Origin of the sequence: Flavobacterium ardleyense (genome assembly GCF_042686085.1) — a bacterium.
GTDB classification, from domain to species: domain Bacteria; phylum Bacteroidota; class Bacteroidia; order Flavobacteriales; family Flavobacteriaceae; genus Flavobacterium; species Flavobacterium ardleyense.
The window spans coordinates 58,015-114,753 of the sequence record NZ_JBHUOL010000003.1 but is presented as its reverse complement, the minus strand read 5'-3'; the positions used below and the strand labels follow the sequence as shown (position 1 = coordinate 114,753).

Genomic DNA, 56,739 nt, shown 5'->3' with positions numbered 1-56,739 from the left:
TTCATCGCATAAACTTTTGAAGCCACTTTTTCATCCTGAATCAATCGGTCTATTAAATTTTCAATAATGTTGTGTTCTTGCTCTTGTGATAAGTTAATTCCGTTTTTTCGATGATTGCTTTTGGCTAATAAAAAACAAATCCGTGTAGCCGGTCGCACATCAGAATCATTTTTAATTTGGGGTAAAACTTCACAAAAGCTTTCTATATAGGGAACAAACAGCCTTAATTTCTTTTCACAGACTAAATCTAACGACCAAAAAGCCTTGGTATGCAATTCATGATTTACATCAAAAGCAATTTGTGTAATTTCTTTTAAGTTGTTTTCGTCCTTCATAGCAAAGTTACTAACCGTTTTTCGGCTCTTCACATGGCAAGTGCTTAGTTCAATTTTCGAATACATTTCAGTTTTCATTCGGTAAATATACCAAATTTGCAAAAAAGTTAAAATACTTTCTTTGAAATCCTTATGAGTTTACTAAATTTGTTACTTATTTTTAAATCCGACCAAATTGATACAATTACACGACAAAAAGTTTGAGGTCTATATTTCTGCTGAAGAGATAGACTTTGCTATTGATAATATGGCCAAACAAATCGAAGATGATTTTTCTGATGACATCCCTGTTTTTATAGGAGTTTTAAACGGCTCTTTTATGGTGACAGCAGATTTATTGAAAAAATATAAAGGTCTTTGCGAAGTTTCTTTTGTAAAAATGGCTTCCTATGAAGGAATGTCATCAACCACAGAAGTGAAACAATTGATTGGATTGAATCAGAATTTAGAAGGTCGCTCGGTAATAATTGTGGAAGATATCGTAGATACCGGAAACACCATTGAAGAATTAAAAGCCATTTTAAAAGAACACAAAGTGAAACATTTTAAAATTGCCACACTTTTCTTAAAACCAGAAGCGTATACAAAAGACATCAAATTAGATTACGTAGGCATCAGAATTCCTAATAAATTTATTGTAGGCTATGGCTTAGACTATGACGGATTAGGAAGGAATTTACAAGACGTCTATCAATTATCAGAATAATAACTATTTTACAAAACGAACATGATTAATATCGTATTATTTGGGAAACCAGGAGCGGGAAAAGGAACTCAAGCTGAGTTTTTAAAGAAAAAATACAATTTAGTACATTTATCAACAGGGGATATTTTTAGATTTAATATAAAAAACGACACTGAATTAGGGAAATTAGCTAAAACCTATATGGATAAAGGCGATTTAGTGCCAGATGCAGTTACGATTCAAATGTTAGAAAGCGAAGTCGATAAAAATCCAGATGTTGCCGGATTCTTATTTGATGGTTTTCCAAGAACAATCGCACAAGCAAAAGCATTAGATTTATTCTTAAACGGAAAAAAACAAGAAATCACTGCTACCATTGCATTGGCGGCTGATGATAATATTTTAGTAGCGCGTCTTTTAGAAAGAGGTAAAACTTCAGGCAGACCAGACGATCAAGACGAAGTAAAAATCAGAAATCGTTATGATGAATATAACCTAAAAACTGCGCCTTTAATGGATTTTTATAAAGCGCAAGATAAATTTCATGCTGTAGATGGTATTGGATCTATTGAAGAAGTTACAGCAAGATTAGAAGCGGTTATAAATTCTTTATAGGAGCTAATCCTTCTATTCGCTACAAGTTTTTCTACAAAAAGCTATTTGCTATACATAAAAAAAGGAGCTTCCGTTGGTCGCTCTTTTTTTATGAGCAAATTAGCTTTTTGCACAAAAAAGCTTTCCACTACTATAAGGGCTAAAAAAACACAAAACATAAACCGACTAAAAAACCTATCTTTGCAAAAAATAATTCATAAGTTAGAACAACTTCAAGCTTTTGGATTCTAAAATTAGCATAAAAAAATGACTGAAGGGAATTTTGTAGACTACGTAAAAATATATGTTTCTTCCGGAAAAGGAGGGAAAGGATCGTCGCATTTACATAGAGAAAAATTTATTGAGAAAGGTGGACCAGATGGAGGAGATGGAGGTCGTGGTGGACATGTTTATATAAGAGGAAACAAAAGTCTTTGGACATTATTTCATTTGAAATTCATTAAACACATTCGTGCTGGTCACGGAGGTGATGGAGGAAGTTCAAGAAGTACGGGAGGTGATGGAGATGATAAATTTATCGAAGTTCCGTTAGGAACCGTAATTAAAGATCAAGAAACAGGAGATGTTTTGTTTGAAATCACAGAACACGATGAGGTTAGAATTATAGCACAAGGAGGAAAAGGTGGTTTAGGAAACTGGAATTTCAGAAGTTCTACTAACCAAACACCTCGTTATGCACAACCGGGGATGCCAGTTTTAGAAGTAGATATTACTTTAGAATTAAAAGTATTAGCAGATGTTGGTTTAGTAGGATTTCCAAATGCTGGAAAATCGACTTTACTTTCTGTATTAACTTCTGCAAAACCAAAAATTGCTGATTATCCGTTTACCACCTTAAAACCAAATTTAGGGATTGTTGCTTATCGCGATTTTCAATCGTTTGTAATGGCAGATATCCCTGGAATTATTGAAGGTGCAGCAGAAGGAAAAGGTTTAGGACATTACTTCTTGCGTCATATTGAACGAAATTCAACATTGTTGTTTTTAGTTCCAGCAGATGCAGAAGACATTAAAAAAGAATACGAAATTCTGTTAGATGAATTACGTCGATATAATCCTGAGATGTTAGATAAAGACCGTTTGGTAGTTATTTCAAAATGCGATATGCTGGATGATGAATTAAAAGCAGAATTGAAAAAACAATTGGACGTAGAATTTAAAGGAACTCCCTATTTGTTCATTTCGTCTGTAGCACAACAAGGTTTGCAAGAGTTGAAAGACAAATTGTGGCAAATGTTGAATGTCGACACTGAATAAACATCATATAATGTGTAAGAAAAAGCATCTCTAATTTAGAGATGCTTTTTTGGTTTATCGCAATAGTTATAATGAAAAGTTAAAGTTAACATAATTCAAACCCTTTTTAAATTGATAATTTTATTGAAATCTTATTTTTAAGTATATTCGCCTCACAATTTAAAAGACAACTACATATCATGAAAAAATTATTATTATTCGTTGTTTCTGTTATCATGCTTGTGCCGGCTTCGGTAAAAGCAGATGAAGGAATGTGGTTTTTAATGTTCATTGAACGTTTAAATCACCGCGACATGCAAAAAATGGGCTTGCAATTAACAGCCGAAGAAATTTACAGCATCAACAACCACAGTTTAAAAGATGCTATTGTACAATTTAATGGAGGTTGTACTGCAGAAATGATTTCTAAAGATGGTTTAGTGTTAACAAACCACCACTGTGGATATGATGCAATTGCAGAATTATCTTCAGCAGAAAAAAACATTTTAAAAGATGGTTTCTGGTCTAAAAACAGATCAGAAGAATTAAAACCATCTAGTTTATATGTACGTTTCTTTGTGCGTATGGATGATGTTACAAAAAGAATTCTAGCTGTTGTAAATCCTTCAATGAGTGAATTGGAGAGAGAAAAAGCAATCAACCAAGAAACTGCTAAAATTGAAAAAGAAAACAATGAAGGTGGAAAATATACAGTTTCTGTTCGTCCATTCTTCCAAGGAAACGAATATTACTACTTTGTTTACCAAGATTATACTGACGTTCGTTTAACAGGAACACCTCCAGAAAGTTTAGGAAAATTTGGTGGAGATACTGACAACTGGGAATGGCCACGTCATACTGCAGATTTCTCTTTGTTTAGAGTTTATGCAGATGCTAATGGAAATCCAGCAGAATATTCTAAAGACAACGTGCCTTTACAACCAAAACATCACTTACCTGTAAACATTGGTGGAATTCAAGAAAATGATTTCGCTATGATTTTAGGATATCCAGGAAGAACAAACCGTTGGATGCCAGCTGGTGGAATTGACCAAAACGTAAAATTCGCATATCCAGCATGGGTTGAAGGATCAAAAGTAACTATGGATGCTTTGAAAAAACATATGGTGCAAAGTGATGCGGTTAATTTAATTTACGCGTCTAAATATGCAGGAACTGCAAACTATTGGAAAAACCGTCAAGGGATGATTGATGCTTTGTCAAAATTTGGTACAGCTAAATCTAAAGCAGGTCAAGAAGCTAAATTCAATAAATGGGCTAATAAAAAAGAGAATAAAGCAAAATATGGAAATGTAGTTCCTACGATCAATAAATATTATGCTTTAACTAATGAAAAATCGCGTCATGACAATTACTTGATGCAATTGTTGAGATCTTCAGCTTATGGAACAGTAAGTAGAGGTTTAGGAAGACAATTAGAAATGTATGCTAAAGCAGATGCTACAAAAAGAGCACAAGCAGCTCCAGCTATTTTAGCAATGGCAGAAGAAATGCAGAAAGAAGTATATCTTCCGGCAGAAAAAGATATGTTAGCAGCACAATTGAATTTATATGCTAAAAAAGCAGGCTATAATTTAGCGCCAATGGTAGAAAAATTAGCTAAAGAAAACAATGGTGATTTTACTAAATATGTAAATGACGCTTTTGAATCAAGTCTTTTTACTTCTATTGATAAAATTAAAGCATTTTTAGAAACGCCATCAGAAGCTATGGTAACTAGTGATCCTTTATATGTTTTAACGAATGATATGTTAAACCATTACAACTTCAGAAGCGAGGAATTAATTGCTTCTCAAAATGATTTTGGAGCAGCATTCCGTTTATTAGTTGAAGGTTTAAGAGAATCTAAAATTGGTACAATTATTTATCCAGATGCTAACTCAACATTGCGTTTAACGTATGGAAAAGTTCGTTCATTACCTGCAGATAAAAGAAATGACGCTACAATCAATAACTACACTACTTTAGAAGGACAAGTTAAAAAATACAAAAAAGGTGATGCAGAATTTGATTTACCAGTAAAAGTATTGCAAATGACTGCTGATAAAGATTTCGGTCGTTATGCTGATAAAGATGGAACATTACACGTAAATTTCTTAACTGATAATGATATTACAGGTGGAAATTCAGGTTCTCCAGTATTAAACGGAAAAGGTGAGTTAATTGGTATTGCATTTGATGGAAACATTGAAGCTATGGCAGGTGATGTAATCTTTGATAGTAAATTACAAAGAACAATTAGTGTTGATATTCGCTATATATTATGGGTAATTGATAATTTCTCTGGTGCTAAACACATCGTTGATGAAATGACAATTGTAAAGTAATTTAGAAACTACAATAAAATTAAAAACGACTTTCAGTTTAATCTGAAAGTCGTTTTTTTTATAGGCTAATTTTCAATATTTATTTTTGTACTTGTTGAATGTGCAGAATGCTCAGGAGCATACATACTTTGAATAGTGGCAATACCATCATTAAAATTGCCCGAATTATTTACTCTAACATCGTATTCTAAAACAAAAGTTCCTGCAGCTATTCTGTCAAAAAAGAAATGCGTAGCAACATCTTTTGTGTTTTTGTAATAAGATAAATTGTCTTTTCTTTCATACGTAGAAATTACATCAACTGGTTCAAAGCAAGAAGCTCGTAAGTCTTTTAAATGCACAAATTCTAAATCATTTTCTGTCTTTAAAACTAAGCGGATCGTGATTAGATCACCTGTTTTTAAGGATTCTTTGTTTAATTCAGTTAATGCATCACCTTTTGCCGTTTTAATTTTTTTGAAAAGAGTTTTAGTAATGTATAACGTTTGTGTACTATCTGTTTTTATGTTTTCTAAATCTTCAAAGTACTGCCAGTACGCGCCACCATAACCCGCAACTTTAGATTTGTTTTCTACTGAAATTAGGCCCATCTCTTTTGAAATCTCGTTAGCTGACCAATTTAATTTAACGTAACCCGTTGCTGCTTCTTTATCTTTTTCTGAAAGCTTTTTATGTAAGACTTTCTCATTTCCAATTGTGAATGTAGTATTGTCTTTGATGCTTGTATAATCAGTTCCATAAAGCATTATCGCATAAATAGCTTCTGAAGTTGCTTTTGTAGAAGACCAACTATTAATTTGTTTCTTTTTAAGCAACCAAGCTTTCATTTCTTCTACATATTTCTTGTCAGTTTCTATTTCGGAAAAAGCTTCAATTAATAACGCCTGAGTTTCAATTGGTGATTGATACCAATAATAGCCATTTTTGTTATTTATCCAATACATGCCATCCTCATCATTTCGAGCAGCAGTTTCTTTTAGATTGTTGATGATTTTTTGTGAAAATTCTTTATCATTATAGCGATTCATAACTACAGCTAGAAGAGCTTTTTTATATAAAGAATAAGTAAGCCATTTTGTTTTATGTTCCGATGTTTCGATTCTTATAATGGAATCAGTTTTCTTAGAAATTGGCATTTTATCTAAATAAAAACTTCTGGCATACATATAATGTAAATTCGAATAATCAGAATAACTTGTTTTCTCACTTTTTGAACTGTTTTTCTGAACGAAATCGGCATCTAAATAAGTGATAGCTTTTGAAGTTATCTCTTTAAAATCATTATTCTTGTTTGGAAACATCTTTTCTATATGGCCTAAACCTGCCAGAATATGTTGCGTAATAAAAATGTTTTCTTGACCTCCTTTAAACCAAGAAAATCCTCCAGAAGTATTTTGGTTTTCTGCTAATTTTTTTAAAGTACTAGCTTGTGATTCCTTCATGGTATTTAAATCCATTAATAATGCCAAGCGTTTGTTTTTTACAGCATCATTTTCGCTATCTAAAAGCCAAGGAGTTTCATTTAATACGATTGACTTTAGTTCTTCATTTTGTGTTAGTTTGGATGTTGCTTTATCGTCGCTTTTCCAAGAAGTAAATAATGCTGCAACTTTAGGATTGCTATTGATTAATTCCGATGCAAGAGAATTTGCGTAATATCTTGCAAATGTTTGTTCAGAACATTCGTGCTCATATTCCATTAAATAAGGAAGTGATTGCAATGCAAACCACACTGGATTTGAAGTATACTCTAAAGTGAATAAGTGATTCTTTAAAGTTTTCGATTCGTTATTCTTTAAGCTATCAAATGAGTACTCTTTTTTAGAATTTGCTTTCACAAAAATAGGAATGCTTTCCGTGAGTAGAATTTTATTACTCAAGACAGGTAAAATGTTTTCTTCACCGTCAGCGTAGTTGCCTGATTTTGCAACTATTCTGTAATGTAGCCCTTGTAGTCCTTCCGGAATTGAAATGACCCATTCTACAGGAACACTTTGTTTTGGCTTACACGCAAAATTTCTAATATTATTTTTATTGGCACAAATTTCATCAATCAAGGTATTCGTTGCTACGTCAAATAACTGAAGCATTGCAATTCCAGACTTAAGTTCTGATGTCATATTGACCACTTTTGCCGAAATTTTTATCTTATCTTTTTCGCGTACAAATCGTGGCATATTTGTTTGCAACATAATATCTTTTTGCGAAATAATACTAGCTTTCAGTTGACCAGTTTCTGCATTTTTATTATGAGCAAATAAACGCAAATTCCATTTGGTTAAGGATTCAGGTGTGGTAAATTCAAAAGAAATATTTCCTTCTTTGTCTGTTTTTAAATTAGGATAGAAGAAAGCAGTTTCGTTGAAGTTTGTTCTAGTTTTAACATGAGTTAAATCTTGTACCGCTTTCTTCGTGGTCATAATAATTACACCATTTGCACCTCTGCTGCCGTAAATTGCTGTAGCTTCTTTACCTTTTAAAATTAATATGGAATCTAACTCATCTGACTTAAGATTTCTAAATTCTTCTTCAGTTATTATAATTCCATCCATCACAATTAAAGGTTCTAAATTCTCATTTATTGAAGCATTTCCTCGTAAGATTACAGTTGGTTTACTACCAGGTTGTCCACTACCTGTAGCAATTGACATTCCCGAGCTTCGGCCTTGTAGTATTTGTAATAAATCTTCATTAGCGCTTTGTTCTGTAATAGTATCTGAAATTACTGTAAAAGATGCAGTCATATATGCCTTTTTCATTCGTGTTTCATAGCTCATTACAACAACTTCTTGTAATTCAGAATCGTTATTTTTTAGTTTTATTTCTAAAATTCTATTTGTGTTAATTTCAATTTCTGCTGTTTGCGTTCCTATGTAAGCTATTTCTAAGACTTCACCTTTTGAGGCTTCGATAGTAAATTCACCATCAAAGTCTGTAAATGTTCTTTTTTTTGTGCCTTTTACTTGAACCGTTGCGCCGGCAATTGGTCCAAAATTATCGTAAACTATACCAGTAACCGATTTAGCATTTTTTGGAACAGCAGTCCAATTTTTAATTTTTTTAAGATATTCGTTTAAAGTATAGGAGTTTTGAGCATCATTAAAATTAAATCCAAACCAATATAGTTCAGGACGATGCATATAGTTTGAAAAATACTTTTCTGCTTGGTTAAATGTCTTGAAATTTACGTACGAAGTATTATTTCTTAAATAAACATTTGGAGAGTTATGAGAATTGTTATTGGAATTGAAATAAGCATTTGTCCAGTCTTGAGTCGTAAATTGATCTAATGAACTGTCATACATACTGGCTAAAACTTCAGCTTCTAATTTGGAATTTAAAATTTTAAAGGACCATTTTTCAACACTTCCCGGTTCAATTTTAGTTCGTAAGGAATTTATTTCAACACTTAGATTTATTTCAGTTTCTTCTTTTTTTATGCAATATGTTTGACTATGCGATTGATTTTTCCAGAAGCTTGAAAAATGAAAATTAACATCGCTTTTGTAATTTTTTTCTTTTTTAATTCTAAAGATGTTTTTTCCATCTTGCAATTGCGCGGTTATCTCTTGTTGTAAATTACTTTGATCCGCATAATATCGAAGTGTAACAAATAAATTTGAAATAATAGAATTCACTTCAATTTCATAATAAGCACTTTCTTTTTTCGAGATGTCGGTATACGTGAAAAGTTGATTTTCAGAAACTGCATTTTTCTTTGAAATTAATTTAAATATCTTCTTGTCTTCTACTAAATTATTTTTTGAATCAAAAGCTGTTGCTTCTATTTCGTAGGAAGCCGGTTTTGCATTTTTTAAAAAATCCAATGTTATTTCCTTACTTACTTTGGTGTCGAATTGTAGTGTTTTTACTAAAATATTTTCACTTTCAATATCTTTTTTCTCATAGGGTTCGTGTGGAAATAGGACTTGAAATTCAGCTCGGTCTATTGCTTGAATTTCGGGAAAATTAAAGGCTCTTTCTTTTAGGAATTGTTTCGATTTTTTTTCATAAATTTTTATTTCTCCTTTCGCATCAATTGGATAGTTGTTGTATGTTGAGCTATTGATTTTGATTACATTAGAAGTTGCTTCAATTAAAGTGCTGTCGGAAATTATAGTTAACTTCAATGTGTTTTTATTTACGTTAACGGTTTCAGTTGCATTTCTTGTTTCACCATTGCTATCGGTTACAGTCGCGGTTATGGAATATCTAATATTGTTAATTTTATCAGAGCTTACACTATCTATAGTTGCAGTAAATGGTATAGTGAAGTTTCCGTCAGTGTCCGTATATATAAATTCATCAATATAATTTGTATCACTTCCCCAGCCTTCGTCTTCAGTGAAATAATTTCGAGAAACAGTATAGGTAACTTTTGCATCTGTTAGGTTATTGCCCGCTAATGCTTTTGCGTTTCCGATTATTTTTAAACTATCATTGATTGTGTAGTTTTCTTTTATTTCTTTAAAGGTTACCTCAAAAGTAGGGCGCTTATATTCTTCAACCTGAAAAGAGAATTCTATATTATCTTCAAAATCTACATTATCCCAAAAAGAATGTTCCTCTTCTACTTCGTCATAATATTTTTCATCTTTTTCATATTTGTTTGGCTCCTCAATACCAATATAAAACCTTCCTGTTAAAATATTTTTAGGAATCTCAAATTCACCGTTAAAACTTCCAAATTCGTTAGTTTGAACATCATATTCTTTTAAGACTGAATCATTAACATCATTAATTGTAACTCTGACAGTCAAAAACGGTACAACACTTTTCTTACTGTCTTTTTTCTGAACAATAATTCCTTTGTAAAATATTTTTTGTCCAGGTCGATAAATTGCTCTATCAAAAAACACCATAGCTTTCGCTTCAGCGTCTTCAAATTCAGATTTGTTAAATTTATCAGAAGTGTTGTAAATGTAATTTCTATTGTAGTTCTGAATTAAAGTATCCTTGTCCTTAGTAATAGTTATTAAGTTATTGTAGTTTTCGTTCTGGTTTTTTAAGGTCTTGACAAGCTTGGTTTTGCCAATTTCATCAGACGTGTGTATTGTAACCTGATTTACGATTTTTACACCATCAATTGGTTGGCCTGAGTTCCTATTGTATAAATAAATAATGTCATCTGTTTCTGTTTCATCCTTAATAACAATAAATTGTGTAGCGTTTACCTGCTCATAGCTAAAAGAATTATTCAAATTACCATCGGAATCAAAAGTATCATTGGTTTCAAAAAGAACTAAGTAATTTCCCGCTTCAACAGGCTCTAGTATGATTTCCGTAGAATGATTGTTATAGTCGATTCGCTTAGGTAAAGTTCTCGTGTAGCTTTTATAAGCTTTATTTTTATTTACAAATGCTACAACCAACGAGTCAGCATAAATTTGGTTTTTGTAACCATTTACAGCATCGTTTAAAGCAACTGGAAATTTAAAACAGCTAATCTTTACACTATCTATGTTTTTATAAGCAACGAATGCTCGGGTGTTTTCGAAAGGATATATTGTTTTTTTAATTTGAATTTGTAAAGATTTACTAAGTATTTTTTCCTGTAAATTTTCCGCCAAATGCAAAGCATATAAATTAGTTTTCACTTGAAAAACCGTGTCAAGTAAATTTAGAGCCTGTTGCTTGTAATTTTTGTTTAATGAATCAGCGGGCAAGGAAGCGTAAAAAGCAGCTCGTTCTACTCTGAGCTCTTGTTTTAAATAAATGTTGTTGGTCGATTTTTCTAATTCATCTAACTTTAATCTACCTTGATTTTGTGGTTGAGTTTTTTTATTAGTAATTAAGATACGATTGTGGTAAGCAGTATCAAGCTTGTCAAATAATTTGTTTTTTATTAAATATCTTTCGTTTTCTTGAAGTGTAACAATGAAATCTCTTATTTTATCATCATTTATAGTACTAGTTGAAGCAATAATAAACAGTTTAGGTTCTAGACTTAAAAGCTTCCCAAGTTCTAAAGTGTTTGTTTTAGTAGCAAAGAAAATAGTTCCTGCATCATACGCTAATTTCTTTTCAAGTAAATAATCATAAATGCTAAAATTTTTAATATCTACATTAGACGTATATTCGAAAACATCTTTGTACTGATCAATAGTTATAGCCCTTAATTCGCTTGCGTTTTTAAGAATTTCCGCATAACTTTTATCTATTTCATTAGTGAAATCTTCAGATGTCCAAGTTAGAAAATTTGAATCTTTATTATTTTGAATAGTTGTTCTTGATCGAATTGAATAGCGATTTCCTTTTTGATAATCGGTTAAGATTTTAGCATAAACATAGTTTAATAATGCTTTAGAAACAGGTTTTGCATCTTTAAATTCATGCTGTAGATTTTTAATAATTGTAGTTTGAGCATTTTTATCAAAAACTTGTTCAAATTTTGACAGATAGAAAAAACATTTCAAAATAGTGACTTCATCCTTTTTATGTTTTGCTTTTTTGTAAATCTTTTGAACTTCTTGTTCGGCTGGTTTTATTTCGCCACCTTGTTCGAAGGCATAAACTTTTTTCCAATTTGCATCGTATTGACCAAAAAGAGTGAAAGAACTAATACAAAGTATAAACAAGAATATATTACGCATAATGACTGTTTCTATAGATAGAGTATAAAATATTGAAAAAGGTTGGGACGTTAAAAATATATTATTTTAGTAATATTAACTAAATTCATTTCACTATTTTTGAAGAATGAAATTTATCCACCTGTTTTTTCTTCTTTGCCCGCTACTTTTGCTTTCACAATCTCATTTTGAGAAGGGGGAAAAGTTATTTGCACAGAAGAAATTTAACGAAGCAAAACAATCTTTTCAGGAGAGTTTGAAAAATCAACCTAATCATTCTAAGACAATTGAATATTTAGGAGATATTGCAGGAGTTCAAAAGGACTGGGATGAATCCATCGTAAACTATAAAAAGTTGAAAATTTCATTTCCTAAAAATGCCAATTATTGGTACAAATATGGAGGCGCTCTGGGAATGAAAGCCAAAGAATCGAATAAATTTAAGGCTTTAGGAATGATTGATGAAGTAGAAGAATCCTTTCTAACAGCTGCGAAATTAGATGAAACTCATTTAGAAACGCGCTGGGCCTTGGTGATGTTGTATGTTGAATTACCAGCCATCATAGGCGGAAGCGAAAAGAAATCCCAACGTTATGCAAATGAGTTAATGGTGCTTTCAAAAGTGGATGGTTATTTAGCAAAAGGGTATATAGATATTTATTTCAGTCGGTATACTAGAGCCGAAATTAATTATAAGAAAGCACACGAAATTGGGAATTCAAAAACTACGTTCGACAAATTATATGACTTATATTTGAATAAGTTAAAGGACAAAACGAAAGCAAATAGATTAAAGGAACAATTCGAGAATAAATAACAAAACTCAAATTCCAAAATCCAAAACTATTGGAATTTGGAATTTTAAATATTGAAAATTCAAATGCGTACACATTTCATAGCTATTGGCGGCGCCGCAATGCACAATTTAGCATTAGCATTACATAATAAAGGATATCAAGTAACAGGAAGCGACGATGCGATTTTTGAACCCTCAAAATCACGTTTAGCTAAGAAAGGATTGCTGCCAATTGAAGAGGGTTGGTTTCCTGAAAAAATAACTGCCGATATTGAAGCTATTATTTTAGGAATGCACGCTAAAGCAGATAATCCGGAATTATTGAAAGCACAAGAATTAGGATTGAAAATTTATTCATATCCAGAATTTTTGTACGAACAATCGAAAAATAAAACTAGAGTTGTTATTGGTGGTTCGCACGGAAAAACGACGATTACTTCAATGATTTTGCACGTTATGCACTATCATAATATTGAAGTGGATTATATGGTTGGTGCCCAGTTAGAAGGTTTTGATACAATGGTGCATCTGACGGAAGATAATGATTTTATCGTTTTAGAAGGAGATGAATATTTAACTTCTCCAATTGACTTACGTCCGAAATTTCATTTATATCATCCAAATATTGCTTTGATTTCAGGAATTGCTTGGGATCATATCAATGTGTTTCCTACGTTTGAAAACTACGTGGATCAATTCAGTATTTTTACGAATCAAATTGCACGAGGCGGTATTTTAATATACAATGAAGAAGATGAAGCTGTAAAAACAGTTGCAGAAAATTCAGAAAATCCAATTCGAAAAATCCCTTACCAAACGCCAAGTTATACAGTCGAAAATGGAATCACACTTTTAGATACACCAGAAGGACCAATGCCAATTGAGGTTTTTGGAGCGCATAATCTAAGTAATTTAGCTGGTGCCAAATGGATTTGTCAAAATATGGGAGTGGATGAAGCTGATTTCTATGAAGCAATTGCCACATTTAAAGGTGCTTCAAAAAGATTGGAAAAAATTGCGGAAAGCAAAGACAAAGTAGCTTATAAAGATTTCGCGCATTCGCCAAGTAAAGTAGCGGCAACCACAAAAGCCGTGAAAGCACAATATCCAACTAGAAAGCTAGTGGCTTGTTTAGAATTGCACACCTATAGTAGTTTGAATGCCGAATTCTTAAAAGAATATCAAGGCGCATTAGACGATGCGGATGTTGCAGTAGTTTTCTATTCTCCAGATGCAGTAAAAATAAAACGTTTGGAAGAAGTGACTTACGATCAAATTGCACAAGCTTTCCAAAAAGAAAATTTAATTATTTATACCAATCCAGCCGAATTCAAAGCATTTTTATTCAATCAAAATTTAGATAATTCTGCTTTACTTTTAATGAGTTCAGGTAATTATGGAGGATTAGATTTTGATGAAGTGAAAGGATTGATTAATTAGAAATTTGATTTTCGGATAATAGATTTTCAGATATAGAAAAACTGTTTTTAGGAGCTAAATTAATTTTAGCTTCTAAAAATGGTAAATTTCACGAAGAATTGAGAGGTTCTAGATTTTAATGTTCTTTTATTTAAATTACTTCTCATATCTAAAATGTCCAACAATTTCCCAGCTAAATAAACAATCTTCTAAAACTTGACCGCCTCCAACGTTGTGCACAATAAGATTACGCTTTCCATCAGTTGATTTTTTATGGGTTACAATGCCAACATGAGGCATTTTGCCAGCAATCATCCAAGTTACTAAATCCCCTGTTTTATAGTCCGAAGCATTTTTGGTAACCTTTAGTTTTTCTCCTTTTCGATCAAAAAACACTTCTAAATTCGGCACTCTTCTGTGATCGATATTTTTATCCGTAGTTTTCAATCCCCAAGTTTTTGGGTAAACCGAAAAATTAGCTTTCATATCCTCGTGCACTTCTTTTTGCAAGTCAATTCCTAACTTCCGATAAGCTCGAATTATTACATCTGTACAAACACCTGTTTTAGCAGGTACATCACCATTTGGATAGTTTATGCCAACATATGACGGTGTATAAACAACTTCTGAATCAATTATAGAAATAGCAACATTAGATAGTTTCTGGTAAAAATCGGTAGGGTTTTCTATTAATTCCGTTTCGCCTTTAGTTCCAGAGATGATGCCGGCAACTGGTTTTGTCTTGCTCTCTTGGCAAGTTATAGCGAGAGCTGAAAAGAAGAATAAGGAAAGGTAATTAATCATAATTATGAAATTAGAAATTCTGTACTAGGTCAAACGCAATTTTCAAGCCATTTATTTTATTCTTTCGTTTTTTTGATTAAATTTGATGTTATAAACGCCAAAATAAATTTTATGTATACGCCAATCAACCAATGGGCTGAAGACGATCGCCCACGTGAAAAATTTCTTCTCAAAGGAAAATCTTCCTTATCAGATTCTGAATTATTAGCTATTCTTATCGGTTCCGGCTCTCGCAATGAAAGTGCTGTGCAATTGTGCCAACGTATTTTAGCTGCTTCCGAAAATAATCTTTCTAACTTAGGGAGAATGTCTATTTCGCAACTTATACAATTCAAAGGAATTGGTGAAGCAAAAGCAATTTCAATCGCAGCAGCTTTAGAATTAGGAAGACGAAGAAGAGCAGAAGAAGCTAGCGAACTTAAGAAAATTACTTCAAGTAAAGCCGTTTTTGATATTATGCAACCTATAATTGGCGAATTGCCACACGAGGAATTTTGGGTTTTATACCTAAATAATTCTAATAAAGTGATTTATAAAGGACAATTGTCAAAAGGCGGAATTACGGGAACAGTCGTAGATATTCGTTTGATTTTTAAAATGGCTTTCGAACAAAATGCCACAGCGATAATTTTGACCCACAATCATCCGTCAGGAAAATTAATGGCAAGCGATGCTGATTTAAAAATTACGAAACGAGTAAAAGAAGCTGGCCAGACCTTAGAAATCCAGGTTTTAGATCACATTATTATAACTGAAAATGGTTATCTAAGTTTTCAAGACGAAAATATTTTTTAAGCGTATTTCATAAATAAACAGTGGTTTTTTATTAGCCTTTCTTTAAGAAATTTTTCTTTCTAATTTATTATCTTGCATCGCTGAACAAAAGCTTTATAACGACGATGATTAGTACTAAAAATATAAAATTCTCCTATTCAAAGGAACAAGAGTTTGTTTTTCCTGATTTGGATTGCGAAGCTGGGAACACGATTTTGATTACCGGAGATTCTGGAAGAGGGAAAACTACCTATTTGCATATTTTAGCTGGACTGTTACGACCACATTCAGGACAAATTCAAATTGGCACGATTGATGTTTTAGCGCTTTCTGAAAAAGAGACTGATAAGTTTAGGGGAACGAACATTGGTGTGGTTTTTCAAAAGTCATACTTTATTGCAGCTTTAACGGTTTTGGAAAATTTAGAAATGGCGAGTTGGTTAGCAACAGGAAAAAAGAATACCAGTCGTGCTAAGAAATTATTACAACAATTAGATATTGAAAATCAAGGTTCAAAATTACCTTCTCAATTGAGCATCGGACAACAACAACGAGTTTCAATTGCGCGTGCTTTGATGAACGAACCAAAGGTGTTGTTAGCAGACGAGCCAACATCTAGTTTAGACGATAAAAACGCAGAGAAAGTAATCGAATTGCTTACTTCTTTATCTAAAGAATATAAAGCGGCTTTGTTAATTGTAACGCATGATAGCCGAATTAAAGAAAAGTTCACCAATAAAATTACCTTAGTATGATAGCAAAATTAGCTTGGAGAAATATTTGGTTTAAACCCTTAAATACCATCTTGAGTATTGTTTTGTTAACCTCAAGTGTAGCAATTATCACAACCTTAATTTTAGTGGAAAAGCAGTTTGAAGAAAAATTTGCGAGTAACATTGAAGATGTTGATTTGGTTTTAGGAGCGCAAGGAAGTCCGTTGCAATTGATTTTATCTTCGGTGTATCAAGTCGATGCGCCAACTGGAAATATCAATTACGATTCAGCAAAAGTTTGGATGCAAAATCCGTATGTGGAGAAAGCAATTCCACTGGCTTTTGGTGATAATTACCGCGGTTATAAAATTTTAGGAACAACGCCGGATTACTTAGGAAAATATAAAGCAACATTGGCCGAAGGAAAGATGTTCGAAAAGAATTTTGAAGTGGTAATCGGTAGTGATATTGCACAAAAATTAAAGTTTAAAATAGGCGATGAGTTCTTCGGTTCTCATGGCGATGCAGAAGAAGGAGAAGTGCACGATAATTTTGCTTATAAAATAGTAGGTATTTCAAAACCAACCGGAAAAGTTGTGGATAATTTAATCTTATGTACGATTCCAAGTGTTTGGCAAATGCATCATGGTCACGATGAAAACCCAGCACATGGACAAGAAGGTCACGTGCATGTGGACGGAGAAGAACATCATCACGAAGCTGATTTAACTTTGGATGAACCCAATATGGAAATTACGGCAGTTTTGCTAAAGCTTCGCAATCAAATGGCTAAATTAACTTGGCAAAGAATTGTGCCTCAAAACACAAAAATGCAAGCAGTTTCTCCAGCTTTTGAAGTCAACAGATTGTTTGGTTTATTCGGGATAGGAATTACTGCATTACAATATTTAGCCTATGGAATTATGTTGATTTCAGGAATCTCGATTTTTATTGCTTTATATAATACCTTGAAAGAACGTAAAAACGAATTTGCTTTAATGCGTGTCAACGGAGCGAAACGAGTTCAATTGTTAAAAGTGGTAATGATTGAAAGTATTTTGCTTTGTGTTGTGGGTTTTGTTTTTGGCACAGTTTTGGGAAGAGTAGCGATAAGCTTTCTGTCCAAATCATCTGAAGCAGATTTCAAGATGAGTTTTAATCCCTACGAATTTTTATGGGAAAAAGAAGGAACATTATTTTTACTAACTATATTTGTAGGCTTCATTGCAGCGTTAATTCCTGCTATAAAAGCATACAATTTAAACATTTCAAAAACCTTAGCCAATGCGTAATTATTTAAAAGTAGTTTTAGCTTTAGTCGTATTTATTTCGTTAATGAGTTTTCAGAAAAATTCTAAATCGGAAAGAATCGCAGTTTCTTCTACAGTTGCAAGTATTCCTGCGGATACCTTAACGTGGAAACTGTTAGGAGATATCAAGTATATTCGTAAAAAACATGCTACTTATGGCGAAGTAGAATTTCCACAAGTGAACGTGAAATTAAAAACATACCATAATAAAACGGTTTATTTAACTGGGTTTATTGTGCCAATTGACGCTAAAAATTATGCGTTGAGTAAAAATGTATTTGCATCTTGCTTTTTTTGTGGAAAATCAGGGCCAGAAACAATTACAGGTTTGAAATTTAAAGGTTCTTTCCCAAAATTAAAAACGGATACTTATTTAACGATTAAAGGAACTTTTAAAGTAAACGAAAGCGATGTTGACGATTGGATTTATAACATTGAGAACGCAGAAATCGTTTCTAAAATATAAGCGCAATTGCAAAATTTTAAACACAAGAAACATGTCTTTTTTGATTTAGATCATACGCTTTGGGATTTTGATAAAAATTCTGGATTTGCTTTTGATACTATTTTTAAAGAACAAGGCTTTACTATTGATGTGGCTGATTTTTTGGAAGTTTATATTCCGAGAAATCAACATTATTGGAAGTTATACCAAGTCAATAAAATTTCGCGCGATGATTTACGTTATTATCGTTTGAAAGATGTTTTTGATGCTTTAAAATTTAAAGTTTCTGATATAGATATTGAGCGCGTTTCTGAAGATTATATTAACTATTTGCCGGAATATAATCATTTGTTTGATGGTGCGATAGAGTTATTAGATTATTTGAAACCCAATTACAATTTACATATTATTACCAACGGATTTGCTTCGGCACAGGCAAGAAAGTTAAAAAATTCTAATCTTGAGCAATATTTTGAAACAATTACAAATTCGGAACTAGCGGGTGCTAAAAAACCACATCGAAATATATTTGAATTTGCATTATCTTTGGCAAATGCTTCAAAAACGGACAGCTTAATGATAGGTGATAGTTATGAAGCAGATGTAATTGGCGCACAAGAAGCAGGAATAGAGGCAATCTTTTTCAACGAACAAAAGGTGGAAGTTGAAACGGACGTGCATCAAATTAGTCATTTATTAGAATTAAAAATCATATTATAGTCATGAAAAAAATTGCACTACTTGTACTTTTATTGAGTTATACATTTTCAGTTGCACAAGAAAATTACAAATATGTAATTGTGCCGCAGAAATTTAGTTTTTTCAAAGAGGATAATAAATATAATACTAATTATTTAACTAAGACATTTTTTGAAAAAGAAGGATTTAAAGTTTTTTATGATACAGATGAATTACCAAAAGAAATTGGCTCTAATCGTTGTTTAGCTTTATTTGTGGATGCCGTTGAAAGAAATTCGATGTTCATGACGAAGATTAAAATTGAAGTTAAAGATTGCTCAAATAAAGTTATTTATACAAGTGAACAAGGATCTTCGAGAGAAAAGGAGTACGCAAAAGCATATAATACTGCTTTTAGATCCGCTTTGACTTCTTTAAAAGGCAAAGTTAAATTTAAAGTGACGCCACAGCTGCAACCTAAAACAGAAGTGGAGCTTTCAAAACCTGTAACTGCAGAAATAAAAACTAGTGATGCTGTTGTAAAAAGCGCAGAGCAAACGGCTCTTTTTGCCATTCCAAACCAAAATGGATATAAGATAGTAGATGATGTTCCAAACGTTGTTTATGAATTGTTAGCGACAAGTATGGAAAATGTTTATTCTGCGAAGAAAGGAGTTATTTCTGGAACTTTTCTTAAGAAGAATGGGGAATGGTTTTTTGAATATTACGAAAATGATCAATTAGTTGCTGAAAAAGTAAACGTCAAGTTTTAATTCTAAACACAGAGTACTAATAATCGTACCTATCTTTCCATCTGTTTTTTAAGAACTGACGCAATTCTCTTTCACGAGCATTTTCGCCAGGTTCAAAGAATTTAGTTGCTGAAATTTCAGTTGGTAAAAATTCTTGTTCGGCAAAGTTATTTGGAAAATCGTGTGAATATTTATATTCGTCGCCATATCCCAATTCCTTCATTAATTTAGTCGGTGCATTTCTTAAATGGATTGGAACGGGTAAATCGCCAGTTTGCTTGACCATTTGTTGGGCTTTTCCAATTGCGATATAACTGGCATTACTTTTTGCAGAAGTGGCCAAATAAATCGCACACTGACTTAGTAGAATTCTACTTTCAGGATAACCAATTGTCGTTACGGCTTGGAATGTATTGTTTGCCATTATGAAAGCTGTAGGATTTGCATTTCCAATATCTTCACTCGATAGAATCAACATTCTTCGGGCAATAAATTTTACATCTTCACCACCTTCGATCATTCGGGCCAACCAATAAACGGCTCCATTTGGATCACTTCCTCTAATCGATTTTATAAAAGCGGAAACAATATCATAATGTTGCTCCCCTGTTTTGTCGTATAAAACGGTGTTTTTTTGAACCAAAGCCATTACTTTTTCATTCGTAATTTCAATCGTTTCTCCGTCGGTAGCATTAATAACTAATTCGAAAATATTCAATAATTTTCGCCCATCTCCACCTGAAAGACGTAATAAAGCTTCGGTTTCTTTTAATACGATGTTTTTATTTCGCAGATTCGCATCAGTTTCAATAGCACGATGTAATAATGCCTCTAAATCTACTTTGGTAAACGGATTCAAAACATAGACCTGACATCTTGACAATAAAGCCGGAATCACTTCGAAACTCGGGTTTTCTGTGGTAGCGCCAATTAATGTAATCCAACCTTTTTCAACGGCTCCTAATAGCGAATCTTGTTGGGATTTGCTGAAACGATGAATTTCGTCAATGAATAAAATTGGGTTTTTAGTTGTAAATAAGCCGCCACTAACTTTTGCTTTTTCAATTACTTCTCGAATGTCTTTAACACCAGAGTGAATCGCGCTCAATTGAAAAAACGGTCGCTTGCTTTCTTGTGCCATAATTTGGGCCAAAGTAGTTTTTCCGGTTCCAGGTGGTCCCCATAAAATTAAGCTTGGAATTAATCCTTTTGCAATTTGTTGGGTTAGTGAACCATTCGGGCCAACCAAATGTAATTGACTAATATATTCTGATAATTGTTGTGGGCGAATTCTTTCTGCTAATGGTGCTTCCATTTTGTAAAATTACAATTTTATGACAAATGTGCATAATAATATCTTTGGCTTTATCTTTGAATAGCTAATGTGTATTAAGCTTCCTTCAAATAAATGAGAAACCATCTCGATAATCCTTTTAAATATACCAAATCTGTAATTCTATTACCGATGTTGTTTGTATTGATATTATGGTTGGTTTTTTGGTACGAGCTTAAATTTAGTCATAATTTATCGCATTTCGGGATTTACCCACGAGAAGTTTTCGGGTTGAAAGGAATTCTATTCAGTCCGTTTTTACATGGCGATTTAGAGCATTTGTCTAATAACTCAATTGCGTTACTTATTTTATTACCAATTCTTCGGTATTTCTACAAAGAACAAACATTTGCGGTATTACTTTTGGGAGTTTTATTTTCAGGATTGGGAACGTGGCTTTTGGGCCGACCCAGTTATCACATTGGTGCCAGTGGATTAATTTATGCTTTGGTGAGTTTTATATTCTTCAAAGGAATTTTTACCAAATATTACCGATTAGTAGCACTTTCATTTACTATTGTTTTATTATATGGCGGAAGTGTTTGGTATATGTTTCCCAATATAAAAGAAGGTATTTCTTGGGAAGGTCATTTTGCGGGTTTCTTCGTAGGATTAGCTTTGGCATTGGTTTTAAAAACACCTCAATTTGGAAATTCTATCTTCTACGATTGGCAAAGGCCTGACTTTAATCCGGACTTAGATCCGTTTATGAAAAATTTTGATGAAAAAGGAGCATTTAATCCGCCACCAAAACCAGAAGAAATAATAAAGGAATATTTCAGCTCGTCTATAAAAGTGATTTATGATTTTATAGGAAAAAAATAAGTCAAAAGTTCAATTTTCTAATTAGTAATCAGAAAATTGAACTTTTAACTTTATATTTAATTACATTCTTTGTCTTACAGCTTCGTATAAAAACGCACCACAAGCTACAGAAACATTTAAAGATTCAATAGTTCCAAACATTGGTAATTTTGCTTTTTCATCTACTATTTTCAAAACAGAAGGATTTACTCCTCGGTCTTCGCTACCCATAATAATTGCTACAGGTTCGTTTAAGTTTAAATCGTAAATATGGCTTTCCGTTTTTTCAGTTGCAGCTACAGTTTTAACACCAGAACCTTGTAAGTAGAAAATTGCATCTTTAATGTGGTCTACTTTACAAATTGGCACATTAAAAACTGCTCCAGCCGAAGTTTTAACCGTATCTCCATTTACAGGAGCTGATCCTTGTTTTTGGATAATGATTCCGTTAACGCCGGTACATTCTGCCGTTCTGATAATTGCACCAAAATTACGTGCATCAGACAATTGGTCTAAAATAAGAAATAAAGGTTTTTTACCACTTTCTAAAGCTGCTTCTAAAGCACCTTCTACTAATGTTTCTAATGAAACAAATGAAATAGGAGCAATAGTTGCTACGGCACCTTGGTGATTATTTGGAGTTAATCGGTTTAGTTTTTCGACAGGAACGTATGAAAAGTTAACATTGTTTCTTTTCATTGCCTTCATCAAATCCTTCATCAAGTCGCTTTCTGCATCTTTCTGAATGAACACTTTGTCAATTTCTTTGTTCGCGTTAATCGCTTCAATAATTGCTCTAATCCCGAATATTTGATTCTCTTTTTCCATATGGCAAAGATATAAAAAAACCATCACTTTTTGAGTGATGGTTTTAACAAATAACTATTCAAATAAATTAGATTTTACCAACCCGGATTTTGTTGAGCTGCTAATGTTGGATTAACATTAATTTCCAATTGTGGTATAGGCCATAAAAATTTGTAATCAGAAGCTGGAACTGCTGCTACTCCTAGCGCTCCGGTATAAGGCGTGCCTAATGTATAAGCAGTATCTGCAGGTAAACCATTGGACAATTTTGCAGGAACTCCATCAATTGGGTGCATGTCATCATTTTGTAATCTATGAATATCGCTCCAACGTCTTCCTTCTAATAAAAATTCAATACGTCTTTCTTTTAAGATTAAACCTACTAAATCTGTAGCGTTACTGTAACTTGCCGCAGTATATGCCTGAGTTCCTACATTTGCTAACGCTCTGTTTCTAATTTTATTTAATAAAGTTAACGATTCAGTTAGGTTTGGACTAGCTTTTCTTGCTTGTGCTTCTGCCATATTAAGAACTACTTCAGCATAGCGAATAACTGGTGTTGCATCTGTATAGCTAACTTCGTCTTTGTATTTGAATGTGAATTTTTTACCTTCTGAAGTAAAAATCATTACACCTTCTTCTCTTCTTTTGTCATCAACTAACCAAGATGGATCTCTCCAGATAATTGGGCTAATAGCAATTAACAATCTTCTTTTGTATTGGGAAGCTAGTGCTGCGTTAACACCTGGATTATTTGCTGATGAATGTTTAATAGAGAATATCGACTCTGTATTTGAGTAACTGTTTGCAAACGGACCTACTGGAGTTGGCATTAATGTGTAAGCTCCATTAAGTTTTTCACCTTCTGTAATTACATTGTCCCAATCTCTTTTGTGTAAATATACTCTAGTTTTAAAAGCTATAGCTGCATTTTTAGAAGCGTAGCTTAATGTGTTTGTTGTAATTGTATTCTCAGCATCATTTAAGTCTGCTAAAACTTTATCATAACATTCCGCTACAGTATTTCTTTCTTTTAAAAGTTCAGTATTAATTTCTGATTGTGTATCTACACCAACTGTACGGTAAGGAATTCCTAGATGCGTTGCGCCAGGACTAAATTGGTACGGACGTGCAAAATACATTAATAATTCAAAGTGTGTTATTGCTCTTAAATACTTTGCTTGGCCAATGTAATCATCTCCTTTGGCTGCCGTAATAATTCCTTTGTTAACTGCAGTAGTAACACCTTCGATAACTAAGTTACAACGGTTGATTAAACGATAACCATCTACCCAATAATATACATTGTTTGCAGTAGTTTGGTCATAAGTACCTGCATAAGTAGCTTGATAAAAAGTAGCAGCACTAACCGCATCTTCTCCACGACAATCTCCTTGTTGCACATAAGCTGCTCCCCAAACATAGCCACGACCTCCGTTTGGAGCTGTTGTGTTGTATTGACCAATTGCTGCTGCGTTATACATTCCATTTAAAGAACTTTCAATTAAGGACGGCGAAGAAAACGCTTGGTCTAATGAAATGTTGTTAATTGGTTTTAAGTCTAAAATAGCTTCCTCTGAACAAGCTGTAAAAAGTATTCCAGTTAAGGCTATTATTGTTATTTTTCTTAAATTTTTCATTTTCATTTTTTTTAAAGTTTAACATTTAAACCCATAGAGATAATTTTAGATCTAGGCGTACCATTTAAATCTACACCACCAGTTTCCATTTCAGGATTCAAACCATCGTATTTAGTAAAAATTAACATGTTTTGAGCTTGAACAAATAATCTAAAACCTTTCACTCTTAATTTGTCTGTAACTTCTTTTGGTAAACTGTAGCCAAGTGAAATGTTGTCTAAACTTACAAAACTACCATCTTCTAAGAAACGACTAGTAGCATGACCTGATAAGTTTGTAAATGTATTAGAACTCGCATATAATCTTGGAGTAACTCCATCACCTGGTTCAGCAACACTCTGCCATCTTCCTATAATGTCAGTACTGTTGTTGTTAAAGTTTTGTGTCATTAATTCTCTTGCAGTTGCATTGAAAATTTTGTTACCACCGCTAAAACGCACAAGGAATGATAAGTCTAAATTCTTATAACGGAACGTGTTTGTGACAGCTCCAAAATATGTTGGCAAAGAGTTTCCTAAAATAACTTTATCTGTAACAAAGTTTAAAGTTGCTGGTTGCGAAATATCAGCTGGATTAGCTGGGTCAAATTCTTTATAGTTTGTTGTGTCTAAGTTACCTTGAACTAAACTTCCATCAGCTTTGTAATAAACCGGGTTTCCGTTTGCAGGGTTAACTCCCCAATAGCGAATACCGTATATTGAGTTAATTGATTCACCTTCTCTGATAATTAAGTTTGGATTAATGTTTACATCAGAAAAAGTTCCTCCTAAAATGTCTTGACCGTTAGGTAAAGAAGTAACTTCATTTTTAGTCAATGTTAAGTTAGCGTTTACATTCCAGCTGAAATTATCTTTGTCAATTGCATTTAAGTTAGCGCTAAATTCGTAACCTCTATTAAACATTGCACCAATATTTTTTCTAATGATGTTACTTGGGACTCCTAATGAAGCCGCAACAGGAACTTGAAGGATTAAACCATCTATATCGTTGTTAAAGTAATCAGCAGTTAAAGTAAGGCGATTGTTTAAGAAAGCAAAATCAACACCAAAGTCAGTTTTTTTACTAGTTTCCCATAATAAAGCATCGTTTCCAAATTGCGTAAATGCAATTCCGTTTGAAGTAGCATAAGGAGAAGCAGAAGTTAATCCTAAGTATGGATACGATCCGATTTCTGTATTTCCTACTTCAGAATAAGAAGCTCTTACTTTAAATTCATTAACATAATCTTCTATACTTGTAAAAAATGATTCTTTTGCGATATTCCAACCTACAGAATATCCTGTAAAGTTATTCCATCTTGTATTATCGCTTAATTTAGAAATGCCATCACGTCTAATAGAACCTTGTAAAAAGTATTTTTCTTTGTAGTTATACGTAGCTCTTCCTATGTAAGATATAATTCCTTCTTCGTTAACACCACCACCTGATTCTTGGTTTTCGTATGAGCTAGTAACTAAGTTTTGGTTATAAAATGCATCAAGTAAACCTCTTCCTCTTCCATAGAAAGACTTGTTAGTTTCTTTTTGATATTCAGCTACTGCTGTTAAGCCTAAATTATGATTTTCTAGGAATGTTTTTTTGTAGTTAAAAACATGTTGCCAGTTCCAACGTGTTAAATCAGTGTTGTCGTTTTGAATAAAACCATTAGATCCTGCACCGTCACCATGAACTGGATTCCAATATAAGAAACCATTAGTCATTGCTTTATCAGCCGCAACTTGCATTCTGTAGTTTAATCCTTCATAGATATTAGCAGATGCAAATAAATTTACTATTGATCTGTTTACCTCTGATTTGTATCTGTTATTATCTAAAATGTAGATGATATTTGTAATGTTGTCCCCAACTAAATCTGTATTGTCCCATTTGCCAACAAAACTATTATCGTTAGCCCCACCACCTAAATTATAACCTGTAGGATGACTAGGATTGTAAATTGGCGTATTAGGAAGTTGACGAATAGCATTAAACATGTTTCCAGATAAAGAACCTCTACCTGTATTTAAACCTGTATAAGTTGTTCTAGTTAAAGAGGCAGTACCACCAACTTTTAGCCATTTATTTACATCAGTGTCTAAGTTTAAACGGATAGTATAACGGTCCATTGCGTTTGCTTTTGCCACACCATCTTGTTCTGTATATCCTAATGACATATAATAACGCGTTGTATTTGTACCGCCACTTAATGATAAATTGTGGTCAATTTGTGCTGCGCTTTTATTTAAAACAGCATCTTGCCAATCTGTATCATAAGTGTTTCCAAATGCCCAAGGTGTTTGTGCTCTGTTAGTTCTTTTTTCGTTCGCAATTGTTAAGAAGTCTGAAGTTTTTAATAAATCAAAAGTTTTAATTGCGCTAGCAAAACCAACTGTAGTACTATAGTTTACTTCCAATTCTCCTTTTTTACCTTTTTTCGTTGTAATGATGATAACACCATTAGCTGCTCTTGATCCGTAAATTGCAGTAGCAGCACCATCTTTAAGTATTTCGAAAGTTTCAATGTCTGATGGGTTAATGTCTCCTAAAGCGTTGTTGCTTGCTTGTCCTCCTAAATCACCAGTATAAATTGGCATACCATCTAAAATAATCAAAGGATAATTTCCACTTCCGATAGAAGCTACTCCTCTAATTCTGATTCTAGGTGCTTCTCCAATTACTCCTGTGTTTGTGGTTACTTGTACACCAGAAGCTCTTCCTGCTAATTGGCTGTCAAAACTTGGAGTAACTAAGTTTTGGATGTCTTTTGCTTTAATTGAAGATATTGAACCAGTTACCTCACTACGCTTTTGAACACCATAACCGACAACAACAATATTGTCAAGTTCAGTGGCATCATCTTGCATTTTGATATTCAATACTGTAGATGAAGCGAGAACTTCTGTGTTCTTCATTCCTAGGTAGCTAAATACAAGTGTCTGTGAAGTAGTCGCTTGGATGGTAAACTTACCGTCTAGGTCAGTTTGTGCTCCTCCATTTGTTCCTTTAATCATAACGGCAACGCCCGCTAAAGCCTCTCCGCTTTGGTCAGTAACTGTTCCTGAAACAGCTCTGATTTGCGCAAAGTTCAATTGTGTCGCTAACACAAATAATAGTGTTAGGGCACCTAAAATTTTAGATCTCATAGTTTTGATTTAGTTAAATATTTGCCAAATATCTTAAATAAAATGTTAATTCCTATGTTATTTCTTAAAATTTTATTCTAAAATTAAAAATTCGTTTTAAAACTGATGTGAACTATTGAATTTGCTAGCTTTATGGTTTGTTCGCTGGTGCTTCCATTGGCATAAATTAAATTTATTAAACCGTTTTTAGTAAATAGTCCAAAGCCAAAACCAAGACCTAATAATTTCTCTTCGACATTAGCAGTTTTGTCTTGGAAATAGCCATAATCAGTTATCGAATGAATGTATAAATTCGATGCAACTAAATAACGATATTCTGCCATAATTCCACTAAAAGCATTCGCTTGCAAGCTGTTTTCATTAAAACCTCTGATCGAATTAATGCCACCAAATCTAAACAATTCATTAATCACATAATCATCACTTTGGAGATAATAGGATTGATTTTTTATGAAAATACTATTCTTTGTGTTCAATGCTAAGTGATGACTCATTTCTAACTGCACGAAGATTTGTTTAGTCTTATTTGACTCAATAGTTCGATTTCCGGTTCCTAATTTTAAATTTACTTTCGTTTGCTCCGGAAAAATAAAATTATCGTTGGAGAAAGTCGTGTGTTCAAAACTTGAAGTTAAAAATGTATTAGTAAAATTATTAATGCTAAAGGAATTCGTGTTTTGAATATCGGCCGAATTCGTTTTCTGATAACCCAAATAAGCTTTGGTATTATATGAAAAGTAATAACCAAAATTCAAATCGGTAATCGTATTTTGAAAAGTAGAATCTTGTTTAAATATTCTCAAATTCGCTTTTACGCCAATCGGACTTTTAAACAAATAAGGCAATTCTGTCCCTAAGTTGAACGAAGTTTGTTTGCTTCCGTCATTTTTCCAATACAAATTAAATTTCTCACCCGAATTAAATATATTCTGAAGTTGCAAATCCAAATAGCCGTTAAAAACCAATTTACTTTCCTTGTCGTTTGAAAATCCAATAAAACCATCAAACTTATTAGGTTTTGATTTTTCTAAATACACAAAAATTTTAGTGGAATCCGTAGTGAATAAAATTTCCGGATATTTCAACTGATTCACAAATTGCAATTTATCAAACTCATCATTAATCTGTTTTAAATTATCCTGATTAAAAGTCGCTTTTTTGGCTTTTTTAGTAATCGCTTTTTTAATGCCAACTGGAAACTGATCATAACCGACAATCACGATATCCGCAATAGTTCTTTTGGAATTTAATTTCAGTTGCAACTCAGAATACAAACTATTTTCAAATTTCCGCTGTTTACTCAATTGTAAATTTGCCAAAGAATAGCCTTTCTTTTCTAAAAGTGTAATTTTCTGTTTCATAAAAGGTTCAATAGCCTTTGTGGACAATTGAATCGTATCTCTCTCAATTTGCAACAACTTTTTTTCACCTTCTGAAAGATTACCTATATATATGATATTGTTTTTTATCGGTTTGCCAATGTTGTAAGTAAACACAAAACTACTATCGTTTATTTTTTCTTGTTTCAAAAGTCGCCAATCAAAAAAACCATTATTGGTCATTTTAATTTCCATTCTTTTTTGTTCTTCTAGAAGCAACGCAACTGTTTTATGTGTTTTTTCAAAAGCAAGACTGTCTATGATTTTTGTTTCAACTGCGTTGCCTCCTTCAATTTGCAAATAGAAATTTTGTCCAAAGCTTATTTGGAGGAAAAAAAACGTGATAAATAAAAAAACTACTTTCATTGCTGTAAAGAAACGAAAAATTGTAAAATATATTTCAAGGATTTTAGTTTACTAATAATTTTTAAAACTAGGAGCGAATGGTTCGGGCATTTTTGTCATCTTTGTTCCCGCTTTATGTTGCAATCTTTTTCACAGCCTGCAATTTTAGCAATTGCAAGCCATAAAAAAGGATTTTCACGTCAATCGGGGCTAGGTGTTTTTTGTCTTTCTTTTTTGTAATCAAGTACGAATCAAAACAGTATAAAAATTAAATCGCAGAAAAAAATCCTAAAATACCGCTTGTAGAATAAAATATTATTCCTACATTTGCAACCCCGTAAAAAGCGGGAATTTTAAACAGTAAAAATTTTTAGTATTTAATTATGCCAACAATTCAACAATTAGTAAGACTAGGGAGAACCCAAATGACTAAGAAGAGTAAATCGGTGGCTTTAGATTCTTGTCCTCAAAGAAGAGGTGTTTGTACTCGTGTTTATACAACTACTCCAAAGAAACCAAACTCAGCAATGAGAAAGGTAGCTAGGGTTCGTTTAACAAACGGTAACGAGGTGAATGCATACATCCCTGGAGAAGGACACAATCTACAAGAACACTCGATAGTATTAGTTAGAGGTGGAAGAGTAAAAGATTTACCAGGTGTACGTTATCATATCGTACGTGGAGCATTAGATACTGCGGGTGTTGCAGGAAGAACACAACGTAGATCTAAGTATGGGGCGAAACGTCCAAAACCAGGACAGCCAGCACCAACTGGAAAGAAAAAGTAATTTTAAATCTTTTAAAGTAAAGACATGAGAAAAAGAGCGGCCAAAAAAAGACCACTTTTACCAGACCCAAAATTTAACGATCAATTAGTTACACGTTTTGTGAACAACTTGATGTGGGATGGTAAAAAATCAACAGCTTTCACAGTATTTTATGATGCATTAGAAATCGTAGAAAACAAAAAGCAAGATGCAGATAAGTCTGCGTTAGAAATATGGAAAGATGCATTAACAAATGTTATGCCTCACGTAGAAGTTCGTTCACGTAGAGTGGGTGGAGCTACATTCCAAATTCCAATGCAAATTCGTCCAGATAGAAAGATTTCTTACGCTATCAAATGGATGATTTTATATGCAAGAAGAAGAAACGAAAAATCTATGGCAGGTAAATTAGCGTCAGAAATCTTAGCTGCGGCTAAAGAAGAAGGTGCTGCTGTTAAGAAAAGAATGGATACTCACAAAATGGCAGATGCTAATAAAGCATTCTCTCACTTTAGATTTTAATTCATACAGAAATGGCTAGAGATTTAAAATTAACAAGAAACATTGGAATTGCTGCTCATATTGATGCTGGTAAAACAACAACAACAGAGCGTATTCTTTTTTATACAGGAAAAAATCACAAATTAGGTGAAACGCACGAAGGTTCTGCAACAATGGACTGGATGGCTCAGGAGCAAGAGCGTGGTATTACCATTACTTCTGCTGCTACTACTTGTGAGTGGAATTTTCCTACAGATCAAGGTAAGGTTTTACCTGAATCTCAATCATATCACTTAAACGTTATTGATACACCAGGACACGTTGACTTTACTGTAGAGGTAAACCGTTCGTTACGTGTATTGGATGGTCTAGTTTTCTTATTTAGTGCAGTTGATGGTGTTGAGCCACAGTCTGAAACTAACTGGAGATTAGCGGATCAATACCGTGTACCTCGTTTAGGATTCGTAAATAAAATGGACCGTCAAGGATCTAATTTTATTATGGTTTGTAACCAGGTAAGAGATATGTTAAAATCTAATTCGGTTGCAATTACATTGCCAATCGGAGATGAGCAAGACTTTAGAGGAGTAGTGGATTTAGTTAAAAACCAAGCTATTGTTTGGCATGACGAAAATCACGGTGCAACATTTGATATTGTGCCAATTCCAGAAGATATGTTAGAAGAGGTTAAAGAATACCGTTCTATCCTTATTGAGGCAGTTGCTGATTACGATGAGACTTTATTGGAAAAATTCATGGAAGATGAAGATTCTATTACTGAAGACGAAATCAATAAAGCATTGCGTGCAGCTACAATTGACATGGCGATTATTCCTATGTTATGTGGTTCATCATTCAAAAATAAGGGAGTTCAATTTTTATTGGATGCAGTATGTAAATACTTGCCTTCTCCAATGGAAAAAGAAGGTATTTGGGGAATTCACCCAGACCAAGCTGATTTATTAGAAGAAGATCAAACGCCTATTTTACGTAAGCCGTCTGTTGCAGAACCATTTGCTGCTTTAGCATTTAAAATTGCTACGGATCCTTTCGTTGGACGTTTAGCTTTCTTCCGTGCTTATTCAGGTCGTTTAGATGCTGGTTCGTACATCTTGAACACACGTTCAGGAAACAAAGAAAGAATTTCTCGTATTTACCAAATGCACGCTAACAAACAAAATCCAATCGATTTCATCGAAGCTGGAGATATTGGAGCTGCAGTTGGATTTAAAGATATCAAGACTGGAGATACTATGTGTGATGAAAAACACCCTATTATTCTTGAGTCAATGAAATTCCCTGATCCAGTAATTGGAGTTGCTATTGAACCTAAAACAAAAGCTGACGTAGATAAAATGGGTATGGCTTTAGCTAAATTAGCTGAAGAAGATCCTACGTTTACTGTTAGAACTGATGAGGCTTCTGGTCAAACAATTATTTCAGGAATGGGTGAGCTTCACTTAGATGTACTTATTGATCGTATGAGACGTGAGTTCAAAGTTGAAGTTAACCAAGGTGAGCCTCAGGTTGAATACAAAGAAGCGTTCACTAAATCGGCACAACATAGAGAAGTTTATAAAAAACAATCTGGAGGTCGTGGTAAATTTGGTGATATTGTTTTCACACTAGAGCCAGCAGAAGATGTAGATGGTAAGCCAGCAATTGGATTACAATTTGTTAATGCTGTAAAAGGAGGAAATGTTCCTAAAGAATATATCCCATCTGTAGAAAAAGGTTTCAGAGAAGCTATGAAGCAAGGTCCTTTAGCAGGATATGCTGTGGATAGTTTAAGAGTTACTCTTACAGACGGATCGTTCCACCCTGTGGATTCAGATGCGCTTTCTTTCGAATTAGCAGCTAAAATGGGATACAAAGAAGTAGCGAAAGCTGCTGGAGCAGTTATTCTTGAGCCAATCATGAAAATCGAAGTTATTACTCCTGAAGAAAATATGGGTGATATCGTAGGTGACTTGAACCGTCGTAGAGGTCAAGTGAATGACATGGGTGATAGGAATGGTGCTAAAACGATCAAGGCTGACGTGCCTTTATCAGAAATGTTTGGATATGTAACAACATTAAGAACATTATCATCAGGTAGAGCTACTTCAACAATGGAGTTTTCACATTATGCAGAAACGCCTTCTAATATTTCAGAAGCTGTAATTAAAAAAGCAAAAGGTAACGCCTAATCTTAAAGAAAATGAGTCAAAAAATCAGAATAAAATTAAAATCTTACGATCACATGTTGGTAGACAAGTCTGCTGAAAAGATTGTAAAAACTGTAAAAAGTACAGGTGCAGTAGTTACGGGTCCAATTCCGCTACCAACACACAAAAAAATATTTACTGTATTGCGTTCTCCTCACGTTAACAAAAAAGCAAGAGAGCAGTTCGAGTTAAGTTCATACAAGAGACTATTAGATATCTATAGTTCTTCTTCAAAAACTATCGACGCTTTAATGAAATTAGAGTTACCTAGTGGAGTTGAAGTAGAAATTAAAGTTTAGTTTCTTCGATTGAAAAATCGCAATAAAAATTTAAAAAACCGTTAGTGTTAATGACACTACGGTTTTTTTTCTTCTAATTTATAGGTAAGAATTTTAGTTTTTTTTGACTAAAATCATCTTAACTATTTATTTTTGCGATAATTAAAAAATATTTTATATATTTGCACCCTCAAAATGAGTAGTGTGCAAGTGCTATTTGTATTATAAATAAGAGTTTAATTAATAATTAGTTTAATATGTCTGGGTTAATCGGAAGAAAAATTGGCATGACTAGCATCTTTGATGAGAACGGGAAGAATATTCCTTGTACTGTTATTGAGTGCGGTCCATGCGTTGTTACCCAAGTCAGAACCAATGAAATAGACGGATATTCCGCTATTCAATTAGGTTTCGATGACAAATCTGAAAAGCGTGCAATTAAAGCGGAATTAGGTCACTTTAAGAAAGCAGGAACTGCAGCTAAGAAGAAAGTCTTTGAATTTAAAGGTTTTGATCAGGAGTACAAATTAGGTGATGTAATCGCCGTTGACTTATTCACTGAAGGTGAATTTGTTGATGTTGTAGGGGTTTCTAAAGGAAAAGGATTCCAAGGAGTTGTAAAACGTCATGGTTTTGGCGGTGTTGGACAAGCGACACACGGTCAACACAACCGTTTAAGAGCACCTGGTTCTGTAGGGGCTTCATCTTATCCATCTAGAGTATTCAAAGGAATGCGTATGGCTGGAAGAATGGGAGGAGAAAATGTAACAGTACAAAACCTTAGAGTTTTAAAAGTAGTTTCTGAAAAGAACTTACTTGTTGTTAAAGGAGCAATTCCTGGACACAAAACCTCTTATGTAATCATTCACAAGTAATGGAAGTAAAAGTTTTAGATATCACCGGAAAAGAAACTGGAAGAAAAGTTCAACTTTCTGATTCAGTTTTCGCAATCGAGCCTAATAAGCATGCTGTATATTTAGATGTAAAGCAATATTTGGCTAATCAAAGACAAGGAAACCATAAAGCTAAAGAAAGAGCTGAAGTTGCAGGAAGTACTCGTAAAATCAAAAAACAAAAAGGAACAGGAACTGCTCGTGCAGGTTCTGCAAAAAACCCTTTGTTTAAAGGTGGAGGTACAGTTTTTGGACCAAGACCAAGAAGTTACTCATTTAAATTGAACAAAAACTTAAAAAGATTAGCTCGTAAATCAGCTTTCTCTTTAAAAGCAAAAGAGTCAAATTTAGTAGTAATTGAAGATTTTACATTTGATACACCAAGCACTAAAAATTTCATTAACGTATTGAAGTCTTTAGGGTTAGAGAATAAAAAATCTTTATTTGTGTTGGGAGATGCAAATAAAAATGTATATTTGTCGTCACGCAATTTAAAGGGATCTAGCGTTGTAACTACTTCAGAAATAAGCACTTACGCTATTTTGAATGCAAAAACACTAGTTCTTTTAGAAGGTGCAATTGACGGAATTGAAGTTAATTTAAGTAAATAATAAGATTATGAGCATCATAATTAAGCCTATTATAACTGAGAAAATAACTAAAGATGGTGAAATTTTTAACCGTTTTGGTTTTATAGTTCAAAAGACTGCTAACAAAATTCAAATCAAAAATGCTGTTGAAGCAACATTTGGTGTGACTGTAGTAGCTGTTAATACATTAAACTATAGAGCTGATAGAAGTGTTAAATATACTAAAAGTGGTTTAATCAGTGGAAAAACAAATGCGTATAAAAAAGCAATTGTTCAAGTTAAAGAGGGAGAAACAATAGATTTTTATACCAATATCTAATAGAATAATATGTCAGTTAGAAAATTAAAACCTATTACCCCAGGTCAGCGATTTAGAGTTGTAAATAGTTTTGACGCTATTACGACTGATAAGCCGGAGCGTTCATTGATCGCACCGATAAAAAACTCTGGAGGTAGAAATAGTCAAGGAAAAATGACCATGCGTTACACAGGCGGTGGTCACAAAAGAAGATATCGTATTATCGATTTTAAAAGAACTAAAGTGGGTATTCCTGCAACAGTTAAAACAATCGAGTATGATCCGAACCGTTCGGCTTTTATTTCATTATTAGCGTATGCTGATGGAGCTAAAACTTATGTTATTGCTCAGAATGGAATGCAAGTAGGACAAACTGTAGTTTCAGGTGAAGATGCAACTCCAGAAATTGGAAATGCAATGCCTTTAAGTAAAATTCCTCTTGGAACTGTTATTTCGTGTATCGAATTAAGACCAGGTCAAGGAGCTGTTATTGCTCGTTCTGCAGGAACTTTTGCTCAATTGATGGCAAGAGATGGAAAATACGCAACAATCAAAATGCCTTCAGGTGAAACAAGAATGATCTTGTTGACTTGTTCAGCTACAATTGGAGCAGTTTCTAACTCAGACCACCAATTAATCGTATCAGGTAAAGCTGGTAGATCAAGATGGTTAGGTATTAGACCAAGAACTAGACCGGTAGCAATGAACCCTGTCGATCACCCAATGGGTGGTGGTGAAGGACGTTCTTCTGGAGGTCATCCACGTTCAAGAAAAGGTTTACCTGCTAAAGGTTATAGAACTCGTTCTAAAGTTAACCCGAGTAATAAGTATATTGTAGAACGTAGAAAGAAATAATTAGACACACATGGCACGTTCATTAAAAAAAGGACCATTCGTTCACTATAAATTAGAGAAGAAAGTTCAAGAAAATATCGCAGGTGGTAATAAAGGTGTTGTTAAGACTTGGTCTAGAGCATCTATGATTACTCCTGATTTTGTTGGGCAGACTATCGCAGTTCACAATGGTCGTCAGTTTGTACCTGTTTACGTTACAGAAAACATGGTAGGACACAAATTAGGAGAGTTTTCACCAACAAGATCTTTTAGAGGTCATGCTGGCGCTAAAAATAAAGGTAAAAAATAATAGGAAGCTATGGGAGTTCGTAAAAGAGAAAGAGCAGAGCAGACTAAGGAAGCAAAAAAACACGTTGCTTTTGCTAAATTAAATAACTGTCCAACTTCACCTAGAAAAATGCGTTTAGTAGCAGATTTAGTAAGAGGTCAGAAGGTTGAATTAGCTCTTAATATATTAAGATTTAGTCAAAAAGAAGCTTCAAGAAAATTAGAGAAATTGTTGTTATCTGCGATAAATAATTATCAACAGAAAAACGAAGATGCTAATTTAGAAGAAGCAGGCTTATTTGTAAAAACGATTACAGTTGATGGTGGTATGATGTTGAAAAGACTTCGTCCAGCTCCACAAGGTCGTGCACACAGAATTAGAAAACGTTCTAACCACGTAACAATCGTGTTAGGATCAAACAATAACACAGAAAGTAATTAATAAACAGTATGGGACAAAAGACAAATCCAATAGGAAATAGACTTGGTATCATCAGAGGGTGGGACTCAAACTGGTATGGTGGAAATGACTACGGTGATAAAATCGCTGAAGACTATAAAATCAGAAAGTATATCCACGCACGTTTATCAAAAGCTAGTGTATCAAAAATAATTATCGAGAGAACTTTAAAACTTGTAACCGTTACTATCACTACTGCTAGACCTGGTATTATTATCGGAAAAGGTGGTCAAGAGGTAGACAAGTTAAAAGAAGAACTTAAGAAAATTACAGACAAAGAAGTTCAAATTAACATCTTCGAAATCAAAAGGCCTGAGTTAGATGCTTACTTAGTAGGTATGTCTATCGCTCGTCAAATTGAAAGCAGAATCTCATACAGAAGAGCTATTAAAATGGCAATTGCTGCTGCAATGAGAATGAACGCAGAAGGTATTAAAGTTCAGATTTCAGGTCGTTTGAATGGTGCTGAAATGGCACGTTCAGAGAACTTTAAAGAAGGAAGAATTCCTTTGTCAACTTTCAGAGCTGATATTGATTATGCATTAGCTGAGGCGCATACTACTTATGGTAGAATGGGTATCAAGGTATGGATAATGAAAGGTGAGGTTTATGGAAAAAGAGATCTTTCTCCGTTAGTAGGAATGGACAAACAAAAGTCTAAGCCTTCAGGATCTTCTGCTCCAAAAAGAGATGGAAATAAGCCAAACGCACGCAAAAGAAAGTAATTATCTAAACTAAAGAAAAATGTTACAGCCTAAAAGAACAAAATACCGTAAGGTACAGAAGGGTAGAATGAAGGGCGTTTCTCAAAGAGGACACGAGCTTTCTAATGGAATGTTTGGTATTAAATCTTTAGATTCTTCATTTATTACTTCTCGTCAAATTGAAGCAGCTCGTATTGCAGCGACGCGTTTCATGAAAAGAGAGGGTCAATTGTGGATCAAGATATTTCCAGACAAACCTATTACAAAGAAACCATTGGAAGTACGTATGGGTAAAGGTAAAGGTGCAGTTGAGTATTGGGCTGCAGTTGTTAAACCGGGTAAAATTATGTTTGAAGTTGGAGGTGTTCCTCTATCTGTTGCAAAAGAGGCTTTACGTCTTGCAGCTCAAAAACTTCCAGTTAAAACTAAGTTTATCGTTGCTAGAGATTTCGAAGCATAATCAAAATTTATTATGAAACAATCAGAAATTAAAAATCTATCTGCAGCTGAGTTACAAACTCAACTTAGTCAGTTAAAGAAAACGTATACCGACCTAAAAAATGCTCATGCAATTTCGCCTATTCAAAACCCTCTTCAATTGAGAGGTTTGAGAAGATCAGTTGCGAGATTTCACACAGAGTTAACTAAAAGAGAGTTACAATAATTGTATTCTGCTGAAAGATGGAAAAAAGAAATTTAAGAAAAGAGAGAGTTGGGGTTGTTACTAGCAACAAAATGGAGAAATCTATAGTTGTTTCTGAAACAAGAAAAGTAAAACACCCATTATACGGTAAGTTCGTGTTGAAAACAAAGAAATATGTTGCGCACGACGAAACAAACGATTGCAATATTGGAGATACAGTAAAGATCATGGAAACTAGACCTTTATCTAAATCAAAATGTTGGAGATTAGTTGAAATCATTGAAAGAGCTAAGTAATTATGGTACAACAAGAATCAAGATTAAAAGTAGCAGATAATACGGGAGCTAAAGAAGTTTTAACTATCCGTGTTTTAGGAGGAACGAAACGTCGTTATGCCTCTGTTGGTGACAAAATTGTAGTTTCAATTAAAGATACAACTCCAAACGGAAGCGTTAAAAAAGGAGCGGTATCAACTGCAGTTGTTATTCGTACTAAAAAAGAAGTGAGAAGAGCTGATGGATCTTATATACGTTTTGACGATAACGCTTGCGTTTTGTTAAACGCTGCGGGAGAAATGAGAGGAACTCGTGTTTTTGGTCCGGTTGCCAGAGAACTTCGTGAAAAACAATTCATGAAAATTGTATCATTAGCACCAGAAGTGCTTTAATTCTTATACAAATGGTAAAACTAAAAATTAAATCAGGAGACGTAGTAAGAGTTATTGCTGGAGACCATAAAGGTCTTGAAGGTAAGATTGTACGCGTTATTCGTGATAAAAATAAAGCGATTGTTGAAGGTCTTAACATGGTTTCGAAACATACGAAACCAAGTGCTAAAAACCCTCAAGGAGGAATCGTTAAAAAAGAAGCTCCAATTCATATTTCGAACTTGTCTTTAATTGACCCTAAGTCAAAAGAAGCAACGAAAGTTGGTTTTAAGCAAGAAGGAGATACGAAAGTGAGATTTTCAAAAAAATCTAATCAAGTTATATAGTGATGGCTTATACACCTAGACTAAAAGAAGAATATAAGAGCAGAATAGTTGCTGCTCTTAAAGAAGAATTCGGTTACAAAAATGTAATGCAAGTTCCTAAACTTGAAAAAATTGTTGTAAGCCGTGGAGTTGGTGCAGCTGTATCTGATAAGAAATTAGTAGATTACGCTGTAGAAGAAATGACAAAGATTACTGGTCAAAAAGCTATTTCTACTATCTCTAAGAAAGACGTTGCGTCTTTCAAATTGAGAAAAGGAATGCCGATTGGAGCAAAAGTAACTTTGCGTGGAGAAAGAATGTATGAATTCTTAGATAGATTAATTACATCTTCTTTACCACGTGTAAGAGATTTTGGTGGAATTAAATCTGACGGATTTGACGGAAGAGGAAATTATAACCTAGGAGTTTTAGAGCAAATCATTTTCCCTGAAATTGATATTGACAAAGTAAATAAAATTTCTGGTTTTGATATCACATTCGTTACTTCTGCACAAACAGACAAAGAAGCGAAATCTTTATTAACTGAATTAGGGTTACCTTTTAAAAAGAATTAAGTTATGGCTAAAGAATCAATGAAAGCCCGTGAGGTAAAGAGACAAGCAGTTGTTGAAAAATATGCAGATAAAAGAAAAGCGCTTAAAGCTGCTGGAGATTTTGAAGCATTACAAAAATTACCTAAAAATGCATCGCCAGTTCGTTTACACAATCGTTGTAAATTAACAGGTAGACCAAGAGGGTATATGCGTCAATTTGGTCTTTCTCGTGTAACGTTCCGTGAAATGGCTAACCAAGGTTTAATACCAGGAGTTAAAAAAGCTTCTTGGTAATCTCGTAAAAGTTTCTTACTTTTGCAAACCAAAAAATAATTTAATTGGTTGAAGGTTCATTTGGTGAGTACCAAGTGAAAACCATAACCGCAATTTTATACATATGTATACAGATCCAATTGCCGATTATCTTACGAGAGTTAGAAACGCAGTGAGAGCTAGCCACAAAGTGGTTGAGATTCCTGCATCTAACATGAAGAAAGAAATCACAAAGATTTTATTCGATCAAGGATATATCTTAAGTTACAAATTTGAGGATAACTCTATTCAGGGTACTATCAAAATTGCTCTTAAATATGATAAAGAGACTAAAGAGTCAGTTATCAAAGATATCCAAAGAATTAGTAAACCAGGTTTACGTAAATATGCTGGTTCATCTAACTTACCTAGAATCTTAAATGGTTTAGGTATTGCTATTGTTTCTACATCAAAAGGATTGATGACAGGAAAACAAGCTAAGCAATTAAATGTTGGTGGCGAAGTTATTTGTTACGTATATTAATAAAAAGACGAGACAATGTCAAGAATAGGTAAAAATCCAATTGCAATTCCAGCCGGAGTAACTGTAGAAGTTAAAGAAGCTGTGGTTACAGTTAAAGGGAAATTAGGCGAGCTTACTCAAGAATTTTCTGATGTAACAGTTAAGATCGAAGATAACAATGTTATCGTTGAGCGTTCGTCAGATCATAAAGATGAGAGAGCGAAACACGGACTTTATCGTTCATTAATCAATAACATGATTATTGGTGTTTCTGAAGGTTTTGTGAAACAGTTAGAATTAGTAGGAGTTGGTTTTAGAGCTTCAAATCAAGGTCAAAGACTTGATTTAGCTTTAGGATTCTCTCATAACATTGTTCTAGAAGTTGTAAAAGACGTTACTGTTGAAACAATTTCAGAAAAAGGTAAAAATCCGATAGTAAAATTATCATCATTCGACAAACAATTATTAGGTCAAGTAGCTGCGAAGATCAGAGGTTTCCGCAAACCTGAACCATATAAAGGAAAAGGAGTTAAGTTTGTAGGAGAACAACTAAGAAGAAAAGCAGGTAAATCAGCTTAAAAATTAAGACTATGTCATTAACGAAATCTGAAAGAAGACAAAGAATTAAGTTCAGAATCAGAAAGATTGTAAGCGGAACTGCTGCTCAACCAAGACTTTCTGTATTCAGAAGTAATAAAGAAATCTATGCGCAAATCATAGATGACGTAAATGGAACTACATTAGTGGCAGCTTCATCAAGAGATGAAGGTGTTGTTAAGGGAACTTCTATTGAAACTGCAAGTGCAGTTGGTAAATTAGTTGCTGAAAAAGCGCTTAAAGCAGGTATTTCAACTATCTCTTTTGATAGAGGAGGGTATTTATACCATGGACGTGTGAAATCATTAGCTGACGGTGCTAGAGAAGCTGGACTTAAATTCTAAGAAATTATGTATCATAATTATAAAAACGTAGAGATTGTAAAACCAGGTGGTCTAGAATTAAAAGATCGTTTGGTGAGTGTAAATCGTGTTACTAAGGTTACTAAGGGTGGTAGAGCATTTGGTTTTTCTGCTATCGTAGTAGTTGGTGATGAGCATGGTGTAGTAGGACACGGATTAGGAAAATCTAAAGATGTTTCTGAGGCTATTGCTAAAGCAGTAGAAGATGCTAAGAAAAATCTAGTAAGAATTCCTTTGAATGGTCATTCTGTACCTCATGAGCAAAAAGGTAAATACAGTGGAGCGAGAGTATATTTAATACCTGCTTCTCATGGTACCGGAGTTATTGCTGGTGGTTCAGTTCGTGCTGTACTAGAATCAGTAGGTGTTCATGATGTATTGTCAAAATCACAAGGTTCTTCAAACCCTCATAACGTAGTGAAAGCTACTTTTGATGCTTTATTGCAAATGAGAAGTGCCGTAACTATTGCGAAACAAAGAGGAGTATCTTTAGAAAAAGTATTCAAAGGTTAATTAACAGGAAATCATGGCAAAATTATTAGTAAAACAAGTAAGAAGTAAAATCAATTGTCCTCTTGATCAAAAGAGAACATTGGAAGCTTTAGGTCTTCGTAAAATGGGACAAGTTGTTGAGCATGATGCAAGTCCTGCTATCCTTGGAATGGTAAATAAAGTAAAACACTTAGTTTCTGTTGAAGAAACTAAATAACACTATACAGTTATGAATTTAAGTAACTTACAACCAGCTGAAGGGTCAGTACACAACGACAGTAAAAGAGTAGGTAGAGGAGAAGGTTCTGGAAAAGGTGGTACCGCTACACGTGGACACAAAGGAGCTAAATCTCGTTCTGGTTATTCTAAGAAAATCGGTTTTGAAGGAGGGCAAATGCCACTTCAAAGACGTGTACCTAAGTTTGGTTTCAAGAATATTAATAGAGTTGAGTATCAAGGTATAAATCTTGACTCATTACAATTATTAGTAGATAATGGAGTGGTTACCGATACAGTAGATTTTACTGTGTTTGTAGATACACGTTTAGCTACAAAAAATAGCTTAGTAAAGATTTTAGGAAGAGGTGAGCTAAAAACGAAACTTAAAGTAAGCGCTCACAAATTTACTGCAACTGCTAAAGCGGCTATTGAAGCTGCTGGTGGAGAAGCTGTAACTTTATAATCTTTATAGAAAATGAAGAAATTTATAGATTCATTCATCAATATTTGGAAAATCGAAGAGTTAAAAAATCGTATTTTATTAACTCTTGGATTGCTATTGGTATACCGTTTTGGAGCACAAGTTACCTTACCAGGTATCGACGCTACTAAATTGGCAAATCTTACAAGTCAAACTGATGAAGGTATCGGATGGTTAATTAATGTATTTACAGGAGGTGCGTTTTCGCAAGCTTCTGTATTTGCATTGGGTATCATGCCGTATATTTCAGCTTCTATCGTGGTGCAATTAATGGGTATCGCGGTGCCATATTTACAAAAATTACAGAGTGACGGAGAAAGTGGTAGAAAAAAGATTAACCAAATTACAAGATGGTTAACTATTCTTATTACTTTAGTTCAAGGTCCAGGTTATATCTATAACTTATACAAAACATTACCTAGTGATGCTTTTTATTTAGGAGCTGGTTCATTCCCATTCTTGTTCTCATCTGTACTTATTTTAGTTACGGGAACAATTTTTGCAATGTGGTTAGGAGAAAAAATTACTGATAAAGGTATCGGAAACGGTATTTCTTTATTGATTATGGTTGGTATTATTGCTAGAATGCCTCAAGCATTTATTCAAGAATTTACATCAAGAACTTCACAAGTTAGTGGAGGTGTTATGATGATTGTTATTGAGTTAATCTTGTGGTTCATGGTAATTATAGCATCGATTTTATTAGTAATGGCTGTAAGAAAGATTCCAGTACAATACGCTAGACGTACAGTTTCTGGAGATTTTGAACAAGATATTAGTGGAGAAAACAGACAGTTTATTCCTTTGAAGTTAAATGCATCAGGTGTAATGCCTATCATTTTTGCTCAAGCGATTATGTTTATTCCAGCTGCGGTATCAGGTTTATCTAAATCTGACAACGCAATATCATTAGCATCAATGTTTAATGATCCATTTGGTTTGGTATATAATATTGTTTTTGCTTTGTTAATCGTAATTTTTACGTACTTTTACACCGCAATTACTGTACCAACTAACAAAATGGCCGATGATTTAAAGAGAAGTGGTGGATTTATTCCAGGTATTAAGCCAGGAGTTGAAACCGGAGATTACCTAGATAAGATAATGTCATTGATAACTTTCCCAGGTTCGTTATTTCTTGCTTTAATAGCTGTGTTCCCGGCTGTAGCAGTAAGTTTACTTGGTGTACAAGGAGCATGGGGTTATTTTTATGGTGGTACTTCTTTATTGATCATGGTTGGAGTTGCAATAGATACAATTCAACAGATAAATTCTTATTTATTGAATAAACACTATGATGGCTTGATGAAGAGTGGTAAAAATAGAAAAGCAGTAGCTTAATTTTTATGGCAAAACAATCAGCAATAGAACAAGACGGAACAATCATTGAAGCATTATCAAATGCGATGTTTCGTGTGGAATTAGAGAACGGACATATTGTAATTGCTCATATATCTGGTAAAATGCGTATGCATTATATTAAATTACTACCAGGTGACAAGGTGAAACTTGAAATGAGTCCTTACGATTTGTCTAAAGCAAGAATTACTTATAGATACTAAAGCTATTAAAATGAAAGTAAGAGCATCAGTTAAAAAAAGAAGTGCCGAGTGCATTATTGTACGTAGAAAAGGAAGATTATACGTTATTAACAAAAAGAATCCTAGATTTAAACAAAGACAAGGATAATTATGGCAAGAATCGCAGGGGTAGATATACCTAAACAGAAAAGAGGAATTATTGCTCTAACCTATATCTTTGGTATTGGTAGAAGCAGAGCTAAAGATATTTTAGCTAAAGCTCAAGTGAGCGAAGACACAAAAGTTCAAGAATGGAATGATGACGAGATCGGAGCAATCCGTGAGGCTGTTTCTTATTTCAAAATTGAAGGAGAATTGCGTTCAGAAGTTCAGTTAAACATCAAACGTTTAATGGATATTGGATGTCAAAGAGGTATTCGTCACAGATCTGGACTTCCATTAAGAGGTCAAAGAACTAAAAACAACTCTAGAACTAGAAAAGGTAAGAGAAAAACTGTTGCTAACAAGAAAAAAGCAACTAAATAATAAGTAACATTATGGCGAAAGCAACTGCAAAAAAACGTAAAGTTATAGTAGAATCTTCGGGAGAAGCTCATATTAATGCTACTTTTAACAACATCATTATTTCTTTAACCAATAAGAAAGGTGAAGTTATTTCTTGGTCTTCAGCTGGTAAAATGGGCTTTAGAGGTTCTAAAAAGAATACTCCTTATGCAGCTCAAATGGCAGCAGAAGATTGTAGTAAAGTAGCTCTTGAGGCTGGATTAAAAAAGGTAAAAGTTTATGTGAAAGGTCCAGGAAATGGAAGAGAATCTGCTATCAGATCACTTCATAATTCTGGAGTTGAAGTTACAGAAATCATTGATGTAACTCCAATGCCACATAACGGATGTCGTCCTCCGAAAAGAAGAAGAGTATAATTTAAGTATAACATTAGGTAGGTTTATAATTATCGAAGGATATTGACCTGAATTCATAATTCCTACCTTTCAATTTTTTTAAAATGGCAAGATATACTGGTCCAAAAACTAAGATTGCTCGTAAATTTGGCGAAGCAATATTCGGTGAAGATAAATCATTCGAAAAAAGAAATTACCCACCTGGGCAACACGGTTTAGCAAAGAAAAGAGGTAAGAAATCTGAGTATGCAATCCAGTTAATGGAGAAGCAAAAAGCGAAGTACACTTACGGAATTCTTGAAAAACAATTCAGAAACTTATTCAAAAAAGCTTCTGCTGCAGCTGGTGTTACCGGTGCTATTTTACTTCAGTTATGTGAAGCTCGTTTAGATAATGTTGTTTTCAGAATGGGTATTGCTCCTTCTCGTAGAGCAGCACGTCAAATCGTTGTTCACAGACATATCACGGTTAACGGTGAGTTGGTAAATGTACCTTCATACCACTTGAAACCAGGTGATAAAGTAGCTGTTCGTGAGAAATCTAAATCTCTTGAAGCTATCGAGCGTTCTTTATCAAATGCTTCTCAAGTATATGATTGGATTACTTGGAATAATGACATCAAAGAAGGTACATTTGTTTCTGTGCCGGAAAGACTTCAAATTCCAGAAAACATTAAGGAACAACTAATTGTAGAGTTGTATAACAAATAATAATTGACTTTAGTCGAAAGTATGGCAATATTTAATTTTCAAAAGCCCGATAAAGTTATCATGATCGATTCAACCGATTTTGAAGGTAAATTTGAATTTAGACCTTTAGAACCTGGTTACGGATTGACTGTTGGTAATGCACTTAGAAGAGTTTTACTTTCTTCGCTTGAAGGATACGCAATTACATCAGTAAGAATAGAAGGTGTAGAACATGAGTTCTCTACTATTTCTGGTGTTGTGGAAGACGTAACAGAAATTATCTTAAATCTTAAACAAGTACGTTTCAAACGTCAAATTGAAGATATTGATAATGAATCTGTTTCTATCGCTCTTTCTGGTAAAGATAAGATTACTGCAGGTGATTTTCAAAAATTCATCTCTGGTTTCCAAGTTTTAAATCCAGATTTAGTTATCTGTAATTTAGACAGCAAAACTACCATTAACATGGAACTTTCTATCGAAAAAGGTAGAGGTTATGTTCCTGCTGAAGAGAACAAAAAATCAAATGCTGCAATTGGAACTATCTTTACAGATTCTATTTACACACCAGTAAAGAATGTAAAATATACAATTGAGAATTTTCGTGTTGAACAAAAAACAGATTACGAAAAATTAGTTTTTGAAATCGTTACGGATGGTTCTATCCATCCTAAAGATGCATTAACTGAGGCGGCTAAGACGTTAATTCACCACTTTATGTTGTTCTCTGACGAAAGAATCACTCTTGAGGCAGATGAAATTGCTCAAACTGAGTCTTATGATGAAGAATCTCTTCATATGAGACAGTTGTTGAAAACTAAATTAGTTGACATGGACTTATCAGTTAGAGCGTTAAATTGTTTAAAAGCGGCTGAAGTTGACACATTAGGAGACTTAGTATCTTTCAACAAGAACGACTTAATGAAGTTCCGTAATTTTGGTAAAAAATCATTAACTGAGTTAGATGAGTTAGTGGCTAATAAAAACCTTACTTTCGGTATGGATTTAACTAAATATAAGCTCGATAAAGAATAATTGCTTCATATTTTGCGCTCCGTAAAGGATTGATGCAAGATGAAGATAAACAAAACACGTCATGAGACACGGAAAAAAATTCAATCATTTAAGTAGACAAAAAGGACATAGAAAGGCTATGTTAGCTAATATGGCTTGTTCTTTAATCGAACATAAACGTATTAACACTACAGTTGCTAAAGCTAAAGCTTTAAAACAATTCGTAGAACCATTAGTTACAAAATCAAAAGAAGACACTACGCACAACCGTCGTATTTGTTTCGCTTACTTAAGAGACAAATATGCTGTTACTGAGCTTTTCAGAGAAGTTGCTGCTAAAGTTGGAGACCGTCCTGGAGGATACACACGTATCATCAAGTTAGGTAATCGTTTAGGAGATAACGCTGATATGGCAATGATTGAATTAGTAGATTTCAATACTTTGTACAACGGTGGTAAAAGAGAAGTTAAGAAAACGACTCGTCGTGGTAAAGCTAAGAAAGCAGATGATGCTACTGAAGCTCCAGCTGCTGATGATTCTTCAACTACGGAAGCTTCAGAATAATCATGATAGCTTTCATGTAATATAAATTAAGGATAAACTTTTTAAAGTTTATCCTTTTTTTTTGTTTTATGAATTAAACATTTTATGAATACAACTTTTATAGCTAAATTTGCACCCACAACAACACAAGACAATGAAATACAACAATCGTTCAAAGGCCGTTTTGCTTCTTAAAGACGGAACTATTTTTCACGGAAAATCTATTGGAATTGAAGGGGTTACTTTTGGTGAAGTAGCTTTTAATACCGGAACTTCTGGCTATCAAGAAGTGTTTACAGATCCTTCTTACTTCGGACAAATTATGGTTACTACCAATGCTCATATTGGAAACTATGGTGTTAATGACAAAGAAGTCGAATCAGATTCTATTAAAATTTCTGGACTAGTTTGTAAGAATTTCAGTTTTAACTATTCAAGAGAAGATGCTTCTGGAAGTTTATTTGACTACTTTCAAAAACAAAATTTAATTGTTATTTCGGATGTTGATACGCGAGCGTTAGTAAGTTATATTAGAGATAACGGAGCAATGAACGCTGTTATTTGTACTGATGGAACACCAATTGAAGAGCTAAAAGAAAAATTAGCGCAAACCCCTGACATGAATGGATTAGAATTAGCATCACAAGTTTCTACTAAAGAAGCTTATTTCTTCGGAAACGAAGAGGCGAAATATAAAATTTCTGCATTGGATTTAGGAATTAAAACCAATATTCTTAGAAATTTAGCAGCAAGAGATTGTTACGTTAAAGTATTTCCATACAACGCATCATTTGAAGATCTTAAAGCTTTTAATCCAGATGGTTATTTCTTATCGAATGGACCTGGTGATCCTGATCCTTTAGAAAGCGCGCAACAATTAGCGCGTGAAATTCTAAAGATAAACAAACCATTATTCGGAATATGTTTAGGACATCAAGTTATTGGTTTGGCTAATGGAATTTCCACTTACAAAATGTTTAACGGACACAGAGGAATCAATCATCCTGTGAAGAATGTACTTACAGGTAAAGGAGAAATCACCTCTCAAAACCACGGATTTGCGGTTGTAAAAGAAGATTTAGAGAAGCATCCTGATTTCGAAATCACACATTTACATTTAAATGACGGAACAGTTGCTGGAATGCGCATGAAATCTAAAAACTGTTTTTCAGTACAATATCATCCAGAAGCTAGTCCAGGCCCGCACGATTCAAGTTATTTATTTGATCAATTTATTTATAATATTGAATCATCAAAAAACTAAACAAAGTAGTTGATTATTTTTTGAGATTTTAAAACGAAGTTTAATTAATTTGCTATTTATAAAATAGCAACCTAAAAAGATATATAATGAGTATAATTATTAAAATTCACGCAAGACAAATCTTCGATTCACGTGGAAATCCAACTGTAGAAGTGGATGTAATTACCGACAATGGAATTTTAGGTAGAGCAGCTGTTCCAAGTGGCGCTTCTACTGGAGAGCATGAAGCTGTAGAACTTCGTGATGGCGGAAAAGCTTACATGGGTAAAGGTGTTTCAAAAGCAATTGAAAATGTGAATACAAAAATTGCTGAAGCGGTTGTAGGAATGTCTGTTTTTGAGCAAAATTTAATCGATGCAATGATGATTGAATTAGACGGAACTACTAATAAATCGAACTTGGGTGCTAATGCTATATTAGGTGTTTCTTTGGCGGTCGCTAAAGCTGCTGCTAATGAATTAGGAATGCCTTTGTATCGCTATGTTGGTGGAGTTTCCGCTAATACTTTACCAGTTCCAATGATGAATATCATCAATGGAGGTTCGCATTCAGATGCTCCGATTGCTTTTCAAGAGTTCATGATTATGCCTGTTAAAGCTAAAAACTTCGCGCAAGCAATGCAAATGGGTACTGAGATTTTTCATAATTTGAAAAAAGTATTACACGATAGAGATTTATCGACTTCTGTAGGTGATGAAGGTGGTTTTGCACCAAATTTAGTAGGTGGTACAGAAGATGCAATTGAGTCAATTGAATTGGCAGTAACGAATGCAGGTTATAAGTTTGGAGAAGATATTATGATCGCTTTAGACTGTGCTGCAGCAGAGTTTTATGTAGACGGAAAATATGATTATTCGAAATTTGAAGGTAAAACAGGAAAAGTAAGAAGTTCTGAAGAACAGGCTACTTATTTGGCTGAATTAGCTGCAAAATATCCAATTATTTCTATCGAAGATGGAATGGATCAAAACGACTGGGAAGGTTGGAAATTACTGACTGAAAAAATTGGAAGTAAGATCCAGTTAGTGGGTGACGACTTGTTCGTAACTGATGTTAAAATATTATCAAGAGGAATCAAAGAAAATATCGCTAACTCAATTTTAATCAAAGTAAATCAAATTGGTACATTAACTGAAACGATAGCGGCTGTAAATATGGCTCATAATGCTGGATATACAACGGTAATTTCGCATCGTTCGGGAGAAACAGAAGATACTACAATTGCTGATTTAGCTGTTGCTTTAAACTGTGGCCAAATCAAAACAGGTTCGGCTTCGCGTTCAGATCGTATGGCAAAATACAATCAATTATTACGTATCGAAGAAGAATTAGCTGATGTAGCCTATTTTCCTGGCTTAAATGCTTTTAAAGTTAAGAAGTAACTCATTTTTTTAATAATTGGCTTTGGTCTAAGTTAAAGTTTATTGATTTTTTTAAGCGGTATACTTTCGAACATATAACAGTCACATATTAAATATAATAAAAAATAGGATTAAAGCGTTTATGTTTAAATGAACGCGAAAATTATATCAATTACCATAAATTTATTGCATCAACGAAGAGCAGTAAAAATTACTAATCAGTTAATTACATATGAAAAATCAGTTTAAAATCATTGCTCTTTTTTTAATCGGAGCTTTATTTCTTACATCTTGCTCGTCAAATGATGATGGGGCGTCATCAAGTCAATTTAAAGTTAACGGTCAATCTTATGATCTATTGCCAACTAGCGCAGTGACAGAGATTAAAATGGATAATGTTCATACTGTTCAAGGGCAAATTTTTGATAGATCTACAATTACGATAATGGGACTTACTGGGTTTAATTTTGCTTCTGTATCATTTGACTTGTATTACAAAGACGGTTCGCCTATTGCAGGAACGTATAATATCGGAGACACGGAAGGAGATAATTCGTTTGATTTTGACAATCAATTATTAGCTGAGCAAAAACTTTGTTTAGGTTGGACTTCTGCCTGTACCTATAGTGACGCAAGTAATGGTCTAGGAGCAAACGCAAATAATCCTACTGGAACAGTTACTGTAGTTGATAATGGAAATTCAAATTATAGTATACAATACAACGGTGATTTCAGAAAATATGATTCTAGTTTTAATGTCACTGGAAACGTTCCTGTAGTTATTAATATAACTAGTGATGTACTCATACAGTAGACTATGATTTCTATTTTACTACAGCTATATTCTTAAAAAATGAGAAGTTATAGGTAAATAAAACTATTAATTTAAACACTTGTAAGAACGATCTTGCAAGTGTTTTTTTTGTTATTGTTTTTTTGTTTTTATCGTGTTGTTAAATTAATGTGAGGTACATATTTATAGTTCCCGATTTCTTTTTTGGTCTGTTTTAAAGCAATGCAGGTGATTGGGTTAAATAAGATTAGGTGTTTTGCGTGGTTTTTAGTTGCCTGCTTGTTAGCGCTTTATGGCTTATTTGTTTCTTACTTCTTTTAATTACTAATTTAGTATGAGTAATATTTTAGCTTTGAATCTGTTATGGTTTGTGTCCTGTTGATCATGAAGTTTATAGTAGTTTTCTCCTTATAGAATAATTTTTAAAAATTCTTTAAGCTATTTTATAAACGCAGAATATTTACTCTTACGTAGTTTATGTTAGTTTCAGCGATACTCTTTTAATTTCTCAGACGCTTTGCCTTTTAAAATAGGTTGAATGCTCTTCTGCCGTAGCACTATTTCAAAAAAATACAGAAACTTATTGGAGAATTTTTTCTTACAATTTCAAAATTTACTTTGTTAGGAGTACTAAATGTTATGGAAGTTAAATAGATTAATTAGTTGCGAATTATTTTTAAGGGTTAATTAAAGTAAAAGAAGAACTAAACAGCTGCAAAAGATTGTCTTTTTTTTTCATGTATATTATTTAACCATAAATTATAGAAAATTCCTTTATAGTTCGGGGATTATTTGTTAAATTCGCAACATACATAAATATTTATCAAAAAATACATTATAATAATATGTCAAAAACTGCAACATTAGAGCTGGATGGCAAAAAGTATGAGTTTCCTGTAATCGTAGGGACCGAGAATGAAGTTGCTATCGACATCGATAAATTACGTAGTGCTTCAGGTGCTATTACGATCGACCCAGGGTATAAAAACTCAGGTTCGTGTACAAGTGAAATTACTTTTTTAGATGGAGAAGAAGGAATTTTGCGTTATAGAGGATATTCTATTGAAGAATTAGCGGATAAAGCTGATTTTCTTGAAGTATCTTATTTGTTGATTTTCGGTGAATTGCCAACAGCAACTCAACTAGAAAAATTTGAAAACGATATTAGAAAACATACGTTGGTTAGTGAAGAAATGAAAAGCATCATTGATGGTTTTCCAAGAACAGCACATCCAATGGGTGTCTTGGCTTCGTTAACTAGCGCTTTAACTGCTTTTAACCCAAAACCAGTTAATCCAAATAATGAAAAGGAAATGTATGAAGCTGTTTGTAAAACAATGGCTAAATTCCTTGTAATTGCAACTTGGACATACAGAAAGAAAATGGGTTATCCTTTAAATCATTATGATAACAGCAAAGGATACGTAGAAAACTTTATGAGTCTAATGTTTGAATTGCCAACGGGATCTTACAAACCAGATCCAAAAGTAATTGACGCTTTAGATAAATTATTTATTCTGCATGCAGATCACGAACAGAATTGTTCTACTTCAACAGTAAGAATAGTAGGTTCTTCGCATGCTGGATTATTTGCTTCTATTTCTGCTGGTGTTTCTGCACTTTGGGGACCACTTCACGGTGGAGCAAATCAGGCAGTTTTAGAAATGTTACAAGAAATCCATGACAATGGTGGTGACGTTGATAAATATGTTTTAAAAGCGAAAGATAAAGAAGATTCATTCCGTTTGATGGGATTCGGACATAGAGTTTATAAAAACTTTGACCCAAGAGCTACGATTATCAAAAAAGCAGCGGATGATGTTTTAGTAACTTTAGGAGTTGATGATCCATTGTTAGAGATTGCTAAAAAATTAGAAAAAGTTGCCTTAGAAGACGATTATTTCAAATCTAGAAATTTATATCCAAACGTAGATTTTTATTCAGGTATCATTTACCGCGCAATGGGAATCCCAGTTGAAATGTTTACAGTTTTATTCGCTGTAGGTCGTTTACCAGGATGGATTGCACAATGGAAAGAAATGAGAGTGAACAAAGAGCCAATTGGTCGTCCAAGACAAGTGTATACTGGATATACTTTGCGTTCTTTCAAAGAAGTAAAAGATAGATAATCTATTTTATATATAAAAAAACCCACTAATCAGTGGGTTTTTTGCTTTTGTGTACTGTTTGATTTTACTTAATCAGCGATTTCATCTTTAGCTTGTTCTATCTTTTTCTCGATAATATCTTGCGCTTCTTGCGCTTTCTCTTCTACTTTATCTTTAACGTCAGCCATAGCATCTTCCGCTTCATGTGCTTTTTCGGTGGCCTTTTCCTTGATGTCTGCCATAATCTCTTTTGCTTCTTCTACCTTTTCCTCTATTTTTTCTTTAACATCAGTGCTGGCTAATTTTACTTCCTGAATTTCTTCAGCTACTTTTTCCTTCACCTCTGCAACAGACTCTTTAGCCTCTTGCTTTTTTTCTTCCACCTTTTCTTTTATCTCCGCTACAGCTTCTTTCGCTTCTGCAGCTTTTTCTTGTACTTTCTCCTTGGCATCTTGGCTGTCTTCCTTAGCGCTATGCATTTTATCTTCCACTTTGTGTTTCATTTCTTCCATCGCCTCTTTTGCCTGATGTGCTTTGTCTTCCGCCCAATCCGTCGCATCTGCGACTTTTTCCTTAGCTGTATCTACAAAATCAGATACTTTTTCAGAAACACCCATTTCGTCTAGTTTTTTTGAAGCAGTATCTACTACGTGTTCAATCTTTTCTTTTGCTTCAGTTGCCACTTCATTTACTTTTTCCATCGTATGTTCAACCGCTTCATTTACGTTTTCTTTCGTGTCGCTCGTAGTTTGCTTTGATTTTCCAAAAATTGAGTTGAAAAAATTTGATAATCCCATAATAGTTTGTTTTTAAGTTCTCTCAAATATAATAAATAATTGGAAATTAAAGGATTAAAACAAATAATAATGAGTCGGTATTGATTTATAATCTCATTTCATTTTCTTATATTTGCCAGTAGGCCAAAATCAAATAATGCCAATAAAAACTAAAGTTATGTTGCAATTAAATGTAAAAAACGAATCATCACGCTTAAGGGCAGTGGTGTTAGGAACCGCAGAAAATAACGGTCCGACACCCACGATAGAAGAAGCTTATGATCCTAAATCATTACAGCATATTCAAGCAGGAACATACCCTATTGAAGCAGATATGGTTAAAGAAATGGATGCTTTAAACGCAGTTTTTGAAAAATATGATGTAAAAGTATATCGTCCTCAAATTATAGAAAATTACAATCAAATATTTTCAAGAGATATTGGATTTGTGATTGATGATATTTTTATTAAAGCTAATATTTTACCAGACAGAGAACGCGAATTAGACGCCATTCAATATATCATTGATCAAATGGATCCTAATAAAGTGGTGCGTCCGCCAGAAGAAGTACATATTGAAGGTGGCGATGTAATGGTTTGGAACGATTATGTTTTCATTGGAACTTATAAAGGTTCAGATTACAAAGATTATATTACCGCACGAACGAATATGGAAGGCGTTCAGTTCATCAAAGACTTATTTCCAAATAAAATAGTTAAAGCATTTGATTTAGTAAAATCGAAAATCGAACCTCGCGATAATGCATTGCATTTAGATTGTTGCTTTCAGCCGATTGGAACAAACAAAGGAATCATCTACAAAAGTGGTTTCCGTGAAGAAGCCGATTATATGTTTTTAGTGAATTTATTCGGAAAGGAAAACCTATTTCATATCGAACGCGAAGAAATGTATCACATGAATTCAAACATATTTTCAATCGCACCTGATGTTATAGTTTCCGAAAAGCATTTCACAAGACTAAATACGTGGTTAAGAGCTAACGGTTTCACAGTAGAAGAAATTCCATATGCCGAAATCGCAAAACAAGAAGGATTATTAAGATGCTCGACGCTGCCGTTGATAAGAGACTAATTTTAGTTGTCCGTTATTTGTTATCTGTTTTCCGTTTCTGGTTAAATAAATAAGCTTATGAAAAGTTATGAAGATTTAGATGTTTATCAGATGAGTTTGTCTTTGTTTTTTAAAATTCATCCTGCTTCTCTTTTGTTACCTAAGTATGAATTATACGAATTAGGAAGTCAGATTAGGAGATCATCAGATTCAGTAAATTCAAATATTGTTGAAGGCTACGGACAAAAAAGATACAAAGCGGATTTTATTAAATTTTTAGTATATTCACATGCAAGTTGTCTAGAAACAAAAGGGCATTTATGTAAAATAAAGAATTTGCATAGCGGATTAATTCCCGACATCGATTCATTTATTGCAGAATACGATATTTTAGGTGCGAAAATATTCAACTTTATTAAGTATGTTGAAGCTAATTGGCAAACTTAAAATCCAAACAAAAAACAGACAACAAAAGTATAGTAAACGCAAACCAAGAACGGACAACCGATAACAAAAAATAAAATGAACCAAACCACAAACTCCCTATTAATGATTCGTCCGGTGGCATTCCGCATGAACGAACAAACAGCAGTAAACAACTATTACCAAAAAGTATTAGACAATTTATCTCCTGAAACAGTGAATCAAAAAGCACAAGAAGAATTTGATACCTTTGTGCAAAAGCTGAAGATGATTGGAGCAAACGTAGTGGTTATCGAAGATACGCTAAGTCCAGATACGCCGGATAGTATTTTTCCAAACAACTGGATTTCATTTCATGAAAATGGCGATGTCGTTTTATATCCGATGTTTGCTGAAAACCGTCGTTTAGAAAGAAGAGAAGATGTTTTAGATTCTATTGAAGCGGAAGGATTTGCAATCAATGAAATCATGGATTACACTTCGGCTGAAGAAGATGAGTTTTTCTTAGAAGGAACTGGAAGTATTGTTTTAGATAGAGCCAATGCAAAAGCATATTGTGCTTTATCGCCAAGAGCAGATGAAGAGTTATTCATTGAATTTTGCGAAGATTTTGAATTTACACCTGTAATTTTTGAAGCTTATCAAACAGTTAATGGCGAACGTAAATTAATTTACCATACCAATGTAATTATGTGTGTTGGTGAAACATTCGCAGTGATCTGTGCAGATTGTATCGACGACAAGAAAGAACGCAAAATGGTTTTGGACAGTCTAAAAGGCGATGAAAAAGAAGTAATTTTAATTACAGAAGACCAAGTGAATAACTTCGCTGGGAATATGTTAGAAATAAAAGGAACAGACGACAGAAGATTTTTAATTATGAGTGCTTCGGCTCACCAAAGTTTAACTAAAAAGCAAATTGCTCAATTAGAGGAACACGTTACAATTGTAAGTTCAAGTTTAGATACAATTGAAGCTTGTGGTGGAGGAAGTGCCCGTTGCATGATGGCAGAAATTTTCTTACCGAAAGTTTAAGTCTAAATATATTAAAGTAAAAAGCCAAATTCCAATTGATTGGGATTTGGCTTTTTTGTATTTTAAGCTTTTTCTTTAATAATATTTCTAATCATTCCTCCAAAAATAAAGAAATGAAACGGAACTAAACTGTACCAATACAATCGGCCTAAAAGTCCCCTAGGTCTAAAAGTGGCAATCTGATGCAAATTATTTTCTTCGTCGATTCTGAATTCCAGCCATGCTTCTCCCGGTAAACGCATTTCTGCGTATAATAGTAATCTTTTTTCAGCTCTATTCGCTACTAATACACGCCAAAAGTCAAGTGCATCACCGCTGTCTAAATTAGTCGGATGCGTTCGTCCTCTTCTCAATCCAACACCGCCAAATAATTTATCCATCGCACCACGTATTTTCCACATCCAACTTCCGTAATACCAACCGCGAGCACCACCAATAGAGAAAATATTGTCTAGCGTGTGCTCCATATTAATTACTTTTTTTGTTTTATGATCTTTCAAACAGCCATAAGTTGGAATTTGAATAAATTCGGACAAATTCGTTCTGAAACGACTACTGACTAAACTATCTTTCCAACTTGAAATTACTAAGTTTTGTTCGATTTTTAAGAAAGCTTGTTTAATAGCATCTACGTACGAAATCGGAACAATTCCTAATGCTTCTTGAAGGTCATTATTCTTACATATAACTTCCATTTTCATACTATCTACAAGATTTACGGCAAGTTTGTAAGAGGTAGAAGTCACGAAATACAACCAATAGGAGGAAAGCTTCGGAGACATTATAGGTAAAGTGAAAATCCACAGTTTGATGCCTCTCGTTTTGGAATATAGCAACATCATGTCCTTATAAGTCATTACGTCAGGTCCGCCAATATCATACGAATCATTATAATGTTCTTCTTTGAGAAGTACGCCAATCAAATAATGAATCACATTTCGAATGGCAATCGGCTGGCATTTGGTCAACACCCATTTTGGCGTAATCATCACTGGTAGTTTCTCACATAAATCCCGAATAATTTCAAAAGACGAACTTCCAGAACCTACAATAATTCCAGCACGAAGTACTGTTGTATTAAAATTGCCGTCAAACAAAATATCTTCAACATTTTTACGTGAAGTCAAATGTTTTGAAAGTTTCGAATCATTGACAATACCACTTAAATAAATCACTTGCGTAACGCCAATTTTATCCATGTAAAGATTGAAGTTATGTGCGGCTTTTCCTTCCATCACATCAAAGGCAGAAGTCGAAGAAGACATTGAATGAATCAAGTAATAAGCTACATCAACTCTTTCCGGCAACTTATCAAAATGAATTTCATCTAAAAAATCAACTTCCCAAATCGTTACTTTTTCTAAAGTAGCTTCGTCTAATCCCAACCTGTTTC

62 protein-coding genes (2 of these 62 cut by a window edge) are annotated in these 56,739 nt (G+C 33.6%); 52 read left to right on the top strand and 10 right to left on the bottom strand.

Translation table 11 applies throughout. From position 1 onward, the window contains the following. Positions 1-413, bottom strand: the 5' portion of a protein-coding gene (locus ACFSX9_RS01115; protein ID WP_379803314.1) for a hypothetical protein. It extends 133 nt beyond the left edge of the window; only the first 413 of its 546 coding nucleotides appear in the window; its start codon is at positions 411-413; the stop codon falls past the left edge of the window. 97 nt (positions 414-510) lie between these two features. On the opposite strand from ACFSX9_RS01115, the gene hpt reads away from it, so the two are divergent. From hpt to ACFSX9_RS01095, 4 genes are all read left to right on the top strand, one after another. Further along, on the top strand, positions 511-1,041 hold the full coding sequence (gene hpt, locus ACFSX9_RS01110) for a hypoxanthine phosphoribosyltransferase (protein ID WP_379803311.1): 531 nt from the start codon (positions 511-513) through the stop codon (positions 1,039-1,041). Positions 1,042-1,062: 21 nt separating this feature from the next. Next, positions 1,063-1,635 carry an adenylate kinase gene (locus ACFSX9_RS01105; protein WP_379803309.1) on the top strand — a complete coding sequence of 191 codons (573 nt, stop codon included), beginning with the start codon at positions 1,063-1,065 and terminating at the stop codon, positions 1,633-1,635. 246 nt (positions 1,636-1,881) lie between these two features. Further along, complete coding sequence (gene obgE, locus ACFSX9_RS01100) at positions 1,882-2,892, top strand: GTPase ObgE (protein ID WP_379803307.1); 1,011 nt, start codon at positions 1,882-1,884, stop codon at positions 2,890-2,892. 179 nt (positions 2,893-3,071) lie between these two features. Continuing rightward, positions 3,072-5,219: a S46 family peptidase gene (locus ACFSX9_RS01095; RefSeq protein ID WP_379803304.1), complete on the top strand. Its 2,148-nt coding sequence runs from the start codon at positions 3,072-3,074 to the stop codon at positions 5,217-5,219. 65 nt (positions 5,220-5,284) lie between these two features. Here the strand turns inward: ACFSX9_RS01095 and ACFSX9_RS01090 are convergent, their stop codons facing one another. After that, positions 5,285-11,812, bottom strand: coding sequence for an alpha-2-macroglobulin family protein (locus ACFSX9_RS01090; RefSeq protein ID WP_379803302.1), 6,528 nt, complete (start codon positions 11,810-11,812; stop codon positions 5,285-5,287). A 235-nt stretch (positions 11,813-12,047) separates the two neighbouring features. On the opposite strand from ACFSX9_RS01090, the gene ACFSX9_RS01085 reads away from it, so the two are divergent. Beyond that, positions 12,048-12,608 carry a tetratricopeptide repeat protein gene (locus tag ACFSX9_RS01085; protein ID WP_379803300.1) on the top strand — a complete coding sequence of 187 codons (561 nt, stop codon included), beginning with the start codon at positions 12,048-12,050 and terminating at the stop codon, positions 12,606-12,608. Positions 12,609-12,671: 63 nt separating this feature from the next. Continuing rightward, positions 12,672-14,027, top strand: a complete 1,356-nt coding sequence (locus ACFSX9_RS01080) for a UDP-N-acetylmuramate--L-alanine ligase (protein ID WP_379803298.1) — start codon at positions 12,672-12,674, stop codon at positions 14,025-14,027. Positions 14,028-14,162: 135 nt separating this feature from the next. Here the strand turns inward: ACFSX9_RS01080 and ACFSX9_RS01075 are convergent, their stop codons facing one another. Further along, entirely contained in the window at positions 14,163-14,810 is a 648-nt protein-coding gene (locus ACFSX9_RS01075) for a DUF1287 domain-containing protein (RefSeq protein ID WP_379803296.1), read from the bottom strand. 111 nt (positions 14,811-14,921) lie between these two features. Between ACFSX9_RS01075 and radC the strand changes: the two genes are divergently transcribed. From radC to ACFSX9_RS01045, 6 genes are all read left to right on the top strand, one after another. Continuing rightward, positions 14,922-15,605, top strand: a complete 684-nt coding sequence (gene radC, locus ACFSX9_RS01070; RefSeq protein WP_379803294.1) for a RadC family protein — start codon at positions 14,922-14,924, stop codon at positions 15,603-15,605. Between the two features lie 104 nt (positions 15,606-15,709). Next, positions 15,710-16,339, top strand: a complete 630-nt coding sequence (locus ACFSX9_RS01065; protein ID WP_379803292.1) for an ABC transporter ATP-binding protein — start codon at positions 15,710-15,712, stop codon at positions 16,337-16,339. Then, a complete protein-coding gene (locus tag ACFSX9_RS01060; RefSeq protein WP_379803290.1) occupies positions 16,336-17,589 on the top strand; it encodes an ABC transporter permease in 1,254 nt (417 codons plus the stop codon). Before ACFSX9_RS01065 ends, ACFSX9_RS01060 begins: the two co-directional genes overlap by 4 nt. Continuing rightward, positions 17,582-18,073: a hypothetical protein gene (locus ACFSX9_RS01055; protein WP_379803288.1), complete on the top strand. Its 492-nt coding sequence runs from the start codon at positions 17,582-17,584 to the stop codon at positions 18,071-18,073. The genes ACFSX9_RS01060 and ACFSX9_RS01055 overlap by 8 nt, the downstream gene beginning before the upstream one ends. Before the next feature lie 6 nt (positions 18,074-18,079). Further along, positions 18,080-18,772: a YjjG family noncanonical pyrimidine nucleotidase gene (locus ACFSX9_RS01050; RefSeq protein ID WP_379803285.1), complete on the top strand. Its 693-nt coding sequence runs from the start codon at positions 18,080-18,082 to the stop codon at positions 18,770-18,772. Positions 18,773-18,774: 2 nt separating this feature from the next. Next, entirely contained in the window at positions 18,775-19,503 is a 729-nt protein-coding gene (locus ACFSX9_RS01045) for a hypothetical protein (RefSeq protein ID WP_379803283.1), read from the top strand. Positions 19,504-19,519: 16 nt separating this feature from the next. Here the strand turns inward: ACFSX9_RS01045 and ACFSX9_RS01040 are convergent, their stop codons facing one another. Continuing rightward, positions 19,520-20,797 (bottom strand): replication-associated recombination protein A, encoded by a 1,278-nt coding sequence (locus ACFSX9_RS01040; RefSeq protein WP_379803280.1) that lies wholly within the window; start codon positions 20,795-20,797, stop codon positions 19,520-19,522. Positions 20,798-20,890: 93 nt separating this feature from the next. On the opposite strand from ACFSX9_RS01040, the gene ACFSX9_RS01035 reads away from it, so the two are divergent. Continuing rightward, complete coding sequence (locus ACFSX9_RS01035) at positions 20,891-21,640, top strand: rhomboid family intramembrane serine protease (protein ID WP_379803277.1); 750 nt, start codon at positions 20,891-20,893, stop codon at positions 21,638-21,640. 60 nt (positions 21,641-21,700) lie between these two features. On the opposite strand, the gene rlmB is transcribed toward ACFSX9_RS01035, so the two are convergent. From rlmB to ACFSX9_RS01015, 4 genes are all read right to left on the bottom strand, one after another. Further along, positions 21,701-22,447 (bottom strand): 23S rRNA (guanosine(2251)-2'-O)-methyltransferase RlmB, encoded by a 747-nt coding sequence (gene rlmB / locus ACFSX9_RS01030; RefSeq protein ID WP_379803275.1) that lies wholly within the window; start codon positions 22,445-22,447, stop codon positions 21,701-21,703. A 74-nt stretch (positions 22,448-22,521) separates the two neighbouring features. Continuing rightward, on the bottom strand, positions 22,522-24,066 hold the full coding sequence (locus ACFSX9_RS01025; RefSeq protein ID WP_379803272.1) for a RagB/SusD family nutrient uptake outer membrane protein: 1,545 nt from the start codon (positions 24,064-24,066) through the stop codon (positions 22,522-22,524). An 11-nt stretch (positions 24,067-24,077) separates the two neighbouring features. Beyond that, positions 24,078-27,188: a SusC/RagA family TonB-linked outer membrane protein gene (locus tag ACFSX9_RS01020; RefSeq protein WP_379803269.1), complete on the bottom strand. Its 3,111-nt coding sequence runs from the start codon at positions 27,186-27,188 to the stop codon at positions 24,078-24,080. Positions 27,189-27,271: 83 nt separating this feature from the next. Further along, on the bottom strand, positions 27,272-28,867 hold the full coding sequence (locus tag ACFSX9_RS01015; protein WP_379803267.1) for a BamA/TamA family outer membrane protein: 1,596 nt from the start codon (positions 28,865-28,867) through the stop codon (positions 27,272-27,274). Positions 28,868-29,295: 428 nt separating this feature from the next. Here ACFSX9_RS01015 and rpsL point away from each other — a divergent pair, with 428 nt between their 5' ends. From rpsL to ACFSX9_RS00835, 36 genes are all read left to right on the top strand, one after another. Next, positions 29,296-29,700 carry a 30S ribosomal protein S12 gene (gene rpsL, locus ACFSX9_RS01010; protein ID WP_379803265.1) on the top strand — a complete coding sequence of 135 codons (405 nt, stop codon included), beginning with the start codon at positions 29,296-29,298 and terminating at the stop codon, positions 29,698-29,700. 24 nt (positions 29,701-29,724) lie between these two features. Then, a complete protein-coding gene (gene rpsG / locus ACFSX9_RS01005) occupies positions 29,725-30,201 on the top strand; it encodes a 30S ribosomal protein S7 (protein WP_379803263.1) in 477 nt (158 codons plus the stop codon). Positions 30,202-30,212: 11 nt separating this feature from the next. Beyond that, positions 30,213-32,369: an elongation factor G gene (fusA, locus tag ACFSX9_RS01000; protein WP_379803261.1), complete on the top strand. Its 2,157-nt coding sequence runs from the start codon at positions 30,213-30,215 to the stop codon at positions 32,367-32,369. A gap of 11 nt (positions 32,370-32,380) precedes the next feature. After that, positions 32,381-32,686 (top strand): 30S ribosomal protein S10, encoded by a 306-nt coding sequence (gene rpsJ, locus ACFSX9_RS00995; protein ID WP_006259497.1) that lies wholly within the window; start codon positions 32,381-32,383, stop codon positions 32,684-32,686. 236 nt (positions 32,687-32,922) lie between these two features. Beyond that, entirely contained in the window at positions 32,923-33,540 is a 618-nt protein-coding gene (rplC, locus tag ACFSX9_RS00990; protein WP_379803259.1) for a 50S ribosomal protein L3, read from the top strand. Continuing rightward, positions 33,540-34,169 (top strand): 50S ribosomal protein L4, encoded by a 630-nt coding sequence (gene rplD, locus ACFSX9_RS00985; RefSeq protein WP_379803257.1) that lies wholly within the window; start codon positions 33,540-33,542, stop codon positions 34,167-34,169. The genes rplC and rplD overlap by 1 nt, the downstream gene beginning before the upstream one ends. Before the next feature lie 7 nt (positions 34,170-34,176). Beyond that, positions 34,177-34,467, top strand: a complete 291-nt coding sequence (rplW, locus tag ACFSX9_RS00980; protein WP_379803255.1) for a 50S ribosomal protein L23 — start codon at positions 34,177-34,179, stop codon at positions 34,465-34,467. 9 nt (positions 34,468-34,476) lie between these two features. Next, complete coding sequence (rplB, locus tag ACFSX9_RS00975; protein WP_379803253.1) at positions 34,477-35,301, top strand: 50S ribosomal protein L2; 825 nt, start codon at positions 34,477-34,479, stop codon at positions 35,299-35,301. A 10-nt stretch (positions 35,302-35,311) separates the two neighbouring features. Continuing rightward, positions 35,312-35,590 carry a 30S ribosomal protein S19 gene (gene rpsS / locus ACFSX9_RS00970; protein ID WP_073583326.1) on the top strand — a complete coding sequence of 93 codons (279 nt, stop codon included), beginning with the start codon at positions 35,312-35,314 and terminating at the stop codon, positions 35,588-35,590. Between the two features lie 9 nt (positions 35,591-35,599). Next, a complete protein-coding gene (gene rplV / locus ACFSX9_RS00965; protein ID WP_322549229.1) occupies positions 35,600-36,010 on the top strand; it encodes a 50S ribosomal protein L22 in 411 nt (136 codons plus the stop codon). An 8-nt stretch (positions 36,011-36,018) separates the two neighbouring features. Continuing rightward, on the top strand, positions 36,019-36,753 hold the full coding sequence (gene rpsC, locus ACFSX9_RS00960) for a 30S ribosomal protein S3 (protein ID WP_322549228.1): 735 nt from the start codon (positions 36,019-36,021) through the stop codon (positions 36,751-36,753). A gap of 19 nt (positions 36,754-36,772) precedes the next feature. Continuing rightward, the gene (gene rplP, locus ACFSX9_RS00955; RefSeq protein WP_008254483.1) at positions 36,773-37,192 is read left to right on the top strand and encodes a 50S ribosomal protein L16; all 420 of its coding nucleotides are present in this window, start codon (positions 36,773-36,775) and stop codon (positions 37,190-37,192) included. Positions 37,193-37,204: 12 nt separating this feature from the next. Further along, on the top strand, positions 37,205-37,396 hold the full coding sequence (rpmC, locus tag ACFSX9_RS00950; protein WP_322549226.1) for a 50S ribosomal protein L29: 192 nt from the start codon (positions 37,205-37,207) through the stop codon (positions 37,394-37,396). 17 nt (positions 37,397-37,413) lie between these two features. Continuing rightward, positions 37,414-37,671, top strand: a complete 258-nt coding sequence (gene rpsQ, locus ACFSX9_RS00945; protein ID WP_188362669.1) for a 30S ribosomal protein S17 — start codon at positions 37,414-37,416, stop codon at positions 37,669-37,671. Positions 37,672-37,673: 2 nt separating this feature from the next. Further along, entirely contained in the window at positions 37,674-38,042 is a 369-nt protein-coding gene (gene rplN / locus ACFSX9_RS00940; RefSeq protein WP_379803248.1) for a 50S ribosomal protein L14, read from the top strand. An 11-nt stretch (positions 38,043-38,053) separates the two neighbouring features. Then, positions 38,054-38,368 carry a 50S ribosomal protein L24 gene (gene rplX / locus ACFSX9_RS00935; RefSeq protein WP_379803246.1) on the top strand — a complete coding sequence of 105 codons (315 nt, stop codon included), beginning with the start codon at positions 38,054-38,056 and terminating at the stop codon, positions 38,366-38,368. Positions 38,369-38,370: 2 nt separating this feature from the next. Continuing rightward, positions 38,371-38,922 (top strand): 50S ribosomal protein L5, encoded by a 552-nt coding sequence (gene rplE / locus ACFSX9_RS00930; protein ID WP_379803244.1) that lies wholly within the window; start codon positions 38,371-38,373, stop codon positions 38,920-38,922. A gap of 3 nt (positions 38,923-38,925) precedes the next feature. Continuing rightward, the gene (rpsN, locus tag ACFSX9_RS00925) at positions 38,926-39,195 is read left to right on the top strand and encodes a 30S ribosomal protein S14 (protein ID WP_322549221.1); all 270 of its coding nucleotides are present in this window, start codon (positions 38,926-38,928) and stop codon (positions 39,193-39,195) included. A 103-nt stretch (positions 39,196-39,298) separates the two neighbouring features. Then, positions 39,299-39,697 carry a 30S ribosomal protein S8 gene (gene rpsH, locus ACFSX9_RS00920; RefSeq protein ID WP_379803242.1) on the top strand — a complete coding sequence of 133 codons (399 nt, stop codon included), beginning with the start codon at positions 39,299-39,301 and terminating at the stop codon, positions 39,695-39,697. Between the two features lie 15 nt (positions 39,698-39,712). Further along, positions 39,713-40,255, top strand: coding sequence for a 50S ribosomal protein L6 (gene rplF, locus ACFSX9_RS00915; RefSeq protein ID WP_379803240.1), 543 nt, complete (start codon positions 39,713-39,715; stop codon positions 40,253-40,255). A gap of 11 nt (positions 40,256-40,266) precedes the next feature. Continuing rightward, entirely contained in the window at positions 40,267-40,617 is a 351-nt protein-coding gene (rplR, locus tag ACFSX9_RS00910; protein ID WP_379803238.1) for a 50S ribosomal protein L18, read from the top strand. A gap of 6 nt (positions 40,618-40,623) precedes the next feature. Next, positions 40,624-41,148 carry a 30S ribosomal protein S5 gene (rpsE, locus tag ACFSX9_RS00905; protein WP_379803236.1) on the top strand — a complete coding sequence of 175 codons (525 nt, stop codon included), beginning with the start codon at positions 40,624-40,626 and terminating at the stop codon, positions 41,146-41,148. A 13-nt stretch (positions 41,149-41,161) separates the two neighbouring features. After that, positions 41,162-41,344 carry a 50S ribosomal protein L30 gene (gene rpmD, locus ACFSX9_RS00900; protein ID WP_379803233.1) on the top strand — a complete coding sequence of 61 codons (183 nt, stop codon included), beginning with the start codon at positions 41,162-41,164 and terminating at the stop codon, positions 41,342-41,344. 12 nt (positions 41,345-41,356) lie between these two features. After that, positions 41,357-41,809: a 50S ribosomal protein L15 gene (rplO, locus tag ACFSX9_RS00895; RefSeq protein ID WP_379803230.1), complete on the top strand. Its 453-nt coding sequence runs from the start codon at positions 41,357-41,359 to the stop codon at positions 41,807-41,809. A gap of 12 nt (positions 41,810-41,821) precedes the next feature. After that, positions 41,822-43,168, top strand: a complete 1,347-nt coding sequence (gene secY, locus ACFSX9_RS00890; RefSeq protein WP_379803227.1) for a preprotein translocase subunit SecY — start codon at positions 41,822-41,824, stop codon at positions 43,166-43,168. A gap of 5 nt (positions 43,169-43,173) precedes the next feature. Further along, entirely contained in the window at positions 43,174-43,389 is a 216-nt protein-coding gene (infA, locus tag ACFSX9_RS00885; RefSeq protein ID WP_008254466.1) for a translation initiation factor IF-1, read from the top strand. A 10-nt stretch (positions 43,390-43,399) separates the two neighbouring features. Continuing rightward, positions 43,400-43,516 (top strand): type B 50S ribosomal protein L36, encoded by a 117-nt coding sequence (gene ykgO / locus ACFSX9_RS00880; protein WP_002987490.1) that lies wholly within the window; start codon positions 43,400-43,402, stop codon positions 43,514-43,516. A gap of 2 nt (positions 43,517-43,518) precedes the next feature. Beyond that, positions 43,519-43,893 (top strand): 30S ribosomal protein S13, encoded by a 375-nt coding sequence (rpsM, locus tag ACFSX9_RS00875; RefSeq protein ID WP_379803224.1) that lies wholly within the window; start codon positions 43,519-43,521, stop codon positions 43,891-43,893. A gap of 11 nt (positions 43,894-43,904) precedes the next feature. Then, entirely contained in the window at positions 43,905-44,288 is a 384-nt protein-coding gene (gene rpsK, locus ACFSX9_RS00870; protein ID WP_322549212.1) for a 30S ribosomal protein S11, read from the top strand. Between the two features lie 83 nt (positions 44,289-44,371). Continuing rightward, positions 44,372-44,977 carry a 30S ribosomal protein S4 gene (rpsD, locus tag ACFSX9_RS00865; RefSeq protein WP_379803219.1) on the top strand — a complete coding sequence of 202 codons (606 nt, stop codon included), beginning with the start codon at positions 44,372-44,374 and terminating at the stop codon, positions 44,975-44,977. A 21-nt stretch (positions 44,978-44,998) separates the two neighbouring features. Further along, positions 44,999-45,991: a DNA-directed RNA polymerase subunit alpha gene (locus ACFSX9_RS00860; protein WP_379803216.1), complete on the top strand. Its 993-nt coding sequence runs from the start codon at positions 44,999-45,001 to the stop codon at positions 45,989-45,991. A gap of 61 nt (positions 45,992-46,052) precedes the next feature. Continuing rightward, positions 46,053-46,535 (top strand): 50S ribosomal protein L17, encoded by a 483-nt coding sequence (gene rplQ, locus ACFSX9_RS00855; RefSeq protein WP_379803213.1) that lies wholly within the window; start codon positions 46,053-46,055, stop codon positions 46,533-46,535. A 133-nt stretch (positions 46,536-46,668) separates the two neighbouring features. Beyond that, positions 46,669-47,778, top strand: a complete 1,110-nt coding sequence (gene carA, locus ACFSX9_RS00850; protein ID WP_379803210.1) for a glutamine-hydrolyzing carbamoyl-phosphate synthase small subunit — start codon at positions 46,669-46,671, stop codon at positions 47,776-47,778. A gap of 86 nt (positions 47,779-47,864) precedes the next feature. Continuing rightward, positions 47,865-49,160, top strand: a complete 1,296-nt coding sequence (eno, locus tag ACFSX9_RS00845) for a phosphopyruvate hydratase (protein WP_379803207.1) — start codon at positions 47,865-47,867, stop codon at positions 49,158-49,160. A gap of 211 nt (positions 49,161-49,371) precedes the next feature. Further along, the gene (locus ACFSX9_RS00840; protein WP_379803205.1) at positions 49,372-49,953 is read left to right on the top strand and encodes a hypothetical protein; all 582 of its coding nucleotides are present in this window, start codon (positions 49,372-49,374) and stop codon (positions 49,951-49,953) included. A gap of 824 nt (positions 49,954-50,777) precedes the next feature. Continuing rightward, positions 50,778-52,061: a citrate synthase gene (locus ACFSX9_RS00835; RefSeq protein ID WP_379803203.1), complete on the top strand. Its 1,284-nt coding sequence runs from the start codon at positions 50,778-50,780 to the stop codon at positions 52,059-52,061. Positions 52,062-52,129: 68 nt separating this feature from the next. On the opposite strand, the gene ACFSX9_RS00830 is transcribed toward ACFSX9_RS00835, so the two are convergent. Further along, positions 52,130-52,837 (bottom strand): hypothetical protein, encoded by a 708-nt coding sequence (locus ACFSX9_RS00830; protein WP_379803200.1) that lies wholly within the window; start codon positions 52,835-52,837, stop codon positions 52,130-52,132. Positions 52,838-52,994: 157 nt separating this feature from the next. On the opposite strand from ACFSX9_RS00830, the gene ACFSX9_RS00825 reads away from it, so the two are divergent. The 3 genes from ACFSX9_RS00825 (at position 52,995) to ctlX (ending at position 55,346) form a co-directional block, all read left to right on the top strand. After that, on the top strand, positions 52,995-53,909 hold the full coding sequence (locus tag ACFSX9_RS00825; RefSeq protein WP_379803197.1) for a dimethylarginine dimethylaminohydrolase family protein: 915 nt from the start codon (positions 52,995-52,997) through the stop codon (positions 53,907-53,909). A 57-nt stretch (positions 53,910-53,966) separates the two neighbouring features. After that, positions 53,967-54,335 carry a four helix bundle protein gene (locus ACFSX9_RS00820; RefSeq protein ID WP_379803194.1) on the top strand — a complete coding sequence of 123 codons (369 nt, stop codon included), beginning with the start codon at positions 53,967-53,969 and terminating at the stop codon, positions 54,333-54,335. A gap of 75 nt (positions 54,336-54,410) precedes the next feature. Next, entirely contained in the window at positions 54,411-55,346 is a 936-nt protein-coding gene (ctlX, locus tag ACFSX9_RS00815) for a citrulline utilization hydrolase CtlX (RefSeq protein ID WP_379803192.1), read from the top strand. A gap of 62 nt (positions 55,347-55,408) precedes the next feature. Here the strand turns inward: ctlX and ACFSX9_RS00810 are convergent, their stop codons facing one another. Further along, a protein-coding gene (locus ACFSX9_RS00810) for an SDR family oxidoreductase (RefSeq protein WP_379803190.1) crosses the window boundary here: on the bottom strand, positions 55,409-56,739 show its 3' portion. 100 nt of this gene lie beyond the right edge of the window; the window shows 1,331 of its 1,431 coding nt (coding positions 101-1,431); its start codon lies off the right edge, out of view; the stop codon is at positions 55,409-55,411.

What these genes read in the sequence shown, in the direction of transcription:
- rpsH (WP_379803242.1), top strand. Translation starts at nt 39,299, where the DNA reads ATGTATACAGATCCAATTGCCGATTATCTTACGAGAGTTAGAAACGCA.
- ACFSX9_RS01095 (WP_379803304.1), top strand. Translation starts at nt 3,072, where the DNA reads ATGAAAAAATTATTATTATTCGTTGTTTCTGTTATCATGCTTGTGCCG.
- ACFSX9_RS00835 (WP_379803203.1), top strand. Translation starts at nt 50,778, where the DNA reads ATGTCAAAAACTGCAACATTAGAGCTGGATGGCAAAAAGTATGAGTTT.
- eno (WP_379803207.1), top strand. Translation starts at nt 47,865, where the DNA reads ATGAGTATAATTATTAAAATTCACGCAAGACAAATCTTCGATTCACGT.
- rpsE (WP_379803236.1), top strand. Translation starts at nt 40,624, where the DNA reads ATGTATCATAATTATAAAAACGTAGAGATTGTAAAACCAGGTGGTCTA.
- rplF (WP_379803240.1), top strand. Translation starts at nt 39,713, where the DNA reads ATGTCAAGAATAGGTAAAAATCCAATTGCAATTCCAGCCGGAGTAACT.
- rlmB (WP_379803275.1), bottom strand. Translation starts at nt 22,447, where the DNA reads ATGGAAAAAGAGAATCAAATATTCGGGATTAGAGCAATTATTGAAGCG.
- rplQ (WP_379803213.1), top strand. Translation starts at nt 46,053, where the DNA reads ATGAGACACGGAAAAAAATTCAATCATTTAAGTAGACAAAAAGGACAT.
- ACFSX9_RS01040 (WP_379803280.1), bottom strand. Translation starts at nt 20,797, where the DNA reads ATGGAAGCACCATTAGCAGAAAGAATTCGCCCACAACAATTATCAGAA.
- fusA (WP_379803261.1), top strand. Translation starts at nt 30,213, where the DNA reads ATGGCTAGAGATTTAAAATTAACAAGAAACATTGGAATTGCTGCTCAT.
- rplB (WP_379803253.1), top strand. Translation starts at nt 34,477, where the DNA reads ATGTCAGTTAGAAAATTAAAACCTATTACCCCAGGTCAGCGATTTAGA.
- ctlX (WP_379803192.1), top strand. Translation starts at nt 54,411, where the DNA reads ATGAACCAAACCACAAACTCCCTATTAATGATTCGTCCGGTGGCATTC.
- rplC (WP_379803259.1), top strand. Translation starts at nt 32,923, where the DNA reads ATGTCTGGGTTAATCGGAAGAAAAATTGGCATGACTAGCATCTTTGAT.
- rpsC (WP_322549228.1), top strand. Translation starts at nt 36,019, where the DNA reads ATGGGACAAAAGACAAATCCAATAGGAAATAGACTTGGTATCATCAGA.
- secY (WP_379803227.1), top strand. Translation starts at nt 41,822, where the DNA reads ATGAAGAAATTTATAGATTCATTCATCAATATTTGGAAAATCGAAGAG.
- ACFSX9_RS01035 (WP_379803277.1), top strand. Translation starts at nt 20,891, where the DNA reads ATGAGAAACCATCTCGATAATCCTTTTAAATATACCAAATCTGTAATT.
- ACFSX9_RS01065 (WP_379803292.1), top strand. Translation starts at nt 15,710, where the DNA reads ATGATTAGTACTAAAAATATAAAATTCTCCTATTCAAAGGAACAAGAG.
- rplE (WP_379803244.1), top strand. Translation starts at nt 38,371, where the DNA reads ATGGCTTATACACCTAGACTAAAAGAAGAATATAAGAGCAGAATAGTT.
- rplP (WP_008254483.1), top strand. Translation starts at nt 36,773, where the DNA reads ATGTTACAGCCTAAAAGAACAAAATACCGTAAGGTACAGAAGGGTAGA.
- rplV (WP_322549229.1), top strand. Translation starts at nt 35,600, where the DNA reads ATGGGAGTTCGTAAAAGAGAAAGAGCAGAGCAGACTAAGGAAGCAAAA.
- ACFSX9_RS01060 (WP_379803290.1), top strand. Translation starts at nt 16,336, where the DNA reads ATGATAGCAAAATTAGCTTGGAGAAATATTTGGTTTAAACCCTTAAAT.
- ykgO (WP_002987490.1), top strand. Translation starts at nt 43,400, where the DNA reads ATGAAAGTAAGAGCATCAGTTAAAAAAAGAAGTGCCGAGTGCATTATT.
- rplW (WP_379803255.1), top strand. Translation starts at nt 34,177, where the DNA reads ATGAGCATCATAATTAAGCCTATTATAACTGAGAAAATAACTAAAGAT.
- rpsL (WP_379803265.1), top strand. Translation starts at nt 29,296, where the DNA reads ATGCCAACAATTCAACAATTAGTAAGACTAGGGAGAACCCAAATGACT.
- rpsK (WP_322549212.1), top strand. Translation starts at nt 43,905, where the DNA reads ATGGCGAAAGCAACTGCAAAAAAACGTAAAGTTATAGTAGAATCTTCG.
- ACFSX9_RS01105 (WP_379803309.1), top strand. Translation starts at nt 1,063, where the DNA reads ATGATTAATATCGTATTATTTGGGAAACCAGGAGCGGGAAAAGGAACT.
- rpsJ (WP_006259497.1), top strand. Translation starts at nt 32,381, where the DNA reads ATGAGTCAAAAAATCAGAATAAAATTAAAATCTTACGATCACATGTTG.
- rpsG (WP_379803263.1), top strand. Translation starts at nt 29,725, where the DNA reads ATGAGAAAAAGAGCGGCCAAAAAAAGACCACTTTTACCAGACCCAAAA.
- ACFSX9_RS00840 (WP_379803205.1), top strand. Translation starts at nt 49,372, where the DNA reads ATGAAAAATCAGTTTAAAATCATTGCTCTTTTTTTAATCGGAGCTTTA.
- rpmD (WP_379803233.1), top strand. Translation starts at nt 41,162, where the DNA reads ATGGCAAAATTATTAGTAAAACAAGTAAGAAGTAAAATCAATTGTCCT.
- rpsN (WP_322549221.1), top strand. Translation starts at nt 38,926, where the DNA reads ATGGCTAAAGAATCAATGAAAGCCCGTGAGGTAAAGAGACAAGCAGTT.
- ACFSX9_RS01075 (WP_379803296.1), bottom strand. Translation starts at nt 14,810, where the DNA reads ATGATTAATTACCTTTCCTTATTCTTCTTTTCAGCTCTCGCTATAACT.
- rpsD (WP_379803219.1), top strand. Translation starts at nt 44,372, where the DNA reads ATGGCAAGATATACTGGTCCAAAAACTAAGATTGCTCGTAAATTTGGC.
- ACFSX9_RS01090 (WP_379803302.1), bottom strand. Translation starts at nt 11,812, where the DNA reads ATGCGTAATATATTCTTGTTTATACTTTGTATTAGTTCTTTCACTCTT.
- rplN (WP_379803248.1), top strand. Translation starts at nt 37,674, where the DNA reads ATGGTACAACAAGAATCAAGATTAAAAGTAGCAGATAATACGGGAGCT.
- ACFSX9_RS00830 (WP_379803200.1), bottom strand. Translation starts at nt 52,837, where the DNA reads ATGGGATTATCAAATTTTTTCAACTCAATTTTTGGAAAATCAAAGCAA.
- ACFSX9_RS01045 (WP_379803283.1), top strand. Translation starts at nt 18,775, where the DNA reads ATGAAAAAAATTGCACTACTTGTACTTTTATTGAGTTATACATTTTCA.
- rpsM (WP_379803224.1), top strand. Translation starts at nt 43,519, where the DNA reads ATGGCAAGAATCGCAGGGGTAGATATACCTAAACAGAAAAGAGGAATT.
- rpsQ (WP_188362669.1), top strand. Translation starts at nt 37,414, where the DNA reads ATGGAAAAAAGAAATTTAAGAAAAGAGAGAGTTGGGGTTGTTACTAGC.
- rplD (WP_379803257.1), top strand. Translation starts at nt 33,540, where the DNA reads ATGGAAGTAAAAGTTTTAGATATCACCGGAAAAGAAACTGGAAGAAAA.
- rpsS (WP_073583326.1), top strand. Translation starts at nt 35,312, where the DNA reads ATGGCACGTTCATTAAAAAAAGGACCATTCGTTCACTATAAATTAGAG.
- ACFSX9_RS01025 (WP_379803272.1), bottom strand. Translation starts at nt 24,066, where the DNA reads ATGAAAAATTTAAGAAAAATAACAATAATAGCCTTAACTGGAATACTT.
- ACFSX9_RS01080 (WP_379803298.1), top strand. Translation starts at nt 12,672, where the DNA reads ATGCGTACACATTTCATAGCTATTGGCGGCGCCGCAATGCACAATTTA.
- rpmC (WP_322549226.1), top strand. Translation starts at nt 37,205, where the DNA reads ATGAAACAATCAGAAATTAAAAATCTATCTGCAGCTGAGTTACAAACT.
- rplR (WP_379803238.1), top strand. Translation starts at nt 40,267, where the DNA reads ATGTCATTAACGAAATCTGAAAGAAGACAAAGAATTAAGTTCAGAATC.
- ACFSX9_RS00820 (WP_379803194.1), top strand. Translation starts at nt 53,967, where the DNA reads ATGAAAAGTTATGAAGATTTAGATGTTTATCAGATGAGTTTGTCTTTG.
- infA (WP_008254466.1), top strand. Translation starts at nt 43,174, where the DNA reads ATGGCAAAACAATCAGCAATAGAACAAGACGGAACAATCATTGAAGCA.
- ACFSX9_RS01055 (WP_379803288.1), top strand. Translation starts at nt 17,582, where the DNA reads ATGCGTAATTATTTAAAAGTAGTTTTAGCTTTAGTCGTATTTATTTCG.
- ACFSX9_RS01020 (WP_379803269.1), bottom strand. Translation starts at nt 27,188, where the DNA reads ATGAGATCTAAAATTTTAGGTGCCCTAACACTATTATTTGTGTTAGCG.
- rplX (WP_379803246.1), top strand. Translation starts at nt 38,054, where the DNA reads ATGGTAAAACTAAAAATTAAATCAGGAGACGTAGTAAGAGTTATTGCT.
- rplO (WP_379803230.1), top strand. Translation starts at nt 41,357, where the DNA reads ATGAATTTAAGTAACTTACAACCAGCTGAAGGGTCAGTACACAACGAC.
- radC (WP_379803294.1), top strand. Translation starts at nt 14,922, where the DNA reads ATGTATACGCCAATCAACCAATGGGCTGAAGACGATCGCCCACGTGAA.
- carA (WP_379803210.1), top strand. Translation starts at nt 46,669, where the DNA reads ATGAAATACAACAATCGTTCAAAGGCCGTTTTGCTTCTTAAAGACGGA.
- ACFSX9_RS00860 (WP_379803216.1), top strand. Translation starts at nt 44,999, where the DNA reads ATGGCAATATTTAATTTTCAAAAGCCCGATAAAGTTATCATGATCGAT.
- obgE (WP_379803307.1), top strand. Translation starts at nt 1,882, where the DNA reads ATGACTGAAGGGAATTTTGTAGACTACGTAAAAATATATGTTTCTTCC.
- ACFSX9_RS00825 (WP_379803197.1), top strand. Translation starts at nt 52,995, where the DNA reads ATGTTGCAATTAAATGTAAAAAACGAATCATCACGCTTAAGGGCAGTG.